Genomic DNA, 57671 nt, shown 5'->3' on the forward strand with positions numbered 1-57671 from the left:
ATTCTTGCGCTCGTTTCGTTCTCATCTTTGTTCCCGATCATTCATAACTTGGCGATTTCCTTCAGCTCACCGGCGAAAGCGATGGCCGGCTTTGTCACTGTATTCCCGAAGGGCTTCACCGTAGATTCGTATACGAAATTGTTTGAAGACAGCGTCTTCTTCCAATCGTTTTGGATTTCAGTCAAACGGGTCGGAGTCACTTGTTTCATCAGCTTCTTCATTTCCTTGCTGATGGCTTATCCGCTGTCCCGCTCGAAGAGAGAGTTCAAGCTCCGCGACGTCTATATGTGGCTGCTCATCTTCTCGATGATGTTTAACGGCGGATTGATTCCGTTCTACCTCGTCATTCGCCAGATGGGCCTGATGAACTCGTTCTGGGTGCTCGTGCTCCCGATGCTGGTTAACGTCTTTAACGTCATCCTGATCGTCAACTACTTCCGCAGTATTCCCAAGGAGCTCGATGAGTCGGCTTCGATGGATGGCGCAGGTCCTTGGTTTAAGGCGTTCCGCATTTATATGCCGCTATCCATGCCGGTGCTTGCGACAACGACGCTGTTCCTGATCGTAACCGTGTGGAATGAATTTATGCTCGGTCTCATCTTCATCAACCATGAGGACAGTATTCCTCTCCAGACTTATATGCAGCAGATTGTCGTGCGGATCGATCCGACGCTTATCAAATCGATTGAAGACGTGAAGCGGCTGGCATCCGTATCCGACAAGACGTTGGGGGCGGCCAAAATCTTCGCTTCCATGCTGCCGATCATGCTCGTCTATCCGTTCCTGCAGCGGTTCTTCATCTCCGGTATTATGCTGGGTTCCGTTAAGGAATAGGCGAGGGTACCGGCTGGCAAAGGAGGTTTGCAGCTAGCTATGCGACAAACAAGTTCGATTAGCTTCGGCGATCTATTGAAACAGGGAGAGAGCCTTCGGGCCTCCCTGGAAGGTGGCGAACGCAGCGCGTACTTCAAGCAATTCGACTCGCTGTTCGCCGCGATTCCGGAAACGGAGAAAGAGGTATGGCTGGAAGCGTATATGATTCTGGCCGCTCAGTTTCTGGCTTTCATGCATAAGAACGGCATCTCCTTCGCGGATCTCGAGCCGCTGGACGCGGATGCGCTGCTGCGCTGGGATGCGCACAGCTCGGCGAGGCAAGCAGCCGATTACTTGCGAGCCTTCGCTGGCGCGCTGCTGCAATGTCCCGACTGCCGGGATGAGGGCGGGTGGCTGGAAAGCCTGCATGTTTACATCGAGAAGCATCTCGACGAGGATCTGTCGTTAACGCGGCTCGCCGAGGCGGTTTACTTCAATCCAAGCTATTTATGCCGATTGTATAAGCAGACTACCGGCCGCGCGTTGTTCGATTACGTCGCCGAAGCGAAGCTGACTAGAGCCAAACGGTATTTGAAAGAGTCTCCGCGCTTGAAGGTTCACGAAATCGCGCGCAAGGTAGGGTTTGGCTCGCCCGCGCATTTCACGCGCGTCTTTAAGAAGCATTCGCTGCTTACGCCTGCGCAGTACCGTGAGGCATATGCGCGATAGAATAGGATGCAGGAAACCGCTGTAGCAGGATGATCTGCTACAGCGGTTTTTTTCTGACTTTTAACTCTAGCAAATGATTAAATAATGCTATATTGACAACTATGAAACTTAAGGATACTTTGTATATCTATGGAAGAATTGAGAGTGACTCTAGTACTGACTTCGGAGGAGGACGAACGTGGGCTTACAGAAATTCGGCGAGCAAACGACAGCGCTGTTTCGGGAAGCATTGAACCAGTTCATCGAGAAGGTCAAGAAGGACGATCAAGTGATTGCGGCTGTACTGCTTGGCAGTTTATCGTACGACCAAGTATGGGAGAAATCGGATATTGATTTAAAGCTGATCGTGCATGATCAGAAGCTGGGTTCGGGTTATATGTGCTTCGTAGAGAATGATGTTCCCATTAACGCCAGCATTCAGACTCGCAACGAGTTCAAGCGCTGGATCGAACGATCCGTGGGCGGCTCTATTTCGCAGTCGATGCTTTATCGCAGTACGCTGCTGTTCACGAAGGATGCTTCGATTACGGACTATTTTGAACAAATACGGATTGTCGGCGAGCGCGACAGGCAGCTGCAGCTGCAGCAGCTCGGGGGATATTCGCTTGCGCTTCTGGCTAAGGCGGAGAAGTGGCTGCATGTGAAAGAAGACGCGGTTTACAGCGCTTTCTGGATTATTAAGATGGTCGATGTCTTGTCGCAGATCGAGGTGCTGCTGAACGAGGACGTGCCTATGCGGGAGTCGGTCAAACAGGCGCTCGCCTATAACCCGGACTTCTTCTGCGTGATCTACACGGAGATGGTGCTCGGCACGGTTACGGAGGCCGGCGTTCAATCTGCGATCGATCAGATCAATGGGTATCTGAACGCCGGGGCAGAGCGGATTTTCCGGCCGATGCTCGCTTATTTGAAGGAAGAAGCGGATGTTCGCACCGTTACGGATATTGTTTTGAAGTTTAAGCCGGTCATCGAGACCGATACCGGTTCCGCGACTGCGATATGCGATTGGCTTGCCGAGCGAGGACTTCTGATGAAGATGGAATCGGAGACCAAGGCCACTCCGAAGAGCCGGATCATGCTGCTTGAGCCGGCGTATTTAGTTGAGAGCGACGAGATTCCGGAGTGGGAGAGGGGCTAGCACGGATGAAGAAGTTTATAGAGGTACGAGGCGCCAGGCAGAACAACCTGAAGAATATCGACGTCGATATTCCGCGGGACAAGCTCACGGTTATTACGGGGGTCAGCGGTTCGGGCAAATCTTCATTGGCCTTCGATGTCATCTATGGGGAAGGGCAGCGCCGATTCCTGGAGTCGCTCTCGACCTTCGCCAAGAGCCGGATGAATCAGTTAAAGAAGCCGGATGTCGACTTCGTATTCGGCTTGTCTCCCGTAATTGCCATTGAGCAGAAGAAGGGGATCGTCAATCCGAGATCCACTGTCGGCACGATGACGGACATCTATGACTTCATGCGGCTGCTCTTTGCTTCGGTTGGCGAAGCCAGCTGTCCATTCTGCGAGCATCCGGTGCCGATTCGGTCGGCGGAGCAGATGATCGATCATATTAAGCAGCTGCCGAAAGGGACGGAGCTTGAGGTACTGGCGCCGGTCTATAAAATCTTCGGCGAGAATTACGAAACGACGCTGGACGAGATTCGCTCGAAAGGGTTTCGGACGGTTAGCATCGAGGGGAACAAGCATAGCCTCGGCGATCCGATCGAGCTTGAAGAGGAAGCGGAGTACAAGATCGAGGTTGTCGTCGACAAAGTCATCGTCCAAGCGGACGCTTATAAGGCGCTTGCCAAAACAATCGAGAACAGCCTGAAGCTGGTGGGAGAAGGCTTCATTCGCTTCGAGGTCGTTCATGTGCCGGACGGCGCACAGGTTGATGAGGAGAAGTTCTATCGCGGTTTTGCTTGCCCGGAGCATCACCTGACTATGGGAGAATTGCAGTCGAGTTACTTCTCCTTCAACGATCCCAATAGCGCTTGCCGGACCTGCGGCGGACTCGGTACGTTCATGCGCGCCGAAGCGAAATTTCTGGTGAAGAACCCGGACAAGAGCATTAACAAAGGAGCGATTGATCCCAAGCTGCTCGGCACAAGCACGGGAACCTGGCATTGGTCGATCGTTCGCAGCGCGGCCATACACTACGGGTTCAGCTTGGACACGCCTTACAGGGAGCTGTCTGAGGCTGCCAAGAACATTATGATGTATGGGTCGAAAGGAGAGAAATTTCCTTTCGTTCCGGGAGAAGAAGCAACGAAATCGCAAGAACGCCATGCCGGCAAAATGATGACTTTCGGCGGGATGGTTCATACCATTAACTGGTGGTATAAGCTTTACTTGAAGCGTAAAGCGCAGTCTGTCGGGGATGACGAGTTCTACAAACGGGTCATGGTTGAACATACGTGCCCGGATTGCGATGGACGCAAGCTGCGGCCTCAACGATTCGCCGTGAAAGTCGGCGATGCGGATCTTCACCAGCTCTGCAATAGCTCCTTGTTTGAGCTGAGCGTGTTCTTGAAGAACATTGCGTTCGCGCCTAATCATGCGGTTGTGGGCAAGCAGATTGTCGCGGAGATCGATTCAAGGATCGATCTGCTGCTGGATATCGGCCTTGATTATCTGAGTCTTGGCCGCCGTTCCGATACGATATCGGGCGGTGAAGCGCAGCGTATCCGACTTTCTACGCAGATTAGTTCAGGGCTGATGGGGATGCTGTACGTGCTGGACGAGCCGAGCATTGGGCTTCATGCGAGGGATAGCATTCGCATCATCGACACGCTCAAGAAGCTGCGCGATATCGGCAATACGATTATCGTAGTCGAGCATGATCTGGAAACGATCGGCAGCGCCGACCATATCATTGAGGTCGGACCGGAGCCGGGGCTGCACGGCGGTCGTATTATCGCCGAGGGCACCGCGGACCAGCTGCGGTCGAATCCGGATTCCATCACCGGTTCGTTCCTGGCAGGGGTGCGAAGAATCGAGGTTCCGGCGGTGCGCCGTCAGTCGGACGGACGGATGCTGTCCCTTCGAGGTGCGAGGGCAAACAATCTGCGCAACGTGGATATCGATGTGCCGCTGGGGGTGCTGGTTTGCATCACGGGTGTCTCCGGTTCAGGCAAAAGCACACTGATCAATGAGGTCATCTGCAAGCAGCTTTATTCAACCTTCCAGGATGCGCGCATTGTTCCCGGTGAGCATGACGAGTTGACCGGGCATGAGCATTTAACGGGCATAATCAATATCGACCAGTCTCCGATCGGTCGAAGCTCGCGCTCGAATCCGGCGACGTACGTCGGATTCTTCGATAAGATCCGCGAGCTGTATGCGGCTGCCGCCGGCGCAGCAGGTAAGTCGCTCGCGAAGAACGATTTCAGCTTCAACCAGAAGAATGGCGGACGCTGCGAGAACTGTCAGGGCGAAGGCATCGTGACGACGGCGCTCCAATTCATGCCGGATGTAGAATCAGTGTGCCCTGTTTGCAAGGGAGCGCGGTTCAACGAGGAAGTGCTCGATGTTCGGATTAAGGAGAAGAATATCGCGCAGGTGCTGGAGATGAGCATCGAGGAAGCCGTTCCATTCTTTGAGGATCAGTCTTATATTCAACATAAACTGAAGGTATTGCACCAGCTGGGACTCGGCTATTTGCGTCTTGGCCAATCGTCGACTACGCTGTCCGGCGGCGAAGCTCAGCGGATCAAACTGGCTACGGAGCTAAGCAAGATTATACGGGGCTCGCATAACCTGTACGTGCTTGATGAGCCGACGACGGGATTGCATCTGAGAGATATCCAGAAACTCATCGATTGTCTTCATCAGCTTGTGGAAGCGGGGCACACCGTCGTGGTGATCGAGCATCATCTGGATTTGATCAAGGTGGCCGATCATGTCATCGACATGGGACCGGAAGGCGGCAAGAAAGGCGGCATGGTCGTCGCATCCGGCACGCCGGAGGAAGTAGCGCGCACGGAAGGCTCGCTGACCGGCAAGTTTCTGCGGGAGATGCTGGCGGTGGAGTCGCAGGCGGTAGGTTGATAGAAAAGGTGGCGCAGACGCTTATGTCTGGGCCACCTTTTTTTGCGGCTAGAGCTGTTTCTCGGCAGCCAGGCGATAGGCTGCTTTTGGCCGCAGACCCACAAGTTTATCCATGGGCCGGCCATTCTTGAACACAATAACGGTCGGCGTGCCCATAACGCCGGCTGATGCAGCGGCTTCAGGCAGTTTATCGCAGTCCACGTACGCGATGCGAAGCTGATGCTCCAGCTCCGCGCTTAGTTCTTCCAGTACGGGAAGCAGCGTATGACATGGCGGACAGTGAGGCGCTCCGTAATCTACGAGCACGACTCCATCCTCAACGAGTTGATGGAGATGCTCCATGCTCTGAACTTGTTGAATTCCCATTAGACTCACTCCTTGCTTAGATTGTCGGCGATGGTTTCCGACTGAACGGCAGCGATCCGATCTACCAAATTCGTCCGAATTTGATTCAGCTGCATAATCTGTGCGTCAATCTCTGCCAGCTTCCGCTCATAGATCGGCATAACTTCGCTGCAAAATGCTTCCTTGTTCCGCATAACACAAGTAAGAAACCCGGCGATCTGCTCAGTCGTCAAACCCAAGTTCAGATAGAGCTTGATCGTCTCCACGGTGTGAACGGTTAAGTGCGAATATTCGCGATAGCCGTTGGCTTGACGCAGCGGCGAAATCAAGCCCTGCTGTTCATAGTAGCGGAGCGAACGTATGCTCACGCCTGTTTCTTTGGCTAATTGACCGATTTTCATGGGTATCCTCTCTTCGCCATACCTGGTTTCCAGTTCATTATAAAGGCTGACATTAATGTCAGAGTCAAGTAGCTTGGTTGCCGTTCGAAGCCGGCGTTTTAAATGGAGCATTCAACAGTACTTCTCGCCAATTTCCGACTTTACAGATAGTGAAGGAGCTGATGGAGTTCATCAATATGGCCGAGGGGGACAATGCCTCTTCGCTCCAGTTCCGGTTGATTGGCCTGGTAAGCAATAAATCGGATGCCGGCTTTCATTGCCGCTTTGCCATCAATCCAAGCATCGCCAACGGACAGCCAATCCTCCTTGGAGAGGTGGGGGTAGTGTCCAAGAATATGATGGATACCTTGGGGTGAGGGCTTCATCGTAACGGCTTGCTCCCGGCCAATGACGTGGTCAAAGTACATTTCGATTCCCGTAGAGCGCAGCGCTTGTATAGCGGCTGTATACGAATTATTCGTAAGAATCGTGAGATGAAAATCAGCTTGCAGCTGCATCAGTAGTGCTGCCACACCCGGTTCAAGCCCCGCATCCTTCATCCCCGCTTGCTCTAATTCAGTCACAACTGCCCATACCGCCTGCTCTATTTCCCCGTTGAACATCGCTGATAACCGGGCATGTTCAATGAGTGTCGAAGCCGTAAATTCATGCAGCGGGAGATCCGCCTCGATAATGCCCGCTCGGACCAACAACGTATAAACCTCGTTCTTTATCTGTTTGAAATCAATGCGCGAGCGGAGAATGGTGTTATCCATATCCAAAATAATGCCTCGTCGCTTCAATGGAACCATGGGAGCAGCCCCTTCATATGGGTTTATGTGTACGCATTCTAACATGCTTATTTGCAAGAAAAAAGCCCCCGTTCTGCATGCTATGCAGAAGGAGATCCTTTCAGTTAGCGGCGACCCGCCTCCGCCGGAGGCTGAGAGTCGGAAACCGCGACTCTCAGTGGCGAAACCGCGCCGAAAAAGAGCTGAAAGTCGCAAAACGAACTCTCAGCTCCCAAGCTAGCCAATCTCCGCCCCCGCCGAGAGCTGAGAGTCTCGAAACGCGACTCTCAGCGTCGAAACCGCGCCGAAAAAGAGCTGAGAGTCGCAAAAACGAACTCTCAGCTCCCAAACTAATCAATCTCCGCCCCCGCCGAGAGCTGAGAGTCTCGAAACGCGACTCTCAGCGTCGAAACCGCGCGAAAAAAGAGCCGAGAGTCGCAAAAACGAACTCTCAGCACCCAAACTAACCAACTCCCGCCTCCGCCGAGAGCTGAGAGTCTCCAAACGCGACTCTCAGTGTCGAAACCGCGCCGAAAAAGAGCTGAGAGTCGCAAAAACGAACTCTCAGCTCCCAAGCTAGCCAATCTCTGCCTATACTAATTTAACTTTGCCTCACGGTGTGCATCATAAGCGGATATCCCGCTTATCGCTCCGACTCGCCGAAACGAGCTCATGGTGCGGATTCCGTGGCTGCCGCGCGCCGGAGCTGAGCGTATTCGCTCTGTTTTGGCAGATCGTCTTAGTTTTATCCCATATCCTCCAAGATGAACGGATGCTTCAGGTGTAAATTGAAGATATATCCGATTCATAAAGGGGACCTGAGTGCATGTTGAATTCGAAAATCCAACTGACCAACGAGCATGTGGAATTTTACAGAGAAAATGGCTTCGTGCAGATCGATAATATTCTTTCGCCGGAAGAGCTGGCAGAGCTTCGCCAATATATGGACGAGACGATGAATAACCAAGGCGCTCGCGGCTTGCAGACGGATCAGGCAGGCGGTGCCTATTATAAGGTACTGAACCAGCGCGTGAATACGTGGCGGGATCACGGCGGCATGGCACGATTCGTGCTGGGAGAACGTTTCGCGGATATGGGCAAGCAGCTAACCGGCTTTGAAGGCATCCGCCTCTTCCATGACCATGCGCTGCTTAAGATGCCCGGCGATTCCAAAGTAACGCCTTGGCATCAAGACCGGCCCTACTGGCCGATTAAAGACACCGATCCGATGGTCGCCTTCTCGATCTGGATCGCGCTTGATGATGTCGATGAGAACAATGGCTGCATGATGTTCGTTCCGAAATCGCAGAAGATTCGCAACTTGAAAGGCGTGGACCTCGTGACGCCTGAGGATATTTTTGCGCAAGAGGGTGCGAGAGACGCGGATCGTAACACAGCCGTCATCTGCCGCATGAAAGCAGGCAGCTGTACCTTCCATGACGGCATGACGTTCCATTTCGCCCATGCCAACAATTCCGAGAAACCGCGCCGTGCACTTGCCATTGTCTTCCTTAAGGATGGCACGAGCTATAGCGGAGCGGGGCATGTGTGCACGGACGGCCTCGGCTGGGAAGCGGGCGACAAGATTCAAGGCGGCTTGATGCCGAAGCTTGCTTAAGCTGTCTATATCCAACTACTGGGTAATTATTGCAACGCAATTGTAATGTAACTGAAATGCCAATTTCATCTGGTTTTAATCTTCAGCGCCTATAATAAGACTCAACCCCCTATTATATATATTCTTTTAAGACCCGCGGCCCGTTGCTGCGGGTCTCCTTTTTTGTGTTCGAGAACGCGACAGGTCTGCTTCCTATCAAAATGGTAAATACTGCGCAATAAGAAGATTAATAGACTGCCTTTACAAACGATTTTTGCGGGTGTTATGCTGAAGGCATTCAATTTATGCTAAGAAACATAAAACATATTATAAATGGGGAACGCTCGATGCTGGAACTCTCTATCAACGAACCGGATGAACTGGTCAAGGTCGCACACGCTCTTTCATCGCATACCAGGCTGAAGATTATTAAGCTGCTTTTGCATCATAACAATATGAATATCAATGAGATCGGCGAGAAACTGGGCATTCCGGTGTCCACGGCCGGCGTGAACGTGAAGGTGTTGGAAGAAGCGGGCCTCATTCTGACCGAGATTTTGCCTGCAAGCCGCGGCGCGATGAAAGTATGCAAGCGGAATTTCGACGACGTCCGAATGATCTTGAATCCGATCAAGGGGTACGTCAAGAAGGAGCAGATTTTCGAAATTGAGATGCCAATCGGCCATTACGTCGACGTTGAAGTGCATCCGACCTGCGGCATCGCCAACACGGAGTCGATGGTCATTCCGGAAGACGATCCTGCCAGCTTCTTTCATCCGGAATGCCGAACCGCGCAGATCGTCTGGCTGAGACAAGGCTGGATCGAATACCGGTTTCCTCGCTCGCTGCCGCGAAACATCGACATGAAAGCGATCGAATTTTCGTTGGAGCTTTGTTCGGAAGCCCCTAATTTCAACAACGACTGGCCTTCGGACATCACGGTTTGGATTAACGACATTGAAGTGGGAACGTGGACATCGCCCGGCGACTTCGGCGATAAGCGCGGCAAGAATAACCCGCAATGGTGGCATGACAGCAGTACCCAATACGGGCTGTTAAAGACGTTTCGAGTCGACAAAGATAAGAGCACGGTCGATAATCACAAGGTTTCCGGCGTGACGCTCCAAGATCTGCATATCGATGCCCAGCCGAATATACGGTTTAAGGTGGGTGTGAAACCGGATGCCATCCATAAAGGCGGGCTCAATTTGTTCGGCCGCGGATTCGGAAACTATGATCAAGACATTATTATGAAGGTTCTTTATGAGCCTGCTATAGATGAGTAAAACAATATAGTTGTTTATAACGGCGCATTAGCGCTTGTTTTTTTGTTATTAATAACAATAATTTTGTTGGAAAGCGTTGACATTGTCCTTAAAACGAACATATAATTTGTTTTGCAATGCAGTATGTATCGCGATTGGTTTAGCATTAATGCTGTGAAAAGGAGGAATGGAATAGTTTTCATGCAAAATTCAGATGAAATCCTGCAAATTTATCATAATCGATGCTCCGATATTTTATTTGAAACATAAAAGTTGTTTATAACTCAATAAGGAGTACGAATAGATGCCATCTCCAGCTAAAACCTTTCAAAACCCCATTATGGCAAGCGGCGCGGATCCTTGGATGTACCGGCATTCCGACGGCTTCTACTATTTCATGGTGACTTGCGGCAATCGACTGGAGCTGTATCGGTCACGAACGATGAGCGGAATTGCCCGGTCGCTTCCGACAACGATATGGCTTCCTCCTCTAGAAGGTCCGGGCAGCAGGGAGTTATGGGCACCGGAAATTCATTACATGAACGAGAAGTGGTACGTCTACTTTACGGCGAGCGATGGAAGCGGAGATGACGGGCGTAAAGTTTATGTCCTGGAAAATGAAAGCGCCAACCCGACGGAAGGAACATGGACGGAGAAGGGGGCGATCAATGCGGCGCTGCCCGGACTGGACGGAACGATTCTGAAACACAATGGCAAGCTGTACTTCATGTATGCCGGTTATGGTCATTTCCCCGAATACGGATCTGCGATTTACGCCGCTTTGATGACAAATCCATGGACGTTGACCGGGCCCGAGACGCTGTTGACGAAACCTGAGTATGTGTGGGAGAAGCAAGGCGGAATGGCGATTAATGAAGGGCCATGTTTTCTTGTGCGATACGGAAAGGTGTTCCTCATCTATTCGGCCAGCACGACTTGGTCGGATGATTATTCATTAGGCATGCTGGTTGCTGATGCTGCAAGCGACCTTCTGAACCCGGATTCATGGACCAAAAGCGATCATCCGGTATTCGCGAAGTGTACGGAAAACGCCGTGTATGCCCCCGGCCATAACAGCTTTACGCAATCGCCGGATGGCCTTGAGGATTGGATCGTCTATCATGCGATTCCTCAGTCGGAGGCGGGCGCGTCTAAGAGGCAGCCGCGAATGCAGAAATTCGCTTGGACAGCGGCAGGCTATCCCGACTTCGGTAAACCGCTTGCCTCCGGCATCGATTATCCCGTTCCATCCGGAGAAGGCTTGGAGAAAATCGGTGAATGAAACACGATTGGCAGCAGAACGGCCCCATCACGAACAAACTTACTTGGAGGTAAATGAAACCATGATCAACGGAACTAACATCAGACCCGAATACCCAAGACCGAGTCAAAAGCGCAACCGCTGGCTGAGCCTCAACGGTGAATGGGACTTTGCTTTCGATGACGAGAGAAAGGGCGAAAGCGACAAATGGTATAAGAACGCGGCGCCGTTTTATCTGAAAATTCAAGTCCCTTTCGCTTACCAGAGCACGCTCAGCGGGATCGGCGATGCTTCTTTCCACGATGTCGTCTGGTACCGGAAAATGATCCACGTGCCAAGCGAGTGGAGCGGACAGCGGATTATTCTGCATTTCGGCGCGGTTGATTATAAGGCAAAGGTGTGGGTGAATGAGCATTTGGCTGTAACCCACGAAGGCGGCCATACGCCATTCCGGCAGGATATTACCGATCTGTTGAAGGATGGCGGGAACGTCATCACGGTTAGAGCGGAAGACGACAGCTTGGATCTGACGCAGCCGAGGGGCAAGCAATATTGGGAAGAGCAGTCGGCCAGCATCTTCTATACGCGTACGACGGGGATTTGGCAAAGCGTGTGGCTGGAACCTGTTCATGCCGTACATATCGATAAATTAAAGTATAAGCCGGATATCGACCGGAACGAAATCGAGATTCGCACCTTTATGTCGGAAGCTGCGGCCCGGCAAGAGGTTTGGGTGGAAGCGGCCATTAGCTTCGACGGCAAGGCGGTAGCGGAAGAGAGATTCAAAGTGAACGGAAGGGAAGAGTCGAGAACGATTCGCCTTCATGATTTTAACGATCATGGCCTGGGACGCTGGTGGTCGCCGGAGAAACCGAACCTGTACGACGTCCGTTTCCGCCTGAGCGTAGACGGCAAAATCGTCGATGAGTTTGACAGCTACTTCGGCATGCGTAAAGTATCCATCGAGAACGGCAAATTCAACTTGAACAATCGCCCGTATTTCATGCGGTTGGTCCTCGATCAGGGCTACTTCCCGGATGGTATTCTGACCCCGCCTTCGGAAGAGGCGATCTTAAAAGATGTCGAACTGACGAAAGCAATGGGATTCAATGGCGTACGCAAACATCAGAAGACGGAAGATCCGCTGTTCCTCTATCATTGCGATCGCAATGGCCTGCTCGTATGGGGAGAATGCGCGAATGCATATCAATATTCGGAAGCTTACGTTGGTCGTTTTACGCGAGAGTGGCATGAGATCGTGGAGCGGGACTACAACCATCCCTGCATCGTGGCGTGGGTTCCGATTAATGAGAGCTGGGGCGTTCCGAACATTCAAATCGATGTCAAGCAGCAGCAGCACGCGCTCGCGATGTACCATTTGGTCAAATCGCTGGATGAGACGAGGCCGGTTATCGGCAATGACGGCTGGGAGATGCTCGAGACGGACCTCGTAGCCATCCATGATTACGAGTGGCGAGAAGAGGTACTGGCGGAGAGATACGTTTCTTCGGACAGCGCGATCGAAGCGATGCCCGCCAATCGCAGAATCTTCGTAGGCGGCGCATCGTACAAGGGGCAGCCCATTATGGTGACGGAATTCGGAGGCATTTCGTTCCGCAAAAGCGATTGGGAAGGCTGGGGGTATTCCGGGGCGAGCGACGATGAGGATTTCCTTAAGCGGCTGAACGCCGTGTTTCGCCCGCTGCTCATGTCTCCGGTCGTGCAAGCGGTTTGTTACACGCAATTAACGGACGTAGAACAAGAAATTAACGGATTGCTCACATACGACCGCGTTCCTAAAGTTCCGCTTGAAGCGATTCGCCAAATCGTAACCGGACAGAGCAATTCCCAATCGTAATCGAAATCATAATCATATTAGAGCAAGTACCAGAGGAACAGGAGAAACGATATGACGACGAAAATGCATATACCGGGCTACCCCAGACCTCAATTCGTGCGCGAGCAATGGGCTGATCTGAACGGGGAATGGCGCTTTGGCTTCGACGACCTGAACCGGGGAGAAGCGGAAGGATGGCCGCGCAGCTTCGGCGGCGACCGAACGATCGTCGTCCCGTTCTCCTACGAGACGAAAGCGAGCGGCATCGGCGAAGAAGCGCACCATCCGAACGTCTGGTACAACCGTTCGTTTGATGTGCCGGCCTCCGAGGAAGGCAAGCGGATCGTGCTCCATTTTCAGGCGGTGGACTATACGGCGAAGGTATGGATCAACGGCGAATACGTCGGCCGCCACGATGGCGGTTATACGGCATTCTCCTTCGACATTACCCCCTATGCAAAGTTCGGCGGCACGACGAACGAGCTGACCGTGAAGGCTGAGGACAGCATGGACGCAACGCAGCCGCGGGGCAAACAAAGATGGGTACCCGAGAACTTCGAATGCTTCTACGTGCAGACAACCGGCATTTGGCAGTCCGTGTGGCTGGAGTACGTCTCGCCGGTCCACGTCGAAGATGTGAAGATTACGCCTGACATTGATGCCCGTTCCGTGCGTTTCGAATACCGGGTTAAAGGCGGGGAGCATGCGGGCGGAGGCTATCGCATCGAGACGCTTGTGACACTGACGGGCCGTCAGGTCAAACAGGCCAGCCTCACGATTGACCGTCCATGGCTGCAGCTCGATGTCGATCTGGTACATGAAATGAACGGACCGTGGAAGCATTGCCACTGGGCCCCGGAGCACCCGAATTTATATGATGTGGAATTCGTGCTTTACCGAGGCGACGAAGCGGTCGATCATGTGTACGCCTACTTCGGCATGCGCAAAATCTCGATCGAGAAAGGCAAAGTGCTGCTCAATAACTTGCCGATCTACCAGCGGCTCGTACTCGATCAAGGTTATTGGCCGGACAGCCATCTGACGCCTCCGTCAGAAGCGGCGCTCATCGAGGATATCGACAAATTGCTGGAGATGGGCTACAACGGCGTTCGCAAGCATATGAAGGTCGAGGACGCGCGATTCCTATACTGGTGCGACGTCAAAGGCGTGCTCGTCTGGTCGGAAATGGCGGCGACGTTCGAGTTCAACGACAATGCCATCCAGAAGTTCACGACGGAGTGGATGGAGGTCGTTCGGCAGCAGTACAACCATCCGAGCATCATCACCTGGGTTCCGTTCAACGAGTCGTGGGGCGTGATGAACATCTTGAACGACCGGCGGCAGCAGAAGCTGACGGAAGCCGTGTACCATCTAACCAAGGCGTTCGATCCGAATCGTCCGGTCATTACGAATGACGGATGGGAGCATACCGTATCCGATATATTGACCTTGCACGATTATGTGGAGACCAAAGAGGAGTTTCTGCAGCGTTATGCGAGCAAGGATGAAATCGTTCATAACGAAAAATCGTTCAATCATTGGAAGTACGCGTTCGCGAACGGCTACTCGTACACGGGACAGCCGATAATCGTCAGCGAGTTTGACGGTATCGCATTACGTTCCGATAAAGGCTGGGGCTACGGCAACCAAGTAGAGTCGAAGGAAGCTTACTTGGACCGCTTCCGCGGCATACACGAAGCCATCAAAGCCACCGATTATATCGTGGGCTACTGCTACACCCAAATCACGGACGTTCAGCAGGAAGTGAACGGTTTGCTGACCGAGAATCGAGAGTCGAAGGTACCGTTGGATAAATTACGTGAAATCAATTTGGCTTAGGAGCGATGAACATGGACCGATACAGACCGAGATATCATTTTACCCCTCCGCATAACTGGATGAACGATCCGAACGGTCCTTTTCAATTAGGCGGCGAATACCATTTGTTCTACCAGCACAACCCTTCGGCTCCGGAATGGGGCACCATTCATTGGGGGCATGCCAAGAGCACGGACTTGGTGAACTGGACGCATTTGCCGTTCGCGCTTGCTCCATCCAATGGGCTTGGAGAATCGCATTGCTACTCGGGCTGCTCGGTCGTAAACGGCGACGAGGTGAAATTGTTCTATACGAGCATCGGCGAAGGCGAACGGAATGCGACGAGCGGCGCGCAGCAATGGACGGCTGGGGCTGTTGCGGGAGATTTGCTCTCTTGGCGCAAGCCGGGGGATGACAATCCCGCGTTGACCTCCGAATTGCATGGGGAAACGCGCATTACGGAGTGGAGAGACCCATACGTCTGGAAAGAGCAGGACGGCTGGCGAATGCTGCTTGGCGGCATAGAAGGCGAGAAAGGCTGCGGGATGATCTACCGTTCCGACGATTTGAAGAATTGGAGCTACAAGGGGATTTTCTATAAGGGCGAGGAATGGATTTGGGAATGTCCGCATCTGTTCCGTTTCGGCGAGGATAAGGCCGTCTTGTTTTACTCCCCGAGCGGACCGGTTCGTTATGTTTCCGGAACCTTTCATGAGGACAGGCTGACGGATGTGAAGAAGCACGGCACGGTCGATGGCGGCGGCTGGGAAGGATATTATGCCTCGACCGGGTTCGCGGACGAGAACGGCCGCCGCATTCTGCTCGGCTGGGCTCCGGAAGGAAGAGGAGAGAACTTCCCGGAGCGCTTGGATTGGGCCGGAACGCTGGCGCTGCCGCGAGTTGTCGATCTGAAGCCAAACGGCGCGCTTGCCATGACTCCGGTTCCGGAGCTGGAGAGTTTACGGGATGAATGCCGTCGGAGCTTCGCGAAGCTGAGCATCGGGCAAGAGTCCATCAATGCGTGCGTGCGTTCGACGTCTTTCGAATGTGTGGTCGATGTGGATAGACGGTCGTTGGAAGGCGGGCAATTAACCGTATCCGTGTTTGCATCCCCATGTGGCAGCGAGCGTACGGATGTGCGCCTTGATTTGGCGGCGAATACGGTTGTTATCGACCGGTTGCAATCGAGCTTGTTCCCGAACGTGAATAAGAAGCCCGTGGAAGCAACGCTGCCTCCGGCAGACGGAGCCGAGACGTTGAGACTGCGCATTTTCGCCGATCAATCGATCATCGAAGTATTCGCGGATGATGAAACTTGCCTGACGGCAAGGGTCTATCCTTCCTTGGCGGACAGCAGCGGCATTGAGCTTCGTTCGAGCGGCGCATTGGCCGACTGCCAAGTGGAGATCTGGGAGATGAAGGCGGCGGAGCTCAAATGACAACCGGGAACGCAGTGCAGGTTACGCAGCGGTATTTGAATATCCCGATTCACAACGACGCTCCGCTGAGCGCGATCTCCTTGATCCGGGACGGAGTCGAGATAAAGCGATTGGAATTGAAGCTTGCTTCGGATGAGGTTCAATCGTGGTTTACTTGGGATGCAGACGCATATAAAGGCTGTGACTTGGAAGCTAAATTGGGAAACGAAGTGCTCCGCGCGGAGCACTTCGTTTTTCAAAGCGGGCAGTCGGCGGAAGAACGGCACTTATATGGAGAGAAGTTTCGTCCCCGGTTCCATTTTACGGCGAGGAAGGGTTGGATCGGCGAACCGATCGACTTCTACTTTGAACAGGGCAGTTGGCATGTACGGTATGAACATCAATTATACGAGAATAGCGAATCCGTTCTTTCAGGTCATGCGATAAGCAAGGATCTGGTCCATTGGCATGAAGCGGATGCGGATTACGACACGCTGCAAACGGAAAGCAAGGATAGACAAACATTGTCGCCTCGCTTGATGGCATTGCCCGTGAATGGCGATACGACTCAAACGAAATGGCTGTATCTCCATGAGGATAATAGGTACTCGGTCGGCTCCTTGGTGGAAGAGCGTTTCGTAGCTGAGAGCGAACCCGGCGTGTTGCGATACGGAAACCAATCCAAGGGGCTCCTGTATACGACAGAGAATGGCCGCTGCATTCTAGTTGGTTTTAGCCGGGGATTCCGTTATCCGGAGATGCCGTTTAGTCAACAGATGCTTGCTCCCACCGAGTTGAAATTGCATCAGACAGAACAGGGGATTACGGTTCATGCCGAGCCGGTCGGAGAGCTGCAAAACCTGCGAATCTGGCAGCGAACATGGTCGGACATCACCCTGGATCATGAGGGGGCGAGCTTCGAAGAAAGCTTGCATTTTCGCATGGCCCCGGCCGATTGGCCGGATGTACGCATTTTACCGCCCGAGAATAAACCGGACGATATTACGGCCGATGCACTGGATGTTACGTTGGAACTCGAGCTGGGAAGGAATTCCACGATTGAAATTGGGCTATACGGGATCCGGATTTTATTAGATACTGGGATGAAAACATTGGCGTGCCAGGGCCACGTTGCTCCTCTAACGCAAGAGGAAGGGAAGATGAAGCTGCGATTGCTGCTGGATCGAACATCCATGGAGATCTTCGCCTGCGAAGGCGCTGTCGCGATGGCGGTTGCCGCGGAACCCAACTATTCGGAGCGAAATATTCAGCTATCCTGTCATAGCGGCGGCAGTGTAAAGGTAAATGCGTTGGCCGTGTATGGACTTCGGGGCATATGGCCGAGTCCGGAGGAAAGCCGTCTAATTCATGAGTCCGTTCAGGATAACACGATTGTCTATCAATCGGATAGCTATACGGTATATAGCAACCGGGTAGAGGACGCCGTCTATGGAGAACCGCCGGCTTACGTACCGGATCGCAATACCATTGTTTCGCCGACTCGCGCGATCGAGGAATTCGTCTGGCGCAAGAATTGGGCGAACGATATGAACCGAGTCATTGATCGCGGCAGCGTTTGGCATCCGAAACCGGAGATTTCCATGCTGCCCGCAATCTACACCGGACACGCGACCATTGATGCGGCTTACAATCTCGCAGCCGATATTTTCTACCGTTGCGGCTCTGCCGAGTTTGCCCGGAAGGGCGAGGAAGGCATGTGGACGGCGGGGCAATTTCAAGGCCCGGGAGAGGGCTTCGGCGTGTGGGTGCGCGATACCGCGCATATCGCCATGCGGTCGGGGAGCATCCTGGATCCGGAAGGCGCCAGACAATCGCTGCTCTTCACGACGAAGGGCGGATTGGACAATGGCGTAGACGGCATGGCGATGCCTATCGTCGGGATCTGGGATTATTATTTGGCCACAGGCGATTTGACGTTAATCAAAGAATCGTGGCATGGACTTAAAGAGCGGATTACCAAACTCGATGGATTGTTTGATTCGGAACGCGGTCTAATTCCTGCCGATCAAGCGACCTCCAATGATGCTTTCCCGGAACCGGAATGTGCCGGATTCAGCCTTGCGACGGAAATCTATTTCATGGAGGCCTTCCGCGCCATGTCGCGCATGGGGACGTATATGGGGGAGCCGGAGAGTCAAGTCGGCGCGTGGGCTGCCAGAGGAGAGCTTCTTCTTATCAACATTCAAAGCCAATATTGGAACGAGGAAGCGGGCTTCTATACGAGCGGTCCGGTCGGCAGCGAGAGCTATGAGCAAGGCTATTGGGAGTCTGCCGGACAAGAGATCGCCATGTGGCCAAGGTACGGCGTGGCCAGCCGGGAACAAAGGCGTTCCATGCTGAGTCGCCTGCCGGAAGTGGCCATGAATGAATTCGGCGTCAACGTATTCCCTTATCGCCCGGAAACGAACCATTTCTGCAATGCGGCTTGGGTAGTCTGGACAAGCGGCATGGCGGCTGCGGCGGGACGAGAAGGCAGATTGGATCTGCTTACGACGTTAATCGCGCAACAGGTGCGAAATAGCGTGATGAACAAGACCTTCTATGAAGTAATCGATTATCAAACGGGCAAGGCATGGCGCTGGCCCGGCCAGCTCTGGCATGCAGCCGGCTTTATCTCCTATTTTCTCCTAGGGGTCTTGGGCATGGAATACGACGAACAAGGCGTTGCTTTCGCGCCGGCCGTGCCCGAGATGCTGCGGGATCTGCGACTGGAGAATCTCCGCTATCGCAAAGCCGTGTTCGATATTGCCGTGCATGGCTGGGGGACGAAATTCGCGATGCATTGCGACGGGCAAGCCATTCAGCATATTCCCGCCGGCCTAACAGGCAAACATTATCTTGAATTTTGGGCGACTTCATAATCGCAGCTCACTCGCCGTTAAGGAGGACGGAATGAAGACTATCATGAACAATTTACTGTTACTATTTTCCGTTCGCCGTACGATTCAAGCCCAAATCTTCGTCTCGTTCCTGGTTCTGTCCATGCTTACTTTATCCGGCGTCACCTGGATCTGGTATGCGAGCACGGCAGAGACGATCAAACGCAATGCGATTCAGGATGCGCGCAGCAACATCGTCCAGTCGCACAACAACCTGGAGATCGTCCTCAAAGATTTCGTCAGCATCATTACGCTGGTATCGATCGACCGCACCAATGTGGTGGAGGTGCTGAATCGCAAGAAAGGGCTGACCCCTTATATCGATTTCCTGCTGCAGAAGAAGCTGGAGGATTTCGTCGGAAGCTTGTACTCCTATAAACCTTATATTTCAGCCGTTACGATCATCGGGTTCAACGGAGAGCAGTATAATTCGGGAAGTCCGTATCGTTTCAGTTCGTACGATCAGCAGCCTTGGTTCCGCGAGATCGTGAAGGCGAACGGAAAACCTGTCTTTCTGAGGATCGATCGCGACGACTATACGCCAAGCGACACGACGCTTAAGCCAATGCTGGTCATCGGACGAGCGATCAAGTCCAACGACAAGACGATCGGCGTCGTTCTCTTATACGCCCCATACGATATTATCCGTAAGGTGTACGATAACGGACCGCTATCCACGACAAGATTCATCGTTATGGATAATCACAATCAGACCATGTTCGAATCGCGCGCCGGAGATAAGCCTCCCGATTTCCAGGACGTTCTGGAGAAGGACGGGCAATTGTACGTCAAACAGAAATCCGCATTCTCGGGCTGGACTACGATCGGCGCCGTTTCGGTCGATTCCCTCATTAACGATACAGTTACGCTGCGCAATCGGATGTTTGGGGTCATCGGACTGACGCTTGTAGCCGTATTGCTCGTGTCCATCGTCATTTCGCGGCGGATTACGAACAATTTGCGTCGTCTGCGCGATCGGATGTTTAAGATCGACGAAGGCAATCTCAACTATGTGACCCCGCTGCAATCGAAGGATGAGGTCGGCCACTTGAGCCAAGCCTTCAGCAAGCAGATGGGGCAAATCCACAGTTTGCTGGAGGAGGTTAAGTGGCGGGAGCAGCAGAAGCGCAAGGCCGAGATTAAAGCGCTGCAAGCGCAGATCGACCCGCATTTTCTCTATAACACGCTTAACACCATCCAGTTCTTGGCGCAGCTTCAGCAAGTTCCGAACATTAAGGAAGTTACCACTTCTCTGATTGAACTGCTACGGGACATTACGAAGAATGACAGCGAATTTACGACCTTGCAGGATGAAATCACCAATCTGCAGAGATATGTGAATATCCAAAGCTACCGGCTGGTCCAACCGGTTAGCGTTCATTATGAAGTCGAAGATGAAGCGCAGCATTGCCTCATTCCGAGAATGCTTATCCAGCCGCTGTTAGAAAATGCACTCATTCATGGGATAGAGCCTACCAAACGCAAAGGGATCGTCAGCATTAAGGTACAAGCGGCGGAGAACCGGCTCACGATCGTTGTCACGGATAATGGGGCAGGCATACCGGAGGATAAATTGGCACGACTCGACCGCTTATTGCAGGAGCCGCTCCATCCGTCTCATCAAAGTGCCAGCGATGCTTCGAAGAACCGCTTCTCCGGTTTAGGCGTCATTAATGTGGCCCAGCGGGTCCGGCTGCTCTTCGGGAACGATTACAGTCTGAGGCTGTATAGCCAGCAAGGACTCTTCACGACGGTGGAAATGACGCTGCCTATACTGCTGAACAATAGGGAGGATGTCTCATGATTCAGGTGCTGCTGGTCGAAGATGAATTGATTGCTCGTACACATATCCGTTCGCTCGCGGTTTGGGAAGGACACGGTTATCAGTTATGCGGTGAAGCGACGAACGGGGAAGCCGCAATCCGAATGATCGATGAGCTTGAGCCGGATGTCATTCTCTCGGACGTTGCGATGCCGCTAATGGACGGCGTCGCCTTATCTCATTATCTGGTAGAGCAGAAGCTTGGCATTCCGATTATTATGCTAAGCAGTTATGACAGCTACGACTACGTGCGCATGACGCTTAACAACGGTGCGGTTGATTATCTGCTGAAGCATCGGCTGGATGAAGCTTCCTTGCTGAGCGTGCTGGAGAAGGCCAAGCATGAAAGGCTGCAAGAGCAGCGGCATATCGGCGGCGAGAGCCTGAAGTCTGCCGGCACGATCGATCTGCACGCGAAGCAAAATATCGTCAAAGAATTGGTGCAGGGACACGTGAACAGCGCGAAGCAAATGGAAGTCAATGTCCACTTGAACGAAGCGGGCTTCGGTACGCGAAACTTGGTCGTAGGCGCCATGTCGATCGTTCATTATCACATGATGGATTGGCGGCAGCAGGATAAGGATCGTAATATGTTCATCCGGTCGGTGCTTGAATTATGCCAAAGCCAGTCCGAAGGGATCGTTACCCATATCGGGGAGGATCAATTCGCCTTACTGTTCAGCTTCGAGCGCATACGCAGCGAATCGCAGATTGCTTCTCTGCTTCAAGAGGAGAAAGAGAAGCTAAGGGGCATGTTTTCCAAATTCATGAACATTCAGATGAAGATCGAGTTCAGCCGTTGCGGGCTTCGTTTGACAGAAGTCGCGGATGGTTACCGTCAGGCGCAGGACAAGCTGCATGCGATGAACGATACCGAATTCGGCGGCCGGGATCCTCATTCGCCGGCAGCCGGACTCAGCATTAAGATGGAGAAGCAGCTTCTTGGCGCGTTCGACCAGAAGGACGAGTTCGATATGGTCGCCTTAATCGATCGGATCTTCACGGAGCTTGCGGAACAGGGCGCTTCTCATGAATCGATACGATTAACACTCGTTGAGATGGTGCAGCTTGCGGCCAAAGTGGGACAGAAGCATGGCGTAGCTGCCCCGACGCTCGATCGGCTGACCGCGCCTATGCAGACAGGCTTGCGAGATGCCGCAGGACCCTTGGGACTGAAGGACAAAATCACCGCGATGTATAGCGAGCTCGTTGAGACGCTTCGCACCCGGGAGCAATCCGCCTACAGCGGATATGTGGGCAAGGCAGTGCGCTTCATTGATTCGCGATTCCGAGACAACATCTCGCTGCAGCTTACCGCGGAACATGTAGGCATTAACACCTCCTATTTAAGCCATCTGTTTAAGAAGGAGACCGGAATGTCGTTCGTGGAATTTTTAAATCGCAAACGGATTTTCCGCGCGCAGCAGCTGCTTGAGGAAGGCGTGTCGGTCAAAGCGATCTACGAGCAGGTAGGGTTCAACACCTACAATTATTTCTTCAAAGTGTTCAAAGATATTACCGGAACGACCCCGCTTGATTATGAGAAGAGGTCTGCTGAGCAGAGCGGCTAAGGCGCTCGGCAGACAATGGTTAGCGCTTTCAAAGAAATTGGAGTTTGATTCAAAAATATTGAAATTTTCAGCCGTGAAATGGGTGCTACAATCAATTTGTAAGGGTTTTCAACGACTGCAAATTGCACTCATAATCGGGGAGGTACACAGATGAAAAAGACAAAGGTTACCGCTACGCTGCTCTCGATGACAATGGTCGGCGCCATGCTTGCCGGATGCGCCAGCAACAATGAAGGTGCTGATTCCAACACAAACGGAAGCGCTAACGGCACGAACAATGCAGCCGGTACCAATAACGCGGGCGCTTCAAGCGAGCCGACGGAGAAAACGAAAATCTCGTTCTGGAAATGGATTCCGACGGAAGGCCAGATGCCGGAACTGGAAGCGGCATTCGAGAAAGAGAACCCGGATATCGACTTGGAAGTTACGCATGTCGGCGAGTCCGGCGCTTATTTCCAGAAGCTGTCCGCCGGCCTTGCAGGCGGCGAAGGTCCGGACGTTATCGCCATGCAAGTCGGTGCCAATGCCAATCAGTACAAAGAGTTCCTTGAGCCGCTGGCACCTTTCGCCGAGCAGGAATGGGGCTCCGATTGGAAGAGCAATTTCCTGGATGTGGCGCTGGAGCAAGCCGCATATTCCGGTGACGACTTCCGCGTATTGCCGGGCGGTATGACGGCAACTCCGGTCATCATGTATAACGCAACGATGTTCCAGAAGCACGGACTGCAAGTTCCGAAGACGCTGGATGAGCTGAACAATGTCATCAAGGTGCTCAAAGAGAAAGAGCCGGGCAACATTGCCGGAGTCGGTATCGGCGCGAAAGACGGCTGGACAGACCGTGACGTCTTCATGGGAATCGTGAACGAAATCGCGCCGGGTAAAGTCTATGAAGCGCAAGAAGGCAAGCTTGCTTGGACCGATCCGGGCATCGTTGAGGCGCTCAAAGTATGGGGCGACCTGTTCAAGAACGGCGTATTCTCCGAAGGATCGATGGGACAATCCCCGTATCCGAACGTTAACGATAATTTCACCAAAGGGAAGCTTGGCATGTTCTCCATCGGCACTTGGCACTTGAGCGGTTTGACGAAGGTTGCTCATGACCAAATGGTGAAGGACAAAGTCATTACGGAAGATACACACTGGGGGATGTTCCCGTTCCCTCCACTTTCGGGCGGCGAACAGAACATGGTAGCCACCGTTGACATCGCTTGGGGGATGAATGCCGAATCCAAGCACAAAGAAGCCGTATGGAAATTCATTAAGTTCATGGCCGCGGGAGAAGGTCAGAAGCTGTGGACGAACACGCTGCAAGTGCTTCCTTCCCAGAAAGGCGTAGAAGTAACAGCCGAAATGGCGGGAGATACGGAGAAGGAATCCCTGAAAACCGTTTCCGAGTTCATGTCCAGCCACATCAGCGGCGCACGCGAATTGAAATATCCTGAGCTTCAGAACGGCCTCTTCGATGCCCTGCAAGCAGTGGCGCTGGGCGGCAAGACGCCGGAGAAAGCGGCTGAAGACTTGGAAGCGATATCCAAAACCGTACAACGCTAATACAAACATGATGGAAAAAGGGGAGGATACCTCCTCTTTTTTCATAAATAGGTCAAGCGTGGGCAGCAGGAGGTAGGAGGAGGTTACCATGATTTCAAAGCGAAAATACGATTATGACGCGTACCTGTATTTGATCCCGGCCGTACTGTTCATCGGCGTATTTATTTATTACGGCGCCTATTTCAACGTGTATCACAGCTTCTTTAAATGGAATGGCATATCGAAGAATATGACGTTCATCGGCCTCGACAACTACGTCACGCTGATGAAAGATCCGAAATTCATGAAAGCGGTGACCAATACGCTTACGTACATGGTCGTCACCGTCATTGTGCAAGCGGTTATCGGTTTATTCGTCGCCGTTGTGAATGATTCTTTATTCTTCGGCAAGCGGCTGTTTAAATCTCTGTTCTTCCTGCCAAACATTATGAGCCTTGTCGTTGTCGCGCTCATCTTCACCGAGCTTTACAGCTACAACACGGGCGCGGTGAATCAAGCGCTTAGAGCCATTGGATTGGACAACCTTGTTCGGGATTGGACCGGCGATCCTAAATTAGCTTTGTACGCCGTTATGATTACGAACATTTTCACTTATATGGGCTTCAGTATGATTATCTATTTCACGGCGATTACCCAATTCAATCAGGAAGTTATCGAATCGGCCAAAATTGACGGTGCCGGCTTTATGCAATTGTTCACGCGGATGATCTTTCCGATGTTGAAGAGCACCCATTCCTTGCTGCTCATCCTGGGTATTATCGGTTCGCTCAAGACGTTCGACCTCGTCTGGCTCATTACCGGAGGAGGACCGGCTCGCTCCAGCGAAGTGGTATCGTCTTACCTGTACCGCAGCTACGTTCTCGAATATAAGGGCGGCTACAGCGCGGCGATCTCTAACCTGATCATGATCATAGCCCTTATACTGACTTGGGTTCAAAGCCAAATTCAGAAGAGATGGGATGTTTAAGAGGGGAGCTCTACGATGATATTCGATAGAAAAGATCTATTAGGCCGAACGGTTGTACAAATTGTCATTGTCATGATGGGCATTCTCTGGCTCTACCCGCTCGTTCGGATGGTGTTGAAGTCGTTCGAGGGCGGCTTCGTGAACAACTATTCGGCGGTGTTTCTGGATGCAGGCGTGTATCGCTATTTCTGGAACAGCATCGTCGTGGCGGCAATGGATATCGCGCTTACGATTACTTGCGTGACGCTTGCGGCTTACGCGTTCTCGCGTTTGCGCTTCCCGCTGCAAATTCCGCTGTTCCTGATCCTGATCATCGGGATGATGATTCCGGGAGCGGGGTTCATCATTCCCTGGTTTCTGACGATCAAGAAGCTGGGGCTGGTCGACAATCCGCTCAGCCTTGTCGGACCGCATGTCGCAGGGGGCATCCCTTTCGGCTTAATGCTGATTCGCTCCTTCTTCGATGGAATCCCGAAGGAAATCAACGAGGCGGCGACGATCGACGGAGCCAGCAAGCATACGATATTCCGGCGCATTTATTTGCCTCTTGGCATGCCGGCTATCGCGACCGTGACGATCTATACGTTCCTCGGTTCGTGGAACGATTATTTGCTGCCATTGATTTTCCTGCAGGATCCGGCCTCAATGACGGTAACGCTGCTTCCGCAGAAATTCGTCGTATTCGCAGGCTCAAATTATGGGAAGATTTCCGCCGCGTTGATGGCGATCAGTATCCCGATTTTCCTAGTCTACTTCTTCTGCCAGCGGTTCTTGGAGAAGGGGCTCACCGCCGGAAGCGTCAAGTAGGCTTACGTTCGCGTAGGCGCGCAGCCTAAGCTTACCGCGCAATAGGTAAGAGAGTCGCAAGAAGATCATCTTCTTACGGCTCTTTTTTGTCCGCGTCTCCGGGGGCGAGTGACTTTCTCGGGAAGCCGAAAGACCGCATCTGCCATTTGGCGGATACGCTCTCAGCTTGTCGAGAAATTGGCTAACCTTCCTCTCGATTGCCCGCATCTCCAGAGGCCTTGGAGCGACTTTCCCGGGCAGCAAAAGAAGGAGGCAAGTCGCCTCCTTCTGCTTAAGTTATTAGGTTCTGGATTCGGCGTAGAAGTTATCGAATGCTGCTGCAGGACCGGATACGCGAGCTCCGAGGCTGCCTGATGGGAATGAGGTGTCCGTTACGTCGATCTTCGGTGTCGCCATATCGTTCACATAAACGCGAATTCGTGTACCTTCGGCAACGACTTTCAGATGATAGGTCGTTCCCGTTGTGATCGTCATGCTAGTACCGGTAATGTAGGTCCAATTGTTATTGAATTTGCCCAGTATGACGGAACCGCCCGTATTAATCGCTGCGTAGTAGCCTTTTAAGCTGTCGGCACCTGTCGCCGGATCGGTTACGCGGAAGAGCAGGCCGGCATCGCCTCCTCCGGAAGTAATCCGTACATCGCCTTCGTACAAGACGTTGCTAAACGAAGAAGAGGAGAAGACCGATTTATAACCGCTGCCGGCGTTGACGGAGTACGCGCCGCCGCTAATTCCCCAGCCCCCTCCGTAAGTCGCCCAGCCGTCAGGATTATTGTCGCCGAAGCCGTCTGCGAACACAGGCGTTGCAACGAGATTGTCGAACGAAACGGCCGAGTTGAAGGTGCGCAGTCCGATTCCGCCCGACGAATAGGAGCTATCGGTGAAGGTAACGACCGGCGTATCCATATTGGTGACGTAAATCTTAATGCTTGTCCCGCTCGCAACCACTTTCATGTGGTAGGTTGTTCCCGGTGTAACGGTAAAGGAAGCGCTCGTTAAATACGTCCAGCTGTTGTTGAACTTGCCAAGCACGACCGTGTTGTTCGTATTCAGCGCCGCATAATAACCTTTAAGGGAGTCGCCGCCTACTGCCGGTTCGGATACCCGGAAGAGCAGGCCGGCATCGCCGCCGCTCGCGATCTTCACGTCGCCTTCATAGACGAAGTCCGACAAGCTGGTGCCATTGGCAACCGCTTTATAACCCGCACCTGAATTGACGCCGTATGCTCCGCTGTTTACGCTCCACGTGCCATCGTAAGTGGTCCAGCCATTGGCGTTGCCATCATTGAAATTATCGCCGTAAGCCGTGCCTACCCACTCCAGCTCGATGCTGTCGATCTCTGCGTAATGCTCTCCTTTTGTAAACTTGATGGTGTTCTGGTAGCCTTTCTTCAATTGCGTCTCGAATACGCTGTCGCCGTAAGTTTCCCAGCCGATGTTGCTATAACTGATAGGGAAAGCTGTGCTTCCGTTCACCGATACATGGTGCGTTGAAGCTGCGCCGGAGCCGTTCGTGTAGCGCACATGAATTTTGTAGTGGCCGGCTGCCGGGGCATTGATGTCCTTGAACAGCACGTAGCTGTCGCTGTAATCGATATATCCGACGACCGCTCCGTGGGAAGCGCCGGACTTATAGTTGATCGACGCATTGTTCAAAGCCGCGTGCTCTGCTTCAATTCGGAATTCGCCGGCCGGTACTGCAGTGGCTGAGGTTGGAGATGCCGGTACACCGAAATTTGGCGTGCCATTCGTGTTCCACATAAACTGCTGCACGCGCGTAGGACGCGGCCCGCAGCCTTGGCCTGTGCCTGTATTGGCGTGATACACGAGCCAATCCTGCGTGCCGTCTTTTGATTTCGTGAAGCTATTGTGGCCGGTTCCATACACGTTGTTGGCCGAAGAGGATTGAAACACGGGCCCGGATGACTTCGTCCAGGATGAAGTGCTTAACAAATTGGCTGTGTCGGCTGCCGTTAGCATGCCAAGCCGATAATCGTCCGACCAGCAAGGGAAGGTGGAATAAGAGATGAAGATTTTGCCGTTGCGTTTAATCACTTCCGGGCCTTCGGCCAGGTCGCTTTCCCAGCTCTGATCGCGCGTTGCGATTTTGGTCAGCGAGGTGGATAGCGTCCAAGGGTTGCTCATCGCGGCGATGTAGATGCTGGACCAATTGGAGTCATAGCCGGCATAGAGGAAGTAGAGCGTCCCGCCATTCTCGAATACGCTGCCATCCAAGCCTGCGCCGGAGCCGACGACCTTCCCTTTGCCGGTCCATGTACCTGTGAAGGGATCGGCCGAAGTGTTTTCCACTACATAGACGCCTCGGCAAGAATCGCCGCAGCCCGTATTTGCCGTGTAGTAGATGTACCATTTGCCTCCGATAAAGTGAATCTCGGGCGCCCAGACGTCGATCGTGCCGCTAGGCGGCGTCCATACCACCTTCTGCTCGCCGCTGTCGATACCGGTCATGGTCCGCGAACGCCAAATCGTCAAATTATCGCCGGTCGTACGGGTAAAATAATAGTAGCCGTCGTTGTCATGATAATACATCCAAGGATCTGCCCCGATATTGTTAACGGGATTGTTAAAATCCGTCGTGGGGGAGGCTGCAACGCCGGCAACGGCCAGCGACAAGGCCATCCATAAGGTAAATAGGAGAGTCATTGTTTTTCTCAAACCGAATCTTCCTCTCAAATGGGGTGGGTTCTTATCCACTAAATATTGAAAGCGGTTACATAAACTTCTGCAAAATCGAACGAAGAAAGGAAGCGGGAGGCCTTGCCTGCATCAACGCCGTGATTTCGCTATTGTTAGCGCTTGACAGTAACGATAATCATGAACGTTAATGTAAATCTATCATTCGCTTTTAAGCGGATCAACTCCGTAATTTTTGAAAAAGACTCCTTAAATATCGATTGGATAAAAGAAGGCCATACCCATGAACCCATGAGTATGGCCTTCTAGTGTGCGGGCTTATTCAATCAGTCGGACAATGCATCTGGATGCCGTCGGATTGGAAAGGCGAGCTCTCCGTCAAGCTGTTCAGCGACACCGTCTCTTCGTTGTCCGGCTGATTGAGCGGATAGATCCGCGCCGTGTTCGTGTCACTGTCGACATGTTGAATATAGATCGGAACTCCATTGCACGTTACCTCGACCATGGTGGAGGATTCGGCGATTTCTTGCGCGCGCTGCGCGTTCATACGGTACGCCCCCTTGGCTGTGGATGTCAGTTACATTGTTCGCGAAGGGGAGCGGGACTATTCAGCTTTTGGCATCTTTTGCAAAATAATGCGTGACATACTCCCTGAACGAGTGCGCAGCCTGCGACAGATAACGCTTCTCCAGCCAAGCAAGCTGGATGGTGCGGCGGCAGTTGGGATCATTGATCGGCAGCAGAACGAGCGGGGAAGCCTCTTCTTTCTTGCAGGCGGATAAGAGAGCGATCCCCAGGCCGGCCCCGACGAAGCTGCGCAGCGCCGCGGGTTCATCCACCTCGCATACGATGTTGGGCTTCATGCCGCGCGAGCTGAAGAACTGATCCATCATGCCGCGCAGTCGTGTCCCCTCTTTCATGCCGATGAAAGGCTCGTCAGCGATTTCGCTCAGGTTAATAAGAGGGAGGTCCGCAAGTCGGTGGTGGGGAGGAACCGCGATATAGATCTCCTCACGCAGCAGCGGCACACTGCCGATCCCGGACTTATCGATGGGTGGTGTCGTGTAGCAGAAATCGATCTCGCCGGCTTCGATCAACGGGATGGCTTCCTCTGCCGACACCTGGGAGATGCGCAGATTGATCTCCGGATGATCCTCCATAAAGGCGCGAATCATTTCAGAGAAACGAGCCAAGGTCGTTGTCGCGATGTGAAGCTGTCCCCGCTCCGTACCGTTCATATCATGGATTTCGCGCCTGCCTTCCTCAAGGGCATGCAGGGCAATATCGACCTTGGCGAGAAAAGCTTGCCCGTAGCTGTTAAGCCGAATTTGCCGGCCTTGACGGTGGAAGAGGGGGACGCCGAGATTTTCCTCCAGCCGGGCGATGCTTTGACTAAGGGCAGGCTGCGCGATATGCAGCTCCTGAGCGGCTTTCGTCATATGTTGAAGTCGGGCGACCTTTTGAAAATAGTGCAGCTGCAGCAATTCCATGCTCATTTTGCTCCAATCATTCATAATGTTAATGTTATGAAGACATAATTTAATATGTATTATACATTATTAGCGACGGTGGATAAACTGGAGTAAAAAGCAGAGAGTCTTGCTTTGAACTTGTTGCGATATAGAAGGGTTTGTGAGAGGAGTTAGAATGAATGAGGAATGCAATCAGCGAACAATCGATAAAGGCGATACGCGTTCACCAATATGGCGGTTCCGAGGAACTGCAGCTCGAAGAAATTCCACGCCCGCAGCCAGGAGAGGGAGAGGTGCTTGTGTGTGTCCATGCCGCAGGGGTGCTGCCGATTGAATGGAAAGTTAGGCAGGGCATGTTCAAACAATTCAGACCGCTAACCTTTCCTTATATACCGGGATCTTCACTGGCGGGGATTGTGGAAGAAGTGGGTCCTGGCGTGACTTCGTTTGCGAAGGGACAGGCCGTATTCGGAAGAACAACGCACGGGTCCTATGCGGAATATACTCTTGCGTCGGTGGAATTCTTAGCAGCGAAACCGGATGAGATCTCCTTCGATGAAGCAGCTACAATTTCCGGCGGCGCAACGACCGCATGGTCAGCATTGTTTGAGGTCGGCGGGCTTGAAGCGGGGGAGCGGGTGCTGATTCACGGTGCGGCCGGCGGAGTCGGTTTGTTCGCGGTGCAGTTAGCCAAATGGAGAGGCGCTGAAGTGATCGGTACCTGCGGAACGGACAATGTCGACTATGCAGCCTCTCTGGGCGCAGACGTTATCGTGGATTACAAGCAGGCGCGGTTCGAGGATGTGGCGGCTGATGTTGATTTGGTGCTCGATACGGTAGGCGGCGAGACGCAGAACCGATCGTTCGATGTGCTGAAGCCGGGTGGCCGGCTGATCTCGCTGGTGAGCCAGCCGTCGGCTGAGCGCGCGCAGGAACGAGGCGTAACAGCGATGTTCTCGAACAAGCTGCCAGCGGCGGATTCGCTGGGTAAGATTGCGGCGCTTATGGCTGACGGCCTCGTGAAGACGCATGTCGGCGCGCGGTTTCCGCTTGCGGAGGCTGCCAAGGCGCAAGACCTGTGCCAGAGCGGCCATGGCCGAGGCCGAATTGTTCTGCATCTCGCGGATTAGGCCGCAGTCTGGCCGATTTCATGCGAATCGACACCGCTCACTGGGGAAGCTGCGAGAGTGGTGCGAGAAATGCTGCATGCTGTGCAACATTTACGAAGGGAATTGGTTCAGTCCTAGGAAATGCTGCGTAATAGGCAACATTTCCAGCTAGAACTACCGCTCCGGAGTCCGATTATTCGAATTTGTTGCTTATTGTGCAACATTTCACTGTAAGAGGCTACTTTGAAGGTCAATATGTTGCATGAACCGCAACATATTGCTGTACGATCGACTGGGAATGGTTCCACTTCCAATAAGTAGTGAGCCTGAGCGGGGTTTCGATACCTGGGGCGAATCTATATGTATGCGACAATAGCGTCTCCTCGGATCTAACGAACCGTGGAGACGCTATTTAGGTTTCTGGTCGCGTACCTGCAACCGGATTCGTTAAATGTCGCAACACCGGCCAGTTACATGTAAATGTAAACCTTCTGGTTCACGCTATCCCACGACACTTTGGCACCGAGCAGCTCGGCTGAAGCGCGAATGCCGATATAGGTTCTGTCGTCGAACAGCTTATAATTCTTGACCGGCTTCCCATTCACGTATGGGGTTGAGGTCGCGGAGTCCCAATAAACCGGAACGCCGAGCGATTCGCCGAGCTGGCGCAGCGGCACGTAGGTGCTGCCGTCGACAATCCGGCCATAGGCGGCTAATTTATCGTTGACGACGATTTTGATCGTATCTTCCGGACTTTGCGGCTGAGGCTGGCCCGGATTGGCATAGAGGTTGTAGAACGCCTGCTCCATCGCATCCATGTCGACATCGCCTCCAATACCGTCGACTCTCCCATCATCGGAATATTGGAATACGGCCCACTCATTCCAAGTCGGGTTATCCATCGGTTTGTCTACGTTATAATGGGCGACCCACAGCGGCCATTGTCCGAGCGGCTGAGCGAGCTCCGTTTTGGCGAAGCTTGCGCCGGTATAAAGCATGGTAGGATGGCCTGTCAGCCGCTGGACTTCAGTCAGCCAATCCACGCACCATTGGGTCAGCTTCGAAGTGGAGAGCTGTTCCGCATCTCCTTCCACATCGAGCACATGCGGAAAGTCCGATTTAAACCCCTTAATCGTATTGGCAAAATGAGCCGCCTCCGACTTGGCATCATTCGACTCCGGATGCGCGTAGTGGTAAAAGCCGGTTTTGATGCCGGCTGCGGCCGCAGCGTTTGCATTCGTTGCGAATTTATCGTCTTTAAATGAAGTGCCTTCCGACGCCTTCATGAAAGCAGCGAGCACGCCGGCCGCCTTTACCTTCTTCCAATCAATCACGCCTTGATGGTGCGATACATCAATGGCTTTCACATTGCTGGGGCTCTTTGCTTGCATCCCTTCAGCTCCATTCTAGTAAATGTTGTCGTACTAGTTTATGAGAACGAGAGGCAATTGGACTGATCATCCCGCCTATATATGCAAAAACACCCCGAGGCCGCCCACAGCCCGGGATGTTCCTATGTACGCCTGCACCCTACTAACCCCGCAAGAACAATGCCCCGATCGCCAGCGCGCCTATGATGCCCCATACCGCATTCAGGTTCAAGTAGTACACCATGATGAAGAATGCAACGGCAAGCAGGAAGGGGATGAAGGTGATCACACCCGGTGTCGTCTTCATGGCATATTTGGCAAAATCGTACGCCAGCATTGCCATCATCACGAAGATGACAGGCTGAATGCCGCGGATCATGCCTTTGATGATCGTGTTATTCTGGAGCTTCGACATGACGCCAACGAGCACGATCATCAGCAGAGCCGTTGGCATCACGACGGCAGCGAGGGCAACCGCAGCACCTGCCCAGCCGGCTACTTTGAAGCCGATATAGGCGGCCAGCTTCGTCGCGATCGGTCCCGGCAGCGAGTTGCCGAACGCGAGCGCATGACCGAAATCCTCCGTTGTCATCCACCGCATGCGGCTCACAACCTCATTCTCGTACAAGGGGATAATGGACGGTCCGCCTCCATAGCCCAGCATCGTTGCTCTGCCGAACGAAATAAACAATCTCCACAGCTCACTCCACATGGCTGATCCGTCCTTTCTTCTCTATAGCTTCATTGGACTAATTATAAACATCCGGCGCGCTGGGATACAATGTTATATTGCGCTGTACGGATATTCGGACGGCTTGGTAAGATGGAGGGGATGCTGTTACCGCACTGCCCATCAGGAATAAGGAGGTTCAACCACTATGCCCTATCCCATCGAAAATAAATTCGTCATCGCCGTTGCCTCCAGCGCCTTATTCGATCTCGAAGAATCGGATCGAGTCTTCCGCGAACGCGGAGAGGACGAGTATCGCAAGTTCCAGCGCGAGAACGAGAACCATATCTTGGCGACAGGCGTCGCCTTCCCGCTGATCAAAAGATTGCTTCGCATCCACGCGTCCGACGAGGAACAGCTCGTGGAAGTGGTGCTGCTCTCGCGCAATGATCCCGATACCGGACTTCGCGTGTTCAAGTCGATCGAGCACTACAAGCTGCCGATCAGCCGCGCCGTCTTCGTGGCAGGCAGCAATCCGTTCTTGTACTTGGACGCCTTCAATGCGTCGCTCTTCCTCTCCGGCAACCCGGAGGATGTGAAGGAAGCCGTCGAGCATGGTTACCCGGCCGGCTGCATCTATCCGACCGATTACGTCGATGATGATGAAGATGAGGAGCTGCGCATCGCCTTTGACTTTGACGGCATCATTGCCGACGACTCGGCCGAGACCGTATTCCAGCGAGGCGGCGCGCTGCATTCGTTCCACGATCATGAGCGGAGCAAAGCGGGCGAGCCGCTGCCCGGCGGACCGTTGTTCCGTTTCTTCGGCGAAATTGCCAAGCTGCAGAAACGCGAGAGCGAGAAGAAGCTGCTAAATCCGGCCTACAAGCCGAAGATCCGAGTCGCCATTGCGACCGCGCGCAATGCGCCGGCGCATGAACGGGTCATCACGACGCTGCGGGAGCAGGATATTCGCGTGGATGAAGCTTTTTTTCTGGGCGGCATCGATAAAGGGAGGGTGCTCGGCATCTTTAAGCCCCATATCTTTTTTGACGATCAGGTGGGTCATATCGAAGGCGTCGCGCGCAGCGTACCCTCTGTGCATGTGCCCTTTGGCATCACGAATACAACGAAACGATAAGGAGTCTGCAACCAATGCGCAATATGGAGGAAATCCTTGACAAGCTGGTGGCGTGGACACAGAAGAACAGCATGATTCGGGCCGTCATCTTGACGAGTTCGCGTGCGAACCCCAATGCCCCGGTCGATTTGCTGTCGGATTATGATATCGAGCTTGTGGTGACGGACGTGACTCCGTTTCGCGGGAGTGATGCGTGGATTACTCAGTTCGGCGGGATCATGACGGATTATCGGGAAGATCATGAGAGCTCGATTACTCGGCTGGTTCTATTCGAGGATGGCGTACGGATCGATTTTCAAGTATATCTTGTCGCACAATTGCAAGAGACGATGAGACTGCCGCTGCTGCCGGAGGAGCTCGATATCGGGTATCGCGTGCTGCTGGATAAAGACGGCCTGACAGCGACTATGAAACCGCCGCAGCATACCGGCTTTATCACCGATAAGCCATCCCGTGAAGACTATCATTCGCGGGTAACCGCTTTTTGGTGGGATATCACCTACGTGGCGAAGAGTTTGTGGCGGGACGAGTTGTTTTACGCCAAGTACATGCTGGACAGCGTCATTCGCATCGACATGTTCATGCCGATGATCGAATGGCATATCGGAGTGAATCACGAGTGGAATGTGAATCCGGGGAAGAACGGGCGCTGGTTTAAACGTTACCTGGACGACCGGACGTGGTCCGAGCTGGAAGAAACTTATGCCGGCGCGAGCCATGAGGACAATTGGCGGGCGCTCTTCGCGATGACGGATTTGTTCCGCAAGCTGGCTGTCGAGCTAGGTGAGAAGCTTGGCTACGATTATCCGCACGCACGGGACCGCAGGGTAGTCGCTTATATGCAGAGGATTAGGCAGCTGGAGCCGGACGCGCAGCAGTTCTAATTCGGGCGGTCCGGCAATGTCACCCCCACAAACCCAGCACAATGACGCCGCCGGTGATCAGTACCGAAGACCAGATCCGCTGCTTGCCCTGCTTCTCATGGAGAATGAGAATACCCATCAAGGTACCGAATACGGTGCCGATTTCGCGCATCGGCGCAAGCAGGGAGACAGGTCCAAGCGACAGCGCATATAAGAAAATCAAATAGCCGCCCGGCGCGATAAGCCCGCATAACAGCATGATCTTGCCATTGTGACGGAGCTCGCGTTTCATGCCCTTTGCGCGAATAACCGCAGGGGTCAAAGCGAGCAGATTGCCTGCCGTTGTTATCGTGTTCAGCACGATGGCCGGCACATAGCCGAGCGCGAGTTTGTCCACGACGATATAGCTGGCAATGCAAAGCCCGACTGCCAGTGCGAGCAGAGGCGCCCGCAGCGAAGTGCCCGCGCCGCCCAATTTGATGTTGCTGAGCGCGACGATTCCGATCACGATGCACGCTACGCCAAGATAACCAGCCAAGGTCAGCTGTTCGTTTAGCAGCGTAACCCCGATGAGCGGAACCAGCAATGGGCTGGTGCCGCGCATGATGGGATACACCTGGGACAAGTCGCCGACGGAGTAGGCTGCGGCCAGCAATAGGGTATACAGACCGTGAAGGGCAGAGGCAGCCGCAATGATCCACCATCCGTTGCTGTTTAGTTGTGAGCCATCCCAAAGTGCTATCGCCCAAGGCACCATCAGCACAATGCCAACGAGCTGACACAACCAGAGAAACACATTTTTGTCGAGGCTGCGTTTCGTGAATAAGTTCCAAACGGAGTGCAGAAATCCTGAGCCCAGTACGAGTAGGAAAGCTGTGCTTAGCATGAGTGATCCGCCTTTTTCCTGGAAGTGGTAGTAGGCCGAATAATTCGCCTTCACGCGGTTATTTCCCTGCCATCCCGGTCATCGAACATGATATAGTGGAACACATAGTCAATCGATTGGAGTGAAAGCGACCATGGATCAGTTCTTATTCACGCAGCTCAAATTTGTGCGAAATCAGACATTGAAGCTATTGAAAGGTGTTACGGAGGAGCTGGCAGACCGGATACCGGATGGATTCCGCAATTCGATTCGCTGGCAGCTGGGACATATCTACGTTGTGCAGGAACGGTTTGCTTTTCAATACTTGGAGCTTCCGCTTCAGCGGCCTGAAGGCTTCAAAGAATGGTTCGAATTCGGCACTTCGCCGCTCAATTGGGCGGAAGGAGACGCGTTGCCTACGCTTGATGAATTAAAGCAATTACTTGGCAGCCAGGTGGAGCGTATCCAAGAGGCCATCTCGCATCGCTTGGAGGAGAAGGTTCCTCAGCCGTATACGACTTCAATGGGGATTACCCTGTCATCGCCGGAAGAGTTTCTAAGCCTGAATCTCTATCATGAAGGCATGCATATGAGCATGATTAAAGTATATAAAGTACTGCTCGCTTGAAGCTAAAAATCCATCTATTGGGAATAGTAAAACCACATGGGCGTGTATGTTTCCTCCATGTGGTTTTTTTGTATGCATAACTTCATCTCATCTTTACATCATCTGCATCTATTCTTGATTGATTACCGATAAACTGATCCTAGACTATCGCGAAACGGGAGCTTGAGATGAAAACCATATTGATCGTCGAAGATGAGGACATATTGCGCGAGATCAGCAAAGACTACTTTCTAAACGAAGGGTATAAGGTGCTTGAGGCCGCTGACGGGAAGGCTGCGCTGCTGTCGTTTCAGGAGCATGAAGTGGATCTCGTCGTGCTCGACATTATGCTGCCTGAATTGGACGGCTGGTCGGTTTGCCGGCGAATTCGCAAGCAATCCGACGTCCCGATAATTATGCTGACCGCCCGGGTTGATGAAGATGACACGCTGCTTGGGTTTGAGCTGGGCGCTGACGATTATGTGACGAAACCGTACAGTCCGCCCGTCTTGCTTGCCAGAGCGAAGCGTCTGCTTGAGAGCCGCAGCCGAATCGGCAAGTCGGCGCAGCCGGACGATTCCGTAAACACAAACGGGATCAGGGCTCATATTCCGTCGAGGAGCGTTACGATTGACGGGGCTGCGGTTAACTTTACACATACCGAATTCGAGATTCTTACGTACCTCATGCAGAATCCAGGCATCGTGATCACGCGAGAGCAGCTCATTACAAAAATATGGGGCTATGAATATGCCGGCGACGATCGCACGATAAATACCCATATCCGCAACTTGCGCACGAAGCTTGGCGTCAAAGCCGGCATGATTGTTACGGTCGTTCGCACCGGCTATAAATTCGAGGCAAACGCATGAGAATCGGCATTGTAACGAAATTGTTTTTGCTCACGGCAGCGTTATGCATGCTCATCTTGGCCGTTATTTACGTCGGGCAAACGATATTTTTCAAGGACTACTATGCAAACCGGAAAGTAAACGACCTGCGGGCGAAGCTGGCGACTTTCAAAACAGCTTATATGGATGCGCGCGGTAATTCGCTTGCGATCCAATCGCTGGAGCAGGATTTTTACCGGACGAACAACGTCACGATTACAAGCCTGGATCACGATGGAAGCTTCAAGCATGTAAACGACTTTTACCTGGAAATCAAATTGCTGAAGGCGCTGACGAAAGAGGAACGGGAAATGCGCATTAAAGTCCCGCTCTATGCGCTCATGAGCATGGAGGAAGCCGTCTCGGGACAAGCGTTGGTTAAGATCGGGGACCAACTGATCGTTCTGGGAATCAAGAGCACTTCCATGTTCATCCCCATTGTACTGCAGCATCCGTCGGGGGAATTGCTGTATGCCAACGAGCCATTCAAGCGTAAAGTTTTCTGGAACATCGATAGTCATAAGATCGAGCTAAGCAAAAATTCGTTCTCCTCGAGCAGAGAGAAGTTTGCAAGTCTGTTTGGCGTCGTCACGGACATCAAGGTTCCGCAAGCCGGAGGCTCATCGGATGCGATCTACTATTCCAATGCGCTCTTCCTGGAACAGATCAATGCCTTCCAAGAGAAATTGCTGTTCGAGGATTTGCAGCTGACGGATTCGCTTCTCATTCAGGATTACGAGCAAAATAACGTGAAATATAAGCTGTTCATCCAGCCCGTGCATTATGACAACGGAACGACAAACTATATCTTCGCCATGGCATCGCTGCAGCCGGTCGACGAAGCCGTCCAAATGATGAAGGACTATTATGTCTATATCGTCGTGTTCGTTATCGTGCTCATTCTGATCGCGGCGCTGTACTTTTCCTTGAAAATCGCAAGGCCGCTGCTGCGAATCAATCAGACGACGCAGAAAATCGCCAACCTCGATTTCTCGGAAAGCCTCCCTGTGCGTTCCCGGGACGAAATCGGGGATCTGTCGCGTAACATCAACCAATTATCGGCTACCCTGCATTCGTACATCGGCAAGCTGCGCGAAGATATCGAGCGGGAGAAGCAGCTGGAGAACACGAGGAAAGAGTTTATCGCGGGCGTGTCTCACGAGTTGAAGACGCCGCTCAGCGTCATGAAAAGCTGCATTTCGATTCTCAAGGACGGCGTGGCCGCGCATAAGAAGGACCATTACTTCGAAGCGATGGAGAACGAAGTCGATAAAATGGACCATCTCATCGTCGATATGCTGGAGCTGGCCAAATACGAGTCCGGCACCTACAAGATGCGGCAAGACGTATTTGCCATCGATAAGTCGATTGAATCCATCTGCGAGCAGTTAGCGCCGGGGATGGCGGCCAAGCAACTGCGGTTAACTGTTCTGCTTGTTCCCGCGCTAGTCGCAGCCAATCAGCACCGGATCGAGCAAGTGATCACGAATTTCATGACGAACGCGATCCGGTACACGCCGGACGAGCATGAAATCATCGTCTCCACGGTCGAAGAAGGGAATCAAATCGTCGTCTGCGTCGAGAACAAAGGAGCACGGATTCCGGAGGAGCAGCTGGATAAAGTGTGGGATCGTTTCTATCGGGGAGATGCGGCGCGGCAGCGATCCGAGGGCGGCACCGGGCTGGGACTCGCCATCTCCAAAAATATTTTGGAGCTGCACGGGGTCGAATACGGAGCGCGCAATACGAGGGATGGCGTCGCGTTTTACTTTCGCTTGAATAAGAATAGGTAATCGTATTTATGTAACGGCCATCCATGTCCGTTACAGGGGAAATTTAATGAAATATTAAATCTAACGGTCATTTTTGACCGTTAGTAGGCAGATATCGACAGTTTGATGAGTGAATTTAGTTCTAACGGTTATTTATGGCCGTTAAAAGCTCAATCTATCGAATACATGCTTCTAACGGTCATCGCTGACCGTTAGAATTTTCGGACGTTCGACTGAACGTCCGATTTTTTTTATTTCCGAATTACTTATCAATCTTTATCTCATCTTTATTCAGGCTCGATTTCTACTTCATACGCTGCTATTACAATCAACCTATGAAAACAACAACCACCAAGTATTTAGCCATAGCCGTTGTCGGAGTTATCTTGTCCGCCAGTCTCTTCCAAATCAAATCCGAAGGAGCAATGAAGTCGAAATCAAGTCCCGTCATACCAGCGACCACGACGGAAACGGAAACAAGCAAAGCTGCAAATTTGGCTTTAAGCGGTAAAACGATCGTTCTCGATCCCGGCCATGGCGGCAAGGATGTCGGCTCCACCGGCGGAGCGGGAACGTACGAGAAAGACGTTACGCTGCTTACCGCGCTAAATGTAAAAGAGAAACTAGCCGGGCAAGGTGCGACCGTCGTGATGACGCGGGATAGCGATACGACGATTTCGCTGAAAGGGAGAACGGCAGTCGCGCAAACCGAAAATGCGGATTTGTTCATCAGCATCCACTTTGATGCTTTTCAGACCCGCGATGTGTACGGGATGACGACTTACTACAATAAACCGCATGATCGGGAGATCGCCGAGCACATTCATGAGCAGCTCTTTAAGCAGGACATGCATACGAAGGACAGAGGCGTACAGTTCGGCGATTATCACGTCATCCGTGAGAACGCAAAGCCGGCCGTTCTGTTGGAGCTCGGATACATTTCGAATAAGAATGAGGAAGCGAGAATGCAAACGGAGTCTTTTCAAGAGCAACTATCGACGGCTATCACCAATGGCGTGATCGAAAGTCTTCGTTAAAGGAAGGGGCGGAGAGTGATAACTGCCATGTTTCGTAAAGTCATGCGGAGGCACAGCTTCGTCGCGATCTGGTTTCTTGCCCCCAGCGCACTGGGCTTCCTGGTTTTTTACTTGATTCCTTTCGGAATGGGTTTGTACTACTCCTTTATGGATCGAACCACGGGCGGCTCATTCGTCGGACTCACCAACTATAAGGAGCTGCTGGCGAGCGATTCCTTCCTTAAAGCAGCGCGGAATACGTTTCTGTTCACGTCCGTCAGCGTTCCGGCCACGATCGTTTTATCGTTATTGCTGGCCTTGTTATTGAATCAAAACATCTATATCCGGAATTGGCTCAGAACCGCCTATGTATTGCCGCTTGTCGTACCTGTCGCCTCCGTTGTCCTGATCTGGCAAGTGCTGTTCGACTGGAACGGAGCGGTGAACAGCTGGCTGCACGGAGTCGGCTTATCGCGGATCGATTGGATGAAGTCGGAATGGGCGAGAGGCGTGCTCTCCGTCGTCTATGCTTGGAAAAACATCGGGTACAACATCATCTTGTTTTTAGCCGGATTGCAGCAAATCCCTAAGGATTACTACGAGACGGCTGAGCTTGAAGGAGCTGGCCCTGTCCATAAGTTAACCCGAATAACGCTCGTCTATTTAATACCGACGATGTTTTTCGTCGTCCTGATGGGGCTGATCAGTTCGTTTCGGATATTCAGGGAAACGTATTTGATCGCCGGGGATTATCCGCATGACAGCATCTATATGCTGCAGCATTACATGAACAACATGTTCTTGTCGCTCGATATCCAGAAGCTGACGTCCGCCGCTGCTTTAATGGTGGCTTGCCTGCTCGTGCTTGTGCCCTGGATGTTTGCATTGGAGCGGCGCTTTACTCATTTTTTAGATTGATGGGGAGAAACAATGAAACTGAAAGCTGCCATTATTTCCAAAGGCGCGATCACGGTTCCGCTGGCGCTGATCGCGATCTTGATGCTGCTGCCGATCGTCGTATCCTTCACCAACTCGCTTATGACGGAGGGTGAAATCGGCTCGAACTACGATCTGATCGGGAAGATGACAGACTCGGCGGCCGGCGGGAAGGATACGTTCGTGAATCTGAAGCTCATACCCGATTGGGTTTCGTTCGAACAGTACGGTAAAGTGCTGATCGCGACCCCGATCTATTTGAACCTTTTTTGGAATTCGGTTTATATGGTGACGCTCATCATCGCTGGGCAGGTTGTCGTCGGCTCTCTGGCGGCCTATGCCTTCGCGAAGCTCCGTTTTCGGGGGAGGGACCGGATGTTCTTCGTTTACCTGATGGCGATGTTAATGCCGTTTCAGGTGACGCTTGTACCGAACTATATCATCGCCGATCGTTTAGGACTTCTGAATAGCGCAAGCGCCATCGTATTACCCGGTATCTTCGGCGCTTTTGGCGTGTTCATGCTCAGGCAGTTCATGCTGTCGATCCCGAATGTTTATGTGGAAGCCGCCTATATGGACGGAGCCGGTCATTTGCGCATCTTTCGTCAAATCATCGTTCCGCTCATCAAACCGGGCTTCGCGGCGCTCGTCGTTCTCTTGTTCGTCGATTATTGGAACATGGTCGAGCAGCCGCTTATCTTTCTCGAGGATGACTTCAAACAGCCGCTGTCGGTCTATCTTTCCGTTGTCCAGGAAGAGGCAAGAGGCGTAGGCTTCGCAGCGTCGGTCTTCTACATGCTGCCGATGCTGCTGTTATTTCTTAATGCGGAGGCTTATTTCATCGAAGGCGTTCAAATGTCCGGAATTAAGGGGTAGGAGGAAATACCAAGTGGAATGGCAAGAAACCGAGCAAGTGAATACAAGAAGGAGGAAGAAGCTTCGATTGCTTGCCTCATTGTTTGTCAGGGGCTTAATCGTGCTCACCCTGTTCAGCAATACGCTGCAAACGATGACGTTAACGAAGGTGTGGACAACGGCCGGACGGCAGGGGGAGTTCATTCGGAGCTTTACCGGCAGCGGTATTTTGGAACCGGTCATGGAAGCATCGTTATCGAACAAGTCGGGGTGGACCGTGAAAGCCGTCAAGGTCAAAGCGGGCGAAGCCGTGAAGAAGGGGCAGACGCTGGTCGTTTACGAAAGCCGGGAAGCCGAGAACCGTTTTTTAGACGCTAAATCGCAGCTCGAGCAGCAGCAATTGTCTATACAAGGCTTACAGGAACAATACGTGGAAGCCGCATCCAGCGGCGATACGACCCGGCTGCGCAGCGCGAAGCGGGATCTCCAGAGCGCGCGTCTTGCGAAGGAAGTGCAGCAGCGAAATCTGGACAGCCAGAAGGCGGAGCTGCTTAGCAATCGCGAACTGAAAGCTCCTTTCGACGGCCTCGTGACGAAAGTAGGCGCCGTGGATGGGATGACTTCGGCCAGCGCCGGTCCCGATGTTCAGCTGGCCTCCTCCGGTTTGGGTTATCAAATGCAGGTACAGGTACCCGCTGATATTTGCGACCGATTGCAGATTGGACAGAAGCTGGACCTCCGGGTTGGCCAAGCCGATAACGCGGAAGCGTTGACTGGAATCGTTGCAGGCATTGAGAACAAGGAGTCCCAGCTGATCCTCGTCGTTGCCGTGAAACATGAATCGCTGCGCGGAGGCGAACAAGCGGGTCTTGACCTTAGGTTTGCTTCAGCCGATACGGGCGGAGTCCTGATCCCGAGCAGCGCCATTCATAAGGAAGGCTCCGAAGCTTACGTTTACGTCATCGAGGAGCGTAAAGGCCCTCTCGGCAATACAAGCCATGTCCGCAAGGCCAGGGTCGAAATCGGCGATTCGAACGAATTCGAAACGGTCGTGCTTCAAGGGATTTTCCCGGATGCGCCGATTATCCTTGAAAGCAGTGAACCCGTTGCCGATGGAGTCCGGGTTCGCGTAATGACGAAATCATGATCATTCAATCAGAAAGAAGGAAATGAACAATGAAAAAAGCACTGATCTTAGCGGTGAGCTGTTTGATGCTGATTGGCTTATCGGCATGTAGCGGAAATAGCGATAGTAATCGCAATAAGAATAACAGCGCTGCGGGGAATTCGACGCAGAAGGATACACCCAAATCTCAAAGCAATACAAGCGAAGCATCAAACGCTGCGACGAACGCCGAAGCAGACGCTGCACCTCAGGAGCTGGAGCCGCTGGACGATAAACCGAAAACGATCGTCGTATCGATACTTGCCGCTACCGATATCTACAAGCAGGCAAAGGCGGAATACGAAGCGCTGCATCCGAACACGAAGATTGAACTGAAAGAATTTGCTCCTAAAGGCGGAATGATTAGCGGGCCTGACGTGGAGAAATATATCAAATCAACGACGACCGAGGTGTTATCCGGCAAGGGAGCGGATTTGTTCGCGTTTACGACCGTCGAGCTGCCGATCGATAAATACGTGAATAAAGGCGCGTTCGAGAACGTGGACGAGTGGATGAAGCGCGATGCCGGATTCGATCCGCAGCAATACCAGATGAACATCATGGAAGGCTCCAAAATGAACGGCGGCCTCTATATGCTGCCTATTGAATTCTTCTTGGAAGCTTTGTATGGAGATGCGGACGGGATTAAGAAAGCCGGTGTTACCATTGATGATAAGAACTGGACGTGGAGCCAGTTCGCAGAGATCAGCAAGCAGTTGGCAGACAAGAACGGACATACCTATTCCATGAATTTTTTGCCGCCTGAGGCGATGATCGATAATCTCGTGTCGGATAACTATAACCGATTGATCGATGGAGCAAATGGCAAGGCATCGTTCGATACTCCCTTCTTCACAGAATTACTGACAGATGTGAAGGAGATGTACAATGAGAAGGAGTTAAGCGGTGACGCGGTGGAATATACAAAAAGCTACTTATACTATTCATTAATGACTTCCCCAAGCGATTATCTCTTACGACTTGGCATGTATTTTAAGGACGGAAAGGTCTATCAAAAGCCGCATGCAGCGGATCAAAAATCGGGCATCTCGTTTCTCGTGACGAATCAAATCGCCATGAACGCCAATTCTGAGGTTAAAAGGGACGCTTGGGAGTTTATGAAGTTTCTGCTGTCCGAAGAGATGCAACAGGCTGGATATTCGGGCTTCTCGATGAACAAAGCCTTGAATGAAAAGGCAATCGAAGATGTGAAGAAGAACGGTTTGGATAAGAATGTGGCTGCCAAAGGAGGCGGAGCTTCGGCCGAAGCAACGGACGAGAATCTTAAGGTGCTCCGCGAGATGCTGTCCGAAGCCGGCTTAAGAAACATAGGCTATGAAACGACAGTGCAGAAAATCATCGGGGAGGAAGTCAAAGCGTTCTTCTCCGGGCAGAAATCCGCCGATGCCGTCGCTAAACTGATACAGAATCGGGTTACGACCTATTTGAATGAATAAAAACCACTTCATGTGATCGTATCGTTTGGTTATACTATCCAATAGAAGATATGATCACATGAAGGAGGCAGCGCCACAATGAATGTAAAACCCGCGAGCGAAGCCATCATTTCATTCCAAGGCGTAACCAAGCAGTACGAGGGCGACCCCGCCGTGCTCAAGGACGTCAGCTTCGAGATTGAGCGCGGCAAGTTCTATACGCTGCTTGGTCCGTCGGGCTGCGGCAAAACGACGATTCTGCGGCTGATCGCCGGATTTACGGAGCCGACGGAAGGCCGGATTTATTTTAACGGCAAGGTGATTAACCATATTCCCGCCAACAAGCGGCAAGTGAATACGGTGTTCCAGGATTATGCGCTCTTCCCCCATCTGAACGTGTTCGAGAACGTTGCCTTCGGCCTGCGCATTAAGAAGCTGAAGGAGGCGGAGATCAAGGAGAAGGTGCTCGAGGCGCTCCGTTTCGTCAATCTGGTCGGCTACGAGAACCGCGAGATCAACGAAATGTCGGGCGGTCAGCGGCAGCGGGTCGCTATCGCGCGAGCTATCGTGAATCGGCCCGAAATTATTTTGTTGGACGAGCCGCTCTCTGCGCTTGATCTTAAGCTTCGTACGGAGATGCAAGTGGAGCTGCGAGAGCTGCAGCGGCGCCTCGGCATTACGTTCATCTTCGTTACGCATGATCAAGAGGAAGCGCTCGCGATGTCGGATGAGATCTTCGTGCTTAGCGAGGGTGTAATCCAGCAAAGCGGCACGCCGATGGATATTTACGATGAGCCGATCAATCGGTTCGTGGCCGATTTTATCGGGGAATCGAACATTGTAGCAGGCAGAATGACGCAGGATTTCCTAGTTGAGTTCGCGGGAAAAACGTTCGACTGCGTCGACCAGGGACTGCAGCCGAATGAGCCGGTCGATATCGTCATCCGTCCGGAGGATCTGGAGATTACCCGTCCGGAAGATGGCAAGCTGCAGGTTAAAGTAGAGGCGCAGCTGTTCCGCGGCGTTCATTTCGAAATTCAGTGCATCGATGACGCCGGGAATAAGTGGCTCGTTCACTCGACGCGCAGAGCGGATGTCGGCGAAGCCATCGGGCTGACCTTCGACCCGGAAGCCATTCACGTTATGCGCTTTAATGAGACCGAGGAAGAGTTCGACAGAAGGCTGGAAGCCTACTCATGAGGAATGCAGCGCACGCCCAAGTAAATGCTCCTATCCAAACGCGGCCACGGTCTCGCAATATGTATCTCGTTCCGTACTTGCTGTGGATGCTGCTGTTCGTTGTTGCGCCGATCGTATTGATTGTCTACGATTCGCTGTTTGATGTAGAAGGCAATTTCACCTTCTCCAACTATGCTCATTTCTTCACGCCGGTCTATATGAAGATGACGTTCAGCTCGTTCTGGTACGCTTTCTTAATTACGTTCTTCTCCTTGCTGATCGGTTATCCGGCTGCCTATCTGTTGACCCGGACCAAGCATAAACAGTTATGGCTGCTGCTCATTATTTTGCCCAGCTGGATCAACTTATTACTGAAGACATATGCGTTTATCGGCCTGTTCGGTACGTATGGAGCCGTCAATGCGATCCTTGAGCTGATCGGTATCGGGAATCGGCAAATCTTGTTTACGGATTTCAGCTTTATTTTCGTATCCGTCTATATCTTCATTCCGTTCATGATTCTGCCCGTATTCAATGCGCTTGAGGAGCTGAACCCTTCGCTGGTGGATGCCTCTCGCGATCTTGGCGCATCGACATGGACGACCTTCCGCCGGGTTATCTTCCCGCTTACGTTAAGCGGCGTGAAATCCGGCTGTCAGGCTGTGTTTATACCCGCGCTGTCGCTCTTCATGATTACGCGGCTAATTGCAGGCAACCGGGTCATTACGCTCGGAACGGCCATTGAACAGCATTTTCTCGTCACGCAGGATTGGGGCATGGGGGCCACAATTGCCGTATTTCTGATCATCGCGATGGTGATCATTATGATCGTAACCGGCAATCGCAACAGAAGCAGGAGGTCGGACGTACGATGAACCGAAAACTGAAGCTGTCGAATGTTTATCTCTGGCTCATCTTCGTTATTTTATATGCGCCGATCTTCTACTTGTCCTACTACTCGTTCAACAGCGGGGGGACGATGCACGGGTTCGACGGGTTTACGCTGGATTGGTACAGGGAAGTGTTTGCCGATACGCGTCTGCTCATCATCCTGCTCAATACGCTGGTCATCGCGCTGCTAAGCGCCGTTATTTCCACGATACTCGGTGTTATCGGCGCTATTGCGATTCACCGGCTGCGGAAACGGAAAAATCGGAATGCGCTGCTGTCGCTCAACAATGTGCTCATCGTCAGTCCGGACGTGATTATCGGGGCGTCCTTCTTAATCCTGTTTACGATACTCGGCATTAAGCTGGGCTTTGCCTCCGTGCTCATCTCTCACATCGCGTTCAGCGTACCGATCGTCGTCATCATGGTGCTGCCGAAGCTGGAGGAAATGAGCTCATCGCTGCTGGATGCCGCTCGAGACCTTGGCGCAACCGAGTGGGATGTGCTGTCGAAGGTTGTCCTGCCGTTCATCAAGTCCGGCATATTCGCCGGGTTCTTCATGGCCTTGACCTACTCGCTTGATGATTTCGCGGTTACGTTCTTCGTCACGGGTAACGGATTCACGACATTATCGGTAGAAATCTACTCGAGGGCACGACAAGGCGTCTCCTTGTCTATCAATGCGCTGTCGACGCTGATCTTCGTCTTCACGATGCTGCTTGTCGTCGGCTACTATTTCATCAACCGCCGCGGGCAAGAGTCGGGGCGCGGCGACCGCCGCACGGATTGGGGGCTTCCTAACAAATGAAATCGCTCGTTCGGATGCTGCTCGTCGTGCTTGCGCTCGCTTTTGCTTTAATGTACGGCGCTTCGGCGCTCAATTCGTCGCAGGGCTACTCCGGCGACAATACGCTTACGATCTACAACTGGGGCGATTATATCGACCCGGATCTGGTGGCAGCTTTCGAAGAGGAGACCGGCATTAAAGTCATCTACCAGACCTTCGATTCCAACGAAGCGATGATGACGAAGATCGAACAAGGCGGCACAACCTTCGATATCAGCGTACCCTCCGAATATGCCATCAGCAAAATGAAAGAGGAAGACCTGCTGCTGCCGATCGATAAGGCGAAGCTGCCGAATTTGAAGTTTATTAACCCGCGGTTCATGAATCTCTCGTTTGATCCGGACAATGCCTATTCCATCCCTTATTTCTGGGGAACGGTCGGGATTGTGTATAACACGGAGCTGCTAAAGGGGATGGACTTCAAGAGCTGGGATGATCTGTGGGATCCCGGCTTGCGCAATCAAATTCTACTGGTGGACGGGGCTCGGGAAGTCATCGGCTTCGGGCTGAACAGTCTGCATTATTCGCTTAACGACACGAACGAGGATCATCTGCAGGAAGCGAAAGCGAAGCTGGAGGAACTGACGCCGAATGTGAAAGCCATCGTAGGTGACGAAATCAAGCTGCTGCTGGCCAATGAGGAAGCGGCGGTTGGCGTCGTGTGGTCCGGCGATGCTTCGGAGATTATCGGCGAGAATGAGAAGCTCACTTATGTCGTGCCGGAGGAAGGCTCGAACCTGTGGTTCGATAATATGGTCATTCCGAAGACCGCAAGGAATATCGAAGGCGCCCATCAGTTTATCAACTTCATGCTGGACCCTGAGCATGCCGCGCAGAATGCGGAGTATGTGGGCTATTCGACGCCAAACGAGAAGGCGATGGCGTTCCTTCCCGAAGAGATCTCCTCGGATGAGCGCTTCTATCCGAAGCCGGAGCTTACGGCCAAGCTGGAGGTCTATAAGAATTTGGGCAAAAAAATGCTTTCCCACTACAACGAGCTGTTCCTGGAATTTAAGATGCACCGGAAGTAGCCGCAAGAATCAGCAGAAGACCCTCTCGTCCAACGGCGTACGAGCTAAGAAGGAGGTCTCATGAGAGCGTACAAGTGCTTGATATGAAAGTGAGTGTGCCCAGATACGGGCAAGGCCCCGGCGTGCCGATTCCCGTTGGATTTATCCCGACTGCGCCGACGGACAACAAGTATGATATTGCGCCCGGTTATTTTCAGGCGGATGTCGGTATATACGCGGACCCGCTGCCACCTAATAATAGAATCGCATTGAATGCCGTCATCGGCGTGATCGGGACATCCGCGAACGGCCAGATTATCGTGAAGCTGTTCAAATCGCTGGATCCCGTCGAAATCGGCGTGGAAATCGCCGATACGCGGATCGGTGCTATAAAACAAAATGAAAGTCCGTTCGCAGCTGCGAGCGGGCTTTCTTGCGGAGGTGCGAAATGATTTATTTGGAGACGGCGAGATTGCGATTGCGCGACTGGGAAGAGGCGGATCTGGCGCCCTTTGCCGAGATGAATGCGGATGAAGAAGTGATGAGGTATTTTCCGAAAACCTTATCGGCGGATGAAACGAAGGTGTTTTACAACAACATCGTGTCTGAGTTTGCGGAGCGCGGATTTGGGTTATACGCCGTGGAAGTGAAAGAGACGAGTAGGTTTATCGGATTTATCGGCTTCCACCTGGCGACATTTGAATCGGATTTTACACCTTGTATCGAGATTGGTTGGCGCCTGAAGAAGGAAGCTTGGGGCAAAGGGTACGCGACCGAGGGAGCTGCAGCCTGCCTGGATTATGGATTTAACCGGTTGGGATTCAGCGACGTGTACAGTTTCACGGCTGACGTGAATAAACCATCGAGTCAGGTTATGGTCAAAATCGGCATGAATTTTATTAAGCATTTTAATCACCCCAGAGTGGAAGCAGGCAGTCCGTTATGCAAGCATGTCCTGTATCGCATCTCCGTTTCGCGCTGATGGGCAACGCTCTTATATATTTCTGTTGACAATTTTAACCACGTAATGATACTATCTTCTCCCTGTCGCTTTTCTAAAATCTTCAATTTCTGGAGGTATCGGTACGTGATAACCGTAGACGGAATCAGTAAGACATTCCTGGTCGCCAAGCGGCAATCAGGTGTTGGTCATGCGCTCAAATCGTTGTTCCATCGCGAATACACGGCCGTTGAAGCGTTGCAAAATATTTCGTTCCACATCCCTCCGGGCGAAATCGTCGGTTACATCGGACCTAACGGGGCCGGAAAATCGACCACGATCAAAATCATGAGCGGCATTCTCGTACCGGACCGCGGCACCTGCGTCATTAAGGGCTTTACCCCGTGGGAAGATCGGGTCAAGTATGTGAAGAACATCGGCGTCGTGTTCGGACAGCGCTCGCAGCTGTGGTGGGATGTTCCGGTTATGGAGTCGTTTGATCTGCTGCGCGACATCTACAACGTCCCGCAAGCGAAGTACCGGGAGACGCTTACGCTGCTCATCGAAACGCTGGACTTGGCAAACATCCTGTACACACCGGTACGGCAGCTCAGTTTGGGGCAGCGCATGCGCTGCGAAATAGCCGCCTCGCTGCTGCACAGTCCGAGCATCCTCTTCTTGGATGAACCGACGATCGGGCTCGATGCCGTCTCGAAGATTGCGGTGCGCCAATTTATTAAGACGATCAACAAAGAGAAGGGCGTAACCGTCATTCTGACCACGCACGACATGAACGATATCGAAGCGCTGGCCAGCCGGATACTGCTGATCGGCAAAGGTACCCTGCTCTACGACGGCAATGTGCAAGGGCTTCGCAGCCGATTCGGCACGAAACGAACGATAACCGCCGATTATCAGGAGAACGGCCGCCCCATTGCGATTCCCGGCGTTTCGCTCCTCTCTTGGACACCGGAACGGGCGATCCTCAGCGTAGATACGGAGCAGGTGATGATCTCGGAAGCGATCGCGCAGCTGTCCGCGCAGGTTGAGCTGCTGGACGTGGCGATCGAGACGCAGCCGATTGAAGACATCATCGTGCAGATGTATAAGGAGTACCAGCTATGATGAGGGCCTACATGTCCGTATTCAAGCTGCGAATCAGCACCGGGCTGCAATATCGAGCGGCCGCGCTGGCCGGAATCGGCACGCAATTTTTCTTCGGGTTTATGTTCATTATGATTTTCGAAGCGTTCTACGCGCATTCCACCGGGCAAGAACCTCCTATGACACTTTCCCAAGTGATCACCTACACCTGGCTGAGGCAAGCTTTTCTCGCTTTGGTGATGTTATGGCTGCGAGATAACGAGCTGTTCTCGCTCATCAAGAGCGGCAACATCGCTTATGAATTGTGCAGGCCCAGCAGCATTTACAACTTCTGGTACGCCAAGCTGCTTGCGCAACGATTGTCGAGCGCGCTGTTAAGATGTTCTCCTATTCTGTTAGTCACGGTTTTTCTGCCTAGGCCTTATCGGCTTGAGCTTCCTCCGGATTGGCTTACCTTTCTTATCTTCCTTGCGGTTTTGGCAGTTAGTATGCTGATGGTCGTTGCCCTCTCGATGCTTATCTACATATCGGTATTTATCACCATGTCGCCGGGCGGCTCTCTGTTGATATTTAGTGTGTTCGGAGATTTTCTGGCGGGGATGATCGTGCCGATCCCGCTTATGCCGGGGTGGATGCAAGAGATTGTCTATTTGCTGCCGTTCCACTGGACGGTAGACTTCCCATTCCGTGTATTTACGGGGGATATCGATAAGCCGGACGCTTTGAAGGGCCTTGCGATGCAAGCGGCTTGGTTGATCGCGTTAGTCGCATTCGGCAAATTCACCATGAACCGCTCGCTCCGGCGCGTAGTTGTGCAGGGAGGGTGAGGAGGCGTTATGAGCTTATATTTGAAATATATGAAAATCATCCTGAAATCGGAGCTGCAGTACCGAGTATCCTTCCTGCTTCTAACGCTGGGACAATGTTTGACCCCGTTTACGACGTTCGCCGGCGTGTATTTTATGTTTGAGCGGTTCGGCCAGCTGAAAGGGTGGAGCTTCTACGAGGTCGTGCTCTGTTTTGCCGTGACGCAAATGGCGTTCTCGTTTACGGAATGCTTCGGAAGAGGGTTTGATACGTTCTCCAGCCTGGTCGTGAGCGGAGACTTCGACCGATTGCTGGTTCGCCCTCGGGGCACGGTCATTCAAGTATTCGGCTCTCGGTTCGAATTCGCCCGGATAGGCCGGCTGCTGCTGAGTGCTGCCGTGTTGATCTGGGCCGCAGGCAATTTAGAAGTGGATTGGACGCTGCTTAAGGGGATTACACTAGTATTGATGGTGGTGAGCGGGATCGTGATCTTCACGGGGATCTTTATCCTCGCTGCTTCGGTCAGCTTCTGGACGGTACAAGGGCTGGAGATTGCCAATATCTTCACGGACGGCGGACGCGAAATGACGCAGTACCCGCTGAATATCTATCACAAATGGGTGAAGAGGTTATTCACCTTCGTCATCCCGTTCGGCTGCGTGAACTACCTGCCGCTGCTGTACATTCTGGGCAGAGAAGGCGGCGATCACCCGCTATACGCGGCGGTGCCGCTGGCGGGATTCCTATTCCTCGTTCCTTGCTTGCTCGTCTGGCGAGTAGGCGTAAGGCATTATCGGTCAACGGGGTCTTAGGCGAGCGACGGGTCGGCAGCTGGTGTGCGGCGTACGATAGGGTACCGGTTACCGCACATGGGCATCCATCGACGAAAAAAAGCCCATGAACGGTACCTGCTGCCGCTCATGGGCTTTTTCCAATGCAATGCAAGGCAAGAACGGTACCGGTTACCGTTCCAAGTATACCGCATCCCCAACCTGCACCTGCCCGGCTTGCTTCACCGAAGCATAGACGCCGAAATTGAGCTTAAACTGTTCATTCACCGTACGCAGCAGCGAAGCATCACGCTCAAGCGTCTCGGGGTCGATCGTAATCAAGGAGCAGCGATCGCAGAATAGATCCGCTTGCAGCCGCGCGCTTCCAACCGATAGCTGCTTATTCAGCCATTCGTATTCATCCGGCGCATAGTCATCCAGAGTCACGAGCAGATTCGCCCGGAAACGGAGCGGGTCGAGCGGTTTTCCCCACATCGCTTCGAGCTTGCGAAGCGAGGAGTCCGTAATAAGGAGGATGCTGGCGGCATCGACGGCAAGCAGATCGAGCGACTGCGGCGTATGAGCGAGCAGGCTCAGCTTCTGCTTGGAGTAGGGTTGAATCTCATCCAGCAGGGCATCGTCCCATTGCAATGAACGGCCATCCGGCGCCGTAATACGCAATCCGGCAAAATGGTCCGTTGCTTCCGCATCGACCTCCAATGCAGCTCTATAGTGCAGCATCGCAGGCGCGGTTCTGGCTGTGAAATAGCGATCCCAGCCCTCCTTCGTCTCATCGATGAAGGCATGCGAGCGATCCCCGTACAAGCCGTACGTCTCGATTCGGCTGCTTTGGAGCGCCTCTCCTCCAAAGGATTTAACGGGAAAGCGATTGATTGCGGTAATGGTTCCAATACGAGTTTGCGTCACAAGAAGAGCCTCTTTTCATAAGCGTCAGTTAGCTATGCCATATGTATTCCCATTTGTCACCATTATAGACGGGCGCGATCAATCTGTCACAAAACCCGGGCTTTACGAGCATAACAAAAGCTGTCCCTGACGTCATAGTCATACGTTCGGGACAGCCAATCTGAATTATTGGAGTGGCGCATCAATTAAAGTGGCAAAGTTGAATCGATGGACGTGACCATCGGCCAGGGTTGTTTTTCCCATTACAAAATGAACATGTTTCCCGTTTCCAACGGGAATTGCAGGACCAGTCGTGATCTTCTTTAACTTGTGGAAATGACCGAAGAAATCGGTTCTGGTCAGATCGATCTCATGCACGTGACTGTTTCCGGATTTAATCGCTTGGCCGGTTACGCCTGCGAATCGATGGTTGTGGCGATCGTCGCCTTCTTCAGCTAATTTGGTGCTGCCCTCGAATTCATGGTCATGCCTTTGTGCACGCCTGCAGGTCGCTGCTCTCTTAAAGGATCGTTTCCTCTGCATGGGTTCCGCCTCCCTTGGTAAGGTGACTTCTCCACATGCTATTAATTTAGTCGGCAGGAGGTGTTGGGCATCTGCAGTTATACAGCCGGCGTTGCAGAGGTTACCCGAAAGGAGGCGGAAACACAGGGAAATCGGGACTGACGTTAAACGTAATATTATACTCATTTGCATCCCAAGTTATCAGCTTGCCTGTCATGACGTCGAAGTCTGCGAAAATATTAGCAAACGTGAATAGCTGACCGCCTAGGAGTTCAACCGTGCGAAGCACGTAAAGCTGCTGCGCGGAAGGGCCATCTGACGAATTCAGCGCAAACGACACCTCAAGCTGCAAACTAACAGGATCAGTGCCATAGTTGAACACGCGCACGTCGAAGGTTTGAAAGAGCCGATCCTCATTTTCAACAATAAACGGAATGATAGCCATGTTTATCACCTACTTACTTGTTTAATAGAATAGTATATGAGAATAGAAAACGGAAAGTTCGGACAAGTGTTCGAACAGAAGGCGGGAGAGGGGAAGAGGATGCGGCACAATTTCTTGATTGGGCAATATGGGGGCTTTAATGAGGCGAAATACCGGAGAGATTTTGGCGAGGGATTCTATGGGATAGAGGCCTGCTTATTTCAACAGGAGCCTGACATCGAAAGGCTCCGGCTGCAGTCGAAACAAGATGACTTCCGGATCGGTGTTCATTTCCCGCTGCGAGCAGGCAGCTCACGTGTACGGGACGCGCTGTTCCTAGCAAAGGACGAAGCCGTGAGGCAGCAAGCCTTCGCGCGGGTGCAACAAGAGCTTGATTACCTGGCAACCGCGATTCAGCCGAGCTATGTGTTATTCCATTATCCCAAACCCGTTATCTTAGAGGATCGGGTGAACTGGGGACGGTGGCATTTTGAGGACCCCAGTGAATATGTTTTCGAGTCCGAGTATCCTGTTGAGCTGTTTCAAGAGAGAAGCGAAGTGTTGTTTGAATGGCTGGCCCGTATAGGGCAGGAGTACAAATTCGTGCCGGTGCTTGAGCTTGATGCGCTGAACGGATATGTGACGACGAAGCGGGATATTTTGGAGCGGCTGCTCATGAAGCACAACACCATCAAGCTTTGTCTGGATACAGCCAGGCTGTACATACAGGAGAGGATAGATCCTTACTTCGATGCCAGAGCGGTCATTGAGCGATATGCCGGCTATGCGGAGTTGATTCATTTGTCCACATTGCGCATAGAGGAGAGCGGTGAACGCAAGCAAACACGCTACCCGGTCTTGCCCCATCTGGATCCAAGCGAAGGCTGGGCGCCGATCGAGGATTATATGCGAATCATTGGCAGGCATAATCCGAACGTGAAAATCATGTTCGAGCATCGATCGGAACAAGTGAGCGACGAGGAGCTGGCAGCTTGCTACAGCTGGGTAGAGGAGCTGCTGCGAGGCTCTGTCTAACCGAATAATAAAATACATTGAAATGCGGAGCGTCTTATTGTTTAATGGAACTAAGATGAATTGTTGTTTTATTACTTGATTAATGTTTTTATTAATCCATCTAAATCCGAATCCATAACAAGGAGATGTCTATCCGCATGACGAACCGCACTGTCATCAACACAGACCGCAGCAAGGGAAGCATTAACCGCAATATTTACGGCCATTTCTCCGAGCATTTGGGCCGCTGTATTTATGAAGGAATTTGGGTGGGCGAGGATTCGGATATTCCCAATACGCAGGGGATTCGCAATGATGTCTTGGAAGCGCTTCGCAAATTAAACCTGCCTGTGCTGCGCTGGCCGGGCGGCTGTTTTGCCGATGAATACCACTGGAGAGACGGCATCGGACCGCGGGAGACGCGTAAACGGATGATCAACACGCACTGGGGCGGCGTTGTGGAGAACAACCATTTCGGCACGCATGAGTTCCTTCTGCTCTGCGAGCTGCTTGGCTGCGAGCCTTATATCAATGGCAACGTAGGCAGCGGGACGGTCCAGGAGATGCAGGAGTGGGTCGAGTATATGACGTTCGACGGGGAGTCGCCGATGGCCAATGAGCGGCAGGCAAACGGACGCGAGGAGCCTTGGAAGGTCAGTTACTTCGGCGTTGGCAATGAGAACTGGGGCTGCGGCGGCAACATGCGTCCGGAGTATTATGCGGATCTCTACAGACGCTACCAGACTTACGTGCGTAACTACGGCGATAACCGAATCTTCCGCATCGCGTGCGGCGCCAGCGATTTCGATTACAATTGGACCGAGGTGCTGATGCGGGAAGCGGCTCGTTTCATGGACGGCTTGACGCTCCATTATTATACGATTCCGCACAACTGGCAGCGGAAGGGTTCAGCCACCGATTTTGAAACGTCCGAATGGTTCGAAACGCTGCGCAAGGCGCTGGTGATGGACGAGCTCGTTCAGAAGCACAGCACCATTATGGATAAGTACGACCCGCAGAAGCGGATCAGTCTCATCGTGGATGAGTGGGGCACTTGGTACGATGTGGAGCCGGGCACGAACCCGGGATTCCTCTATCAGCAAAATACGATGCGCGACGCGCTTGTAGCCGCAGCCACGCTGCATATTTTCCACAATCACTGTGACCGGGTGCGGATGGCGAACATCGCTCAGACCGTCAATGTGCTGCAAGCCGTCATTCTGACGGAAGGCGCGCGGATGACGGTTACGCCGACTTACCACGTCTTCGACATGTTCCAAGTTCACCATGACGCAGAAGCGCTCGATATCAACCATCAAGCGGCTTCCTACAGCCTGAACGGGGCTTCGATTCCGCAGACAAGTGTATCCGCCTCGCGCGGCAAGGATGGGGTAATCCATGTCAGCCTATGTAATTTGAGCCATGATGAGCCGGCGGAAATCACATTAGAGCTGAGAGGCCTGACGCAGCAAACCATCGGCGCTTTGTCGCTCAGCGGAACATTGCTGCAAGGCAATGCGCTGAACGCTCATAATACAGTGGAGCAGCCGGAAGAGGTTAGTCCCTCGGAGCTGACGTCTATTGAGCAGCATGAAGACGGCACCATTCGCGTGACGTTGCCGCCCGCTTCAGTAGCGGTGCTTCGTGCAGGCTAATGCGTATGGAGACTGAAGCGCATAGACAAGAAGGCTGCAAAGGCTGCAGCGCATCGGTGCATGTGGAGGAAGCGCAGCTGCAGCGGATTCTGAGCAAGCTGGCGCTGCATCCCGGCGACTGTGTCCCGGACGCGCAGTATGAGGACAGACTCTCGAATTGTGAAGGGTGCTCTTCGCTTCAATATGGCACAACCTGCGCGCACTGCGGCTGCTTCGTGAAGGTTCGCGCGAAACTTGCGGCGAAGGGATGTCCGCATCCAAGCGGTTCGAGATGGATATAGCAAGAGAAAGACCCGAGGCGGCTCGAGCAGAGCCGTTTCGGGTCTTCTTTGTCCATCAGGCTGAAATCGGATTGCCTTTATCCGGCGTCTGTCATATGCTAAAATCTACTGCCGGCTAATAGAGGAACGAATCCTTATCAATGGAGAGGTGGAACGATTATGGAACTCACTTCAGTATCGGTAAAAGGGGTTAGCCCCTGGAATGAGGATGCGATTATTCGCAATGAAGATCTCCGGCTGCTTGGCGTTATTGATGGAGCAACTTCACTAGTCCCGTACAAAGGACCCGGTGGAGAAAGCGGCGGCTACTTAGCTGCGCAGCTGGTGGCTCGGACATGCAATGAAGCTACAGCTGCAGAGGGGAATTCAGATTTGCTGATGAGCCTGCTCTCTCGTGCCAACACGGCGCTGCGAGCCGCTATGGTAGACGCGGGCATATCGCCGGAGAAGAAGGAAGCTGTATGGAATGCATGTGCTGCATTGGTGCGTGTTCAGCCCAAATGGATTGATTTTGCCCAATTAGGCGACTGTATGCTGGCTGTCTATTACACGGACGGTACCATACGGATTGTTACGAACGATCAATTGG

General features: G+C 52.6%; 52 protein-coding genes (2 of these 52 only partly in view). 40 read left to right on the forward strand and 12 right to left on the reverse strand.

Annotated elements, in window-relative coordinates:
* The 4 genes from I8J30_RS18635 to uvrA form a co-directional block, all read left to right on the forward strand.
* On the forward strand, window positions 1–834 hold the 3' portion of the coding sequence (locus I8J30_RS18635; RefSeq protein ID WP_210660595.1) for a carbohydrate ABC transporter permease. Its footprint begins 54 nt before the window's first position; the window shows 834 of its 888 coding nt (coding positions 55–888); its start codon lies beyond the left edge, outside the window; the stop codon is at window positions 832–834.
* 39 nt (window positions 835–873) lie between these two features.
* The gene (locus tag I8J30_RS18640; RefSeq protein WP_210660597.1) at window positions 874–1542 is read left to right on the forward strand and encodes a helix-turn-helix transcriptional regulator; all 669 of its coding nucleotides are present in this window, start codon (window positions 874–876) and stop codon (window positions 1540–1542) included.
* Between the two features lie 178 nt (window positions 1543–1720).
* A complete protein-coding gene (locus I8J30_RS18645) occupies window positions 1721–2680 on the forward strand; it encodes a hypothetical protein (RefSeq protein ID WP_210660599.1) in 960 nt (319 codons plus the stop codon).
* 5 nt (window positions 2681–2685) lie between these two features.
* Entirely contained in the window at window positions 2686–5583 is a 2898-nt protein-coding gene (gene uvrA / locus I8J30_RS18650; protein ID WP_210660601.1) for an excinuclease ABC subunit UvrA, read from the forward strand.
* Between the two features lie 48 nt (window positions 5584–5631).
* On the opposite strand, the gene I8J30_RS18655 is transcribed toward uvrA, so the two are convergent.
* The 3 genes from I8J30_RS18655 to I8J30_RS18665 form a co-directional block, all read right to left on the reverse strand.
* The gene (locus I8J30_RS18655; protein ID WP_210660603.1) at window positions 5632–5949 is read right to left on the reverse strand and encodes a thioredoxin family protein; all 318 of its coding nucleotides are present in this window, start codon (window positions 5947–5949) and stop codon (window positions 5632–5634) included.
* Window positions 5950–5954: 5 nt separating this feature from the next.
* On the reverse strand, window positions 5955–6329 hold the full coding sequence (locus I8J30_RS18660; RefSeq protein ID WP_210660605.1) for a MerR family transcriptional regulator: 375 nt from the start codon (window positions 6327–6329) through the stop codon (window positions 5955–5957).
* Window positions 6330–6469: 140 nt separating this feature from the next.
* Window positions 6470–7120, reverse strand: a complete 651-nt coding sequence (locus I8J30_RS18665; RefSeq protein ID WP_210660607.1) for an HAD family hydrolase — start codon at window positions 7118–7120, stop codon at window positions 6470–6472.
* A gap of 805 nt (window positions 7121–7925) precedes the next feature.
* Here I8J30_RS18665 and I8J30_RS18670 point away from each other — a divergent pair.
* The 12 genes from I8J30_RS18670 to I8J30_RS18725 all read left to right on the forward strand — a co-directional run bounded on the left by I8J30_RS18670 (window position 7926) and on the right by I8J30_RS18725 (window position 25913).
* Window positions 7926–8717 (forward strand): phytanoyl-CoA dioxygenase family protein, encoded by a 792-nt coding sequence (locus I8J30_RS18670; RefSeq protein ID WP_210660609.1) that lies wholly within the window; start codon window positions 7926–7928, stop codon window positions 8715–8717.
* Window positions 8718–9043: 326 nt separating this feature from the next.
* Window positions 9044–9982 (forward strand): ArsR/SmtB family transcription factor, encoded by a 939-nt coding sequence (locus tag I8J30_RS18675; protein WP_210660611.1) that lies wholly within the window; start codon window positions 9044–9046, stop codon window positions 9980–9982.
* Between the two features lie 283 nt (window positions 9983–10265).
* Window positions 10266–11243: a glycoside hydrolase family 43 protein gene (locus I8J30_RS18680; RefSeq protein ID WP_210660613.1), complete on the forward strand. Its 978-nt coding sequence runs from the start codon at window positions 10266–10268 to the stop codon at window positions 11241–11243.
* Window positions 11244–11304: 61 nt separating this feature from the next.
* On the forward strand, window positions 11305–13080 hold the full coding sequence (locus tag I8J30_RS18685) for a glycoside hydrolase family 2 protein (RefSeq protein ID WP_210660615.1): 1776 nt from the start codon (window positions 11305–11307) through the stop codon (window positions 13078–13080).
* A 51-nt stretch (window positions 13081–13131) separates the two neighbouring features.
* Complete coding sequence (locus I8J30_RS18690) at window positions 13132–14898, forward strand: glycoside hydrolase family 2 protein (protein ID WP_210660616.1); 1767 nt, start codon at window positions 13132–13134, stop codon at window positions 14896–14898.
* Between the two features lie 11 nt (window positions 14899–14909).
* Complete coding sequence (locus I8J30_RS18695) at window positions 14910–16316, forward strand: glycoside hydrolase family 32 protein (protein WP_210660619.1); 1407 nt, start codon at window positions 14910–14912, stop codon at window positions 16314–16316.
* Entirely contained in the window at window positions 16313–19177 is a 2865-nt protein-coding gene (locus I8J30_RS18700; protein ID WP_210660621.1) for a GH32 C-terminal domain-containing protein, read from the forward strand. The genes I8J30_RS18695 and I8J30_RS18700 overlap by 4 nt, the downstream gene beginning before the upstream one ends.
* A gap of 31 nt (window positions 19178–19208) precedes the next feature.
* The gene (locus tag I8J30_RS18705; protein ID WP_210660623.1) at window positions 19209–20999 is read left to right on the forward strand and encodes a sensor histidine kinase; all 1791 of its coding nucleotides are present in this window, start codon (window positions 19209–19211) and stop codon (window positions 20997–20999) included.
* The gene (locus I8J30_RS18710; protein WP_210660625.1) at window positions 20996–22588 is read left to right on the forward strand and encodes a response regulator transcription factor; all 1593 of its coding nucleotides are present in this window, start codon (window positions 20996–20998) and stop codon (window positions 22586–22588) included. Before I8J30_RS18705 ends, I8J30_RS18710 begins: the two co-directional genes overlap by 4 nt.
* A 150-nt stretch (window positions 22589–22738) precedes the next feature.
* Entirely contained in the window at window positions 22739–24139 is a 1401-nt protein-coding gene (locus I8J30_RS18715; protein ID WP_210660627.1) for an ABC transporter substrate-binding protein, read from the forward strand.
* An 88-nt stretch (window positions 24140–24227) separates the two neighbouring features.
* Window positions 24228–25106 (forward strand): carbohydrate ABC transporter permease, encoded by an 879-nt coding sequence (locus tag I8J30_RS18720; protein WP_210660629.1) that lies wholly within the window; start codon window positions 24228–24230, stop codon window positions 25104–25106.
* 15 nt (window positions 25107–25121) lie between these two features.
* Window positions 25122–25913 (forward strand): carbohydrate ABC transporter permease, encoded by a 792-nt coding sequence (locus I8J30_RS18725; RefSeq protein WP_210660631.1) that lies wholly within the window; start codon window positions 25122–25124, stop codon window positions 25911–25913.
* A gap of 279 nt (window positions 25914–26192) precedes the next feature.
* Here I8J30_RS18725 and I8J30_RS18730 read toward each other — a convergent pair whose 3' ends face one another.
* The 3 genes from I8J30_RS18730 to I8J30_RS18740 form a co-directional block, all read right to left on the reverse strand.
* Window positions 26193–28589: a family 43 glycosylhydrolase gene (locus I8J30_RS18730; RefSeq protein WP_210660633.1), complete on the reverse strand. Its 2397-nt coding sequence runs from the start codon at window positions 28587–28589 to the stop codon at window positions 26193–26195.
* A 301-nt stretch (window positions 28590–28890) separates the two neighbouring features.
* On the reverse strand, window positions 28891–29115 hold the full coding sequence (locus tag I8J30_RS18735) for an H-type small acid-soluble spore protein (protein ID WP_210660636.1): 225 nt from the start codon (window positions 29113–29115) through the stop codon (window positions 28891–28893).
* Between the two features lie 61 nt (window positions 29116–29176).
* On the reverse strand, window positions 29177–30058 hold the full coding sequence (locus I8J30_RS18740) for a LysR family transcriptional regulator (protein ID WP_210660638.1): 882 nt from the start codon (window positions 30056–30058) through the stop codon (window positions 29177–29179).
* Between the two features lie 161 nt (window positions 30059–30219).
* Between I8J30_RS18740 and I8J30_RS18745 the strand changes: the two genes are divergently transcribed.
* Window positions 30220–31170: an NADP-dependent oxidoreductase gene (locus I8J30_RS18745; protein WP_210660640.1), complete on the forward strand. Its 951-nt coding sequence runs from the start codon at window positions 30220–30222 to the stop codon at window positions 31168–31170.
* A gap of 449 nt (window positions 31171–31619) precedes the next feature.
* On the opposite strand, the gene I8J30_RS18750 is transcribed toward I8J30_RS18745, so the two are convergent.
* Complete coding sequence (locus I8J30_RS18750) at window positions 31620–32540, reverse strand: GH25 family lysozyme (protein WP_210660642.1); 921 nt, start codon at window positions 32538–32540, stop codon at window positions 31620–31622.
* A gap of 142 nt (window positions 32541–32682) precedes the next feature.
* Window positions 32683–33231 (reverse strand): chromate transporter, encoded by a 549-nt coding sequence (locus I8J30_RS18755; RefSeq protein ID WP_210660645.1) that lies wholly within the window; start codon window positions 33229–33231, stop codon window positions 32683–32685.
* A gap of 166 nt (window positions 33232–33397) precedes the next feature.
* Between I8J30_RS18755 and I8J30_RS18760 the strand changes: the two genes are divergently transcribed.
* A complete protein-coding gene (locus I8J30_RS18760; RefSeq protein WP_210660647.1) occupies window positions 33398–34330 on the forward strand; it encodes a 5'-nucleotidase in 933 nt (310 codons plus the stop codon).
* 14 nt (window positions 34331–34344) lie between these two features.
* Window positions 34345–35214, forward strand: a complete 870-nt coding sequence (locus I8J30_RS18765) for an aminoglycoside 6-adenylyltransferase (RefSeq protein WP_210660649.1) — start codon at window positions 34345–34347, stop codon at window positions 35212–35214.
* A gap of 19 nt (window positions 35215–35233) precedes the next feature.
* Here I8J30_RS18765 and I8J30_RS18770 read toward each other — a convergent pair whose 3' ends face one another.
* On the reverse strand, window positions 35234–36133 hold the full coding sequence (locus I8J30_RS18770) for a DMT family transporter (protein ID WP_210660651.1): 900 nt from the start codon (window positions 36131–36133) through the stop codon (window positions 35234–35236).
* Between the two features lie 79 nt (window positions 36134–36212).
* Here I8J30_RS18770 and I8J30_RS18775 point away from each other — a divergent pair, with 79 nt between their 5' ends.
* The 17 genes from I8J30_RS18775 (at window position 36213) to I8J30_RS18855 (ending at window position 52322) form a co-directional block, all read left to right on the forward strand.
* On the forward strand, window positions 36213–36686 hold the full coding sequence (locus tag I8J30_RS18775) for a DinB family protein (RefSeq protein ID WP_210660653.1): 474 nt from the start codon (window positions 36213–36215) through the stop codon (window positions 36684–36686).
* A 167-nt stretch (window positions 36687–36853) separates the two neighbouring features.
* Window positions 36854–37537, forward strand: coding sequence for a response regulator transcription factor (locus I8J30_RS18780; protein ID WP_210660654.1), 684 nt, complete (start codon window positions 36854–36856; stop codon window positions 37535–37537).
* Complete coding sequence (locus tag I8J30_RS18785) at window positions 37534–39348, forward strand: sensor histidine kinase (protein ID WP_210660656.1); 1815 nt, start codon at window positions 37534–37536, stop codon at window positions 39346–39348. The genes I8J30_RS18780 and I8J30_RS18785 overlap by 4 nt, the downstream gene beginning before the upstream one ends.
* A 404-nt stretch (window positions 39349–39752) precedes the next feature.
* Window positions 39753–40364, forward strand: coding sequence for an N-acetylmuramoyl-L-alanine amidase family protein (locus I8J30_RS18790; RefSeq protein WP_210660658.1), 612 nt, complete (start codon window positions 39753–39755; stop codon window positions 40362–40364).
* A 27-nt stretch (window positions 40365–40391) separates the two neighbouring features.
* Window positions 40392–41261, forward strand: a complete 870-nt coding sequence (locus I8J30_RS18795; RefSeq protein WP_240548176.1) for a carbohydrate ABC transporter permease — start codon at window positions 40392–40394, stop codon at window positions 41259–41261.
* A 12-nt stretch (window positions 41262–41273) separates the two neighbouring features.
* Window positions 41274–42155, forward strand: coding sequence for a carbohydrate ABC transporter permease (locus I8J30_RS18800; protein WP_210660660.1), 882 nt, complete (start codon window positions 41274–41276; stop codon window positions 42153–42155).
* A 13-nt stretch (window positions 42156–42168) separates the two neighbouring features.
* Window positions 42169–43281, forward strand: coding sequence for an efflux RND transporter periplasmic adaptor subunit (locus tag I8J30_RS18805; RefSeq protein WP_210660661.1), 1113 nt, complete (start codon window positions 42169–42171; stop codon window positions 43279–43281).
* Between the two features lie 29 nt (window positions 43282–43310).
* Window positions 43311–44756: an ABC transporter substrate-binding protein gene (locus I8J30_RS18810; protein ID WP_210660663.1), complete on the forward strand. Its 1446-nt coding sequence runs from the start codon at window positions 43311–43313 to the stop codon at window positions 44754–44756.
* A gap of 78 nt (window positions 44757–44834) precedes the next feature.
* Window positions 44835–45935, forward strand: a complete 1101-nt coding sequence (locus I8J30_RS18815) for an ABC transporter ATP-binding protein (RefSeq protein WP_210660665.1) — start codon at window positions 44835–44837, stop codon at window positions 45933–45935.
* A complete protein-coding gene (locus tag I8J30_RS18820) occupies window positions 45932–46789 on the forward strand; it encodes an ABC transporter permease (RefSeq protein ID WP_210660668.1) in 858 nt (285 codons plus the stop codon). Before I8J30_RS18815 ends, I8J30_RS18820 begins: the two co-directional genes overlap by 4 nt.
* A complete protein-coding gene (locus I8J30_RS18825; RefSeq protein ID WP_210660669.1) occupies window positions 46786–47610 on the forward strand; it encodes an ABC transporter permease in 825 nt (274 codons plus the stop codon). The genes I8J30_RS18820 and I8J30_RS18825 overlap by 4 nt, the downstream gene beginning before the upstream one ends.
* Window positions 47607–48680: an ABC transporter substrate-binding protein gene (locus I8J30_RS18830; protein ID WP_210660672.1), complete on the forward strand. Its 1074-nt coding sequence runs from the start codon at window positions 47607–47609 to the stop codon at window positions 48678–48680. Before I8J30_RS18825 ends, I8J30_RS18830 begins: the two co-directional genes overlap by 4 nt.
* A 74-nt stretch (window positions 48681–48754) precedes the next feature.
* A complete protein-coding gene (locus I8J30_RS18835; RefSeq protein WP_210660674.1) occupies window positions 48755–49111 on the forward strand; it encodes a hypothetical protein in 357 nt (118 codons plus the stop codon).
* Complete coding sequence (locus I8J30_RS18840; RefSeq protein WP_210660677.1) at window positions 49108–49641, forward strand: GNAT family N-acetyltransferase; 534 nt, start codon at window positions 49108–49110, stop codon at window positions 49639–49641. The genes I8J30_RS18835 and I8J30_RS18840 overlap by 4 nt, the downstream gene beginning before the upstream one ends.
* A 105-nt stretch (window positions 49642–49746) precedes the next feature.
* The gene (locus tag I8J30_RS18845; RefSeq protein ID WP_338044892.1) at window positions 49747–50724 is read left to right on the forward strand and encodes an ABC transporter ATP-binding protein; all 978 of its coding nucleotides are present in this window, start codon (window positions 49747–49749) and stop codon (window positions 50722–50724) included.
* Window positions 50721–51530 (forward strand): ABC transporter permease, encoded by an 810-nt coding sequence (locus tag I8J30_RS18850; RefSeq protein WP_338044893.1) that lies wholly within the window; start codon window positions 50721–50723, stop codon window positions 51528–51530. Before I8J30_RS18845 ends, I8J30_RS18850 begins: the two co-directional genes overlap by 4 nt.
* A gap of 9 nt (window positions 51531–51539) precedes the next feature.
* Window positions 51540–52322, forward strand: coding sequence for an ABC transporter permease (locus I8J30_RS18855; RefSeq protein WP_210660681.1), 783 nt, complete (start codon window positions 51540–51542; stop codon window positions 52320–52322).
* A gap of 150 nt (window positions 52323–52472) precedes the next feature.
* Here the strand turns inward: I8J30_RS18855 and I8J30_RS34045 are convergent, their stop codons facing one another.
* The 3 genes from I8J30_RS34045 to I8J30_RS18870 form a co-directional block, all read right to left on the reverse strand.
* Window positions 52473–53207: an MOSC domain-containing protein gene (locus I8J30_RS34045; RefSeq protein WP_210660683.1), complete on the reverse strand. Its 735-nt coding sequence runs from the start codon at window positions 53205–53207 to the stop codon at window positions 52473–52475.
* A gap of 165 nt (window positions 53208–53372) precedes the next feature.
* Window positions 53373–53729, reverse strand: coding sequence for a YmaF family protein (locus I8J30_RS18865; protein WP_210660685.1), 357 nt, complete (start codon window positions 53727–53729; stop codon window positions 53373–53375).
* A gap of 100 nt (window positions 53730–53829) precedes the next feature.
* Window positions 53830–54153, reverse strand: coding sequence for a hypothetical protein (locus I8J30_RS18870; RefSeq protein ID WP_210660687.1), 324 nt, complete (start codon window positions 54151–54153; stop codon window positions 53830–53832).
* 99 nt (window positions 54154–54252) lie between these two features.
* Between I8J30_RS18870 and I8J30_RS18875 the strand changes: the two genes are divergently transcribed.
* The 4 genes from I8J30_RS18875 to I8J30_RS18890 all read left to right on the forward strand — a co-directional run.
* A complete protein-coding gene (locus I8J30_RS18875; protein ID WP_210660689.1) occupies window positions 54253–55167 on the forward strand; it encodes a sugar phosphate isomerase/epimerase in 915 nt (304 codons plus the stop codon).
* Between the two features lie 137 nt (window positions 55168–55304).
* Window positions 55305–56801, forward strand: a complete 1497-nt coding sequence (locus I8J30_RS18880; RefSeq protein WP_210660691.1) for an alpha-N-arabinofuranosidase — start codon at window positions 55305–55307, stop codon at window positions 56799–56801.
* A 5-nt stretch (window positions 56802–56806) separates the two neighbouring features.
* Entirely contained in the window at window positions 56807–57082 is a 276-nt protein-coding gene (locus tag I8J30_RS18885) for a DUF6171 family protein (RefSeq protein WP_240548177.1), read from the forward strand.
* Window positions 57083–57241: 159 nt separating this feature from the next.
* Window positions 57242–57671, forward strand: partial view of a protein phosphatase 2C domain-containing protein gene (locus I8J30_RS18890; RefSeq protein WP_210660695.1) — the 5' portion only. It continues 425 nt past the right edge of the window; only the first 430 of its 855 coding nucleotides appear in the window; the start codon lies at window positions 57242–57244; its stop codon lies off the right edge, out of view.

The sequence above is a fragment of the Paenibacillus lignilyticus genome (assembly GCF_017942085.1).
Lineage (GTDB): Bacteria > Bacillota > Bacilli > Paenibacillales > Paenibacillaceae > Paenibacillus_Z > Paenibacillus_Z lignilyticus.

What these genes read in the sequence shown, in the direction of transcription:
- I8J30_RS18640 (WP_210660597.1), top strand. Translation starts at nt 874, where the DNA reads ATGCGACAAACAAGTTCGATTAGCTTCGGCGATCTATTGAAACAGGGA.
- I8J30_RS18795 (WP_240548176.1), top strand. Translation starts at nt 40,392, where the DNA reads ATGTTTCGTAAAGTCATGCGGAGGCACAGCTTCGTCGCGATCTGGTTT.
- I8J30_RS18800 (WP_210660660.1), top strand. Translation starts at nt 41,274, where the DNA reads ATGAAACTGAAAGCTGCCATTATTTCCAAAGGCGCGATCACGGTTCCG.
- I8J30_RS18760 (WP_210660647.1), top strand. Translation starts at nt 33,398, where the DNA reads ATGCCCTATCCCATCGAAAATAAATTCGTCATCGCCGTTGCCTCCAGC.
- I8J30_RS18830 (WP_210660672.1), top strand. Translation starts at nt 47,607, where the DNA reads ATGAAATCGCTCGTTCGGATGCTGCTCGTCGTGCTTGCGCTCGCTTTT.
- I8J30_RS18790 (WP_210660658.1), top strand. Translation starts at nt 39,753, where the DNA reads ATGAAGTCGAAATCAAGTCCCGTCATACCAGCGACCACGACGGAAACG.
- I8J30_RS18765 (WP_210660649.1), top strand. Translation starts at nt 34,345, where the DNA reads ATGCGCAATATGGAGGAAATCCTTGACAAGCTGGTGGCGTGGACACAG.
- I8J30_RS18670 (WP_210660609.1), top strand. Translation starts at nt 7,926, where the DNA reads ATGTTGAATTCGAAAATCCAACTGACCAACGAGCATGTGGAATTTTAC.
- I8J30_RS18885 (WP_240548177.1), top strand. Translation starts at nt 56,807, where the DNA reads ATGGAGACTGAAGCGCATAGACAAGAAGGCTGCAAAGGCTGCAGCGCA.
- I8J30_RS18870 (WP_210660687.1), bottom strand. Translation starts at nt 54,153, where the DNA reads ATGGCTATCATTCCGTTTATTGTTGAAAATGAGGATCGGCTCTTTCAA.
- I8J30_RS18725 (WP_210660631.1), top strand. Translation starts at nt 25,122, where the DNA reads ATGATATTCGATAGAAAAGATCTATTAGGCCGAACGGTTGTACAAATT.
- I8J30_RS18715 (WP_210660627.1), top strand. Translation starts at nt 22,739, where the DNA reads ATGAAAAAGACAAAGGTTACCGCTACGCTGCTCTCGATGACAATGGTC.
- I8J30_RS18675 (WP_210660611.1), top strand. Translation starts at nt 9,044, where the DNA reads ATGCTGGAACTCTCTATCAACGAACCGGATGAACTGGTCAAGGTCGCA.
- I8J30_RS18750 (WP_210660642.1), bottom strand. Translation starts at nt 32,540, where the DNA reads ATGCAAGCAAAGAGCCCCAGCAATGTGAAAGCCATTGATGTATCGCAC.
- I8J30_RS18710 (WP_210660625.1), top strand. Translation starts at nt 20,996, where the DNA reads ATGATTCAGGTGCTGCTGGTCGAAGATGAATTGATTGCTCGTACACAT.
- I8J30_RS18720 (WP_210660629.1), top strand. Translation starts at nt 24,228, where the DNA reads ATGATTTCAAAGCGAAAATACGATTATGACGCGTACCTGTATTTGATC.
- I8J30_RS18705 (WP_210660623.1), top strand. Translation starts at nt 19,209, where the DNA reads ATGAAGACTATCATGAACAATTTACTGTTACTATTTTCCGTTCGCCGT.
- I8J30_RS18865 (WP_210660685.1), bottom strand. Translation starts at nt 53,729, where the DNA reads ATGCAGAGGAAACGATCCTTTAAGAGAGCAGCGACCTGCAGGCGTGCA.
- I8J30_RS18685 (WP_210660615.1), top strand. Translation starts at nt 11,305, where the DNA reads ATGATCAACGGAACTAACATCAGACCCGAATACCCAAGACCGAGTCAA.
- I8J30_RS18840 (WP_210660677.1), top strand. Translation starts at nt 49,108, where the DNA reads ATGATTTATTTGGAGACGGCGAGATTGCGATTGCGCGACTGGGAAGAG.
- I8J30_RS18825 (WP_210660669.1), top strand. Translation starts at nt 46,786, where the DNA reads ATGAACCGAAAACTGAAGCTGTCGAATGTTTATCTCTGGCTCATCTTC.
- I8J30_RS18880 (WP_210660691.1), top strand. Translation starts at nt 55,305, where the DNA reads ATGACGAACCGCACTGTCATCAACACAGACCGCAGCAAGGGAAGCATT.
- I8J30_RS18820 (WP_210660668.1), top strand. Translation starts at nt 45,932, where the DNA reads ATGAGGAATGCAGCGCACGCCCAAGTAAATGCTCCTATCCAAACGCGG.
- I8J30_RS18755 (WP_210660645.1), bottom strand. Translation starts at nt 33,231, where the DNA reads ATGTGGAGTGAGCTGTGGAGATTGTTTATTTCGTTCGGCAGAGCAACG.
- I8J30_RS18655 (WP_210660603.1), bottom strand. Translation starts at nt 5,949, where the DNA reads ATGGGAATTCAACAAGTTCAGAGCATGGAGCATCTCCATCAACTCGTT.
- I8J30_RS18810 (WP_210660663.1), top strand. Translation starts at nt 43,311, where the DNA reads ATGAAAAAAGCACTGATCTTAGCGGTGAGCTGTTTGATGCTGATTGGC.
- I8J30_RS18740 (WP_210660638.1), bottom strand. Translation starts at nt 30,058, where the DNA reads ATGGAATTGCTGCAGCTGCACTATTTTCAAAAGGTCGCCCGACTTCAA.
- I8J30_RS18875 (WP_210660689.1), top strand. Translation starts at nt 54,253, where the DNA reads ATGCGGCACAATTTCTTGATTGGGCAATATGGGGGCTTTAATGAGGCG.
- I8J30_RS18700 (WP_210660621.1), top strand. Translation starts at nt 16,313, where the DNA reads ATGACAACCGGGAACGCAGTGCAGGTTACGCAGCGGTATTTGAATATC.
- I8J30_RS18745 (WP_210660640.1), top strand. Translation starts at nt 30,220, where the DNA reads ATGAGGAATGCAATCAGCGAACAATCGATAAAGGCGATACGCGTTCAC.
- I8J30_RS18785 (WP_210660656.1), top strand. Translation starts at nt 37,534, where the DNA reads ATGAGAATCGGCATTGTAACGAAATTGTTTTTGCTCACGGCAGCGTTA.
- I8J30_RS18775 (WP_210660653.1), top strand. Translation starts at nt 36,213, where the DNA reads ATGGATCAGTTCTTATTCACGCAGCTCAAATTTGTGCGAAATCAGACA.
- I8J30_RS18855 (WP_210660681.1), top strand. Translation starts at nt 51,540, where the DNA reads ATGAGCTTATATTTGAAATATATGAAAATCATCCTGAAATCGGAGCTG.
- uvrA (WP_210660601.1), top strand. Translation starts at nt 2,686, where the DNA reads ATGAAGAAGTTTATAGAGGTACGAGGCGCCAGGCAGAACAACCTGAAG.
- I8J30_RS18735 (WP_210660636.1), bottom strand. Translation starts at nt 29,115, where the DNA reads ATGAACGCGCAGCGCGCGCAAGAAATCGCCGAATCCTCCACCATGGTC.
- I8J30_RS18780 (WP_210660654.1), top strand. Translation starts at nt 36,854, where the DNA reads ATGAAAACCATATTGATCGTCGAAGATGAGGACATATTGCGCGAGATC.
- I8J30_RS18850 (WP_338044893.1), top strand. Translation starts at nt 50,721, where the DNA reads ATGATGAGGGCCTACATGTCCGTATTCAAGCTGCGAATCAGCACCGGG.
- I8J30_RS18680 (WP_210660613.1), top strand. Translation starts at nt 10,266, where the DNA reads ATGCCATCTCCAGCTAAAACCTTTCAAAACCCCATTATGGCAAGCGGC.
- I8J30_RS18815 (WP_210660665.1), top strand. Translation starts at nt 44,835, where the DNA reads ATGAATGTAAAACCCGCGAGCGAAGCCATCATTTCATTCCAAGGCGTA.
- I8J30_RS18665 (WP_210660607.1), bottom strand. Translation starts at nt 7,120, where the DNA reads ATGGTTCCATTGAAGCGACGAGGCATTATTTTGGATATGGATAACACC.
- I8J30_RS18690 (WP_210660616.1), top strand. Translation starts at nt 13,132, where the DNA reads ATGACGACGAAAATGCATATACCGGGCTACCCCAGACCTCAATTCGTG.
- I8J30_RS18695 (WP_210660619.1), top strand. Translation starts at nt 14,910, where the DNA reads ATGGACCGATACAGACCGAGATATCATTTTACCCCTCCGCATAACTGG.
- I8J30_RS18660 (WP_210660605.1), bottom strand. Translation starts at nt 6,329, where the DNA reads ATGAAAATCGGTCAATTAGCCAAAGAAACAGGCGTGAGCATACGTTCG.